This window comes from Kribbella sp. CA-293567, from assembly GCF_027627575.1.
GTDB lineage: Bacteria > Actinomycetota > Actinomycetes > Propionibacteriales > Kribbellaceae > Kribbella.
In genome coordinates this window covers 2,161,221-2,217,377 of sequence record NZ_CP114065.1, presented here as the reverse complement: position 1 = coordinate 2,217,377, position 56,157 = coordinate 2,161,221, and the positions used below count along the sequence as shown (strand labels likewise).

55 protein-coding genes (2 of these 55 running past the window's edge) are annotated in these 56,157 nt (G+C 68.8%); 29 read left to right on the top strand and 26 right to left on the bottom strand.

Annotated elements, in window-relative coordinates; translation table 11 throughout:
• Window positions 1–175: the 3' portion of a CHAP domain-containing protein gene (locus tag OX958_RS10740; protein WP_270137126.1), read on the top strand. 521 nt of this gene lie to the left of the window's left edge; the window shows 175 of its 696 coding nt (coding positions 522–696); its start codon lies beyond the left edge, outside the window; its stop codon occupies window positions 173–175.
• Between the two features lie 84 nt (window positions 176–259).
• On the opposite strand, the gene OX958_RS10735 is transcribed toward OX958_RS10740, so the two are convergent.
• Entirely contained in the window at window positions 260–1,312 is a 1,053-nt protein-coding gene (locus OX958_RS10735) for a LacI family DNA-binding transcriptional regulator (protein ID WP_270137125.1), read from the bottom strand.
• A 155-nt stretch (window positions 1,313–1,467) separates the two neighbouring features.
• Between OX958_RS10735 and OX958_RS10730 the strand changes: the two genes are divergently transcribed.
• The 3 genes from OX958_RS10730 to OX958_RS10720 are packed head-to-tail and all read left to right on the top strand — an operon-like array spanning window position 1,468 to window position 4,620.
• Window positions 1,468–2,370 carry a carbohydrate ABC transporter permease gene (locus OX958_RS10730; protein ID WP_270137124.1) on the top strand — a complete coding sequence of 301 codons (903 nt, stop codon included), beginning with the start codon at window positions 1,468–1,470 and terminating at the stop codon, window positions 2,368–2,370.
• Window positions 2,351–3,298 carry a carbohydrate ABC transporter permease gene (locus OX958_RS10725; protein ID WP_270137123.1) on the top strand — a complete coding sequence of 316 codons (948 nt, stop codon included), beginning with the start codon at window positions 2,351–2,353 and terminating at the stop codon, window positions 3,296–3,298. Before OX958_RS10730 ends, OX958_RS10725 begins: the two co-directional genes overlap by 20 nt.
• 23 nt (window positions 3,299–3,321) lie before the next feature.
• Window positions 3,322–4,620 carry an ABC transporter substrate-binding protein gene (locus OX958_RS10720; RefSeq protein ID WP_270137122.1) on the top strand — a complete coding sequence of 433 codons (1,299 nt, stop codon included), beginning with the start codon at window positions 3,322–3,324 and terminating at the stop codon, window positions 4,618–4,620.
• 66 nt (window positions 4,621–4,686) lie between these two features.
• On the opposite strand, the gene egtD is transcribed toward OX958_RS10720, so the two are convergent.
• From egtD to OX958_RS10700, 4 genes are read right to left on the bottom strand one after another with little or no spacing between them, the layout of a single operon-like run.
• A complete protein-coding gene (egtD, locus tag OX958_RS10715; RefSeq protein ID WP_270137121.1) occupies window positions 4,687–5,688 on the bottom strand; it encodes an L-histidine N(alpha)-methyltransferase in 1,002 nt (333 codons plus the stop codon).
• Window positions 5,676–6,425 carry an ergothioneine biosynthesis protein EgtC gene (gene egtC / locus OX958_RS10710; protein ID WP_270137120.1) on the bottom strand — a complete coding sequence of 250 codons (750 nt, stop codon included), beginning with the start codon at window positions 6,423–6,425 and terminating at the stop codon, window positions 5,676–5,678. The genes egtD and egtC overlap by 13 nt, the downstream gene beginning before the upstream one ends.
• Window positions 6,425–7,759, bottom strand: coding sequence for an ergothioneine biosynthesis protein EgtB (gene egtB / locus OX958_RS10705; RefSeq protein ID WP_270137119.1), 1,335 nt, complete (start codon window positions 7,757–7,759; stop codon window positions 6,425–6,427). The genes egtC and egtB overlap by 1 nt, the downstream gene beginning before the upstream one ends.
• Entirely contained in the window at window positions 7,756–9,036 is a 1,281-nt protein-coding gene (locus OX958_RS10700) for a glutamate-cysteine ligase family protein (protein ID WP_270137118.1), read from the bottom strand. The genes egtB and OX958_RS10700 overlap by 4 nt, the downstream gene beginning before the upstream one ends.
• 290 nt (window positions 9,037–9,326) lie before the next feature.
• On the opposite strand from OX958_RS10700, the gene OX958_RS10695 reads away from it, so the two are divergent.
• A complete protein-coding gene (locus OX958_RS10695; RefSeq protein WP_270137117.1) occupies window positions 9,327–10,403 on the top strand; it encodes an FAD-dependent oxidoreductase in 1,077 nt (358 codons plus the stop codon).
• A 52-nt stretch (window positions 10,404–10,455) separates the two neighbouring features.
• Here OX958_RS10695 and OX958_RS10690 read toward each other — a convergent pair whose 3' ends face one another.
• Window positions 10,456–11,142, bottom strand: a complete 687-nt coding sequence (locus OX958_RS10690) for a (2Fe-2S)-binding protein (RefSeq protein ID WP_270137116.1) — start codon at window positions 11,140–11,142, stop codon at window positions 10,456–10,458.
• Window positions 11,143–11,257: 115 nt separating this feature from the next.
• Between OX958_RS10690 and OX958_RS10685 the strand changes: the two genes are divergently transcribed.
• Window positions 11,258–11,908 carry a hypothetical protein gene (locus OX958_RS10685; RefSeq protein ID WP_270137115.1) on the top strand — a complete coding sequence of 217 codons (651 nt, stop codon included), beginning with the start codon at window positions 11,258–11,260 and terminating at the stop codon, window positions 11,906–11,908.
• Between the two features lie 3 nt (window positions 11,909–11,911).
• Here OX958_RS10685 and OX958_RS10680 read toward each other — a convergent pair whose 3' ends face one another.
• Genes OX958_RS10680 through folP form a run of 3 tightly spaced genes read right to left on the bottom strand, consistent with a single transcriptional unit; the run spans window position 11,912 to window position 14,213 of the window.
• Window positions 11,912–12,610 carry a class III extradiol dioxygenase subunit B-like domain-containing protein gene (locus tag OX958_RS10680; protein WP_270137114.1) on the bottom strand — a complete coding sequence of 233 codons (699 nt, stop codon included), beginning with the start codon at window positions 12,608–12,610 and terminating at the stop codon, window positions 11,912–11,914.
• Entirely contained in the window at window positions 12,610–13,341 is a 732-nt protein-coding gene (locus OX958_RS10675) for a pyrimidine reductase family protein (RefSeq protein ID WP_270137113.1), read from the bottom strand. Before OX958_RS10675 ends, OX958_RS10680 begins: the two co-directional genes overlap by 1 nt.
• Complete coding sequence (gene folP, locus OX958_RS10670) at window positions 13,338–14,213, bottom strand: dihydropteroate synthase (protein ID WP_270137112.1); 876 nt, start codon at window positions 14,211–14,213, stop codon at window positions 13,338–13,340. Before folP ends, OX958_RS10675 begins: the two co-directional genes overlap by 4 nt.
• Before the next feature lie 114 nt (window positions 14,214–14,327).
• On the opposite strand from folP, the gene OX958_RS10665 reads away from it, so the two are divergent.
• From OX958_RS10665 to OX958_RS10655, 3 genes are read left to right on the top strand one after another with little or no spacing between them, the layout of a single operon-like run.
• On the top strand, window positions 14,328–15,662 hold the full coding sequence (locus OX958_RS10665) for an L-fuconate dehydratase (RefSeq protein ID WP_270137111.1): 1,335 nt from the start codon (window positions 14,328–14,330) through the stop codon (window positions 15,660–15,662).
• Window positions 15,659–16,411 carry an SDR family NAD(P)-dependent oxidoreductase gene (locus tag OX958_RS10660; RefSeq protein ID WP_270137110.1) on the top strand — a complete coding sequence of 251 codons (753 nt, stop codon included), beginning with the start codon at window positions 15,659–15,661 and terminating at the stop codon, window positions 16,409–16,411. Before OX958_RS10665 ends, OX958_RS10660 begins: the two co-directional genes overlap by 4 nt.
• Complete coding sequence (locus OX958_RS10655) at window positions 16,408–17,373, top strand: aldo/keto reductase (protein WP_270137109.1); 966 nt, start codon at window positions 16,408–16,410, stop codon at window positions 17,371–17,373. Before OX958_RS10660 ends, OX958_RS10655 begins: the two co-directional genes overlap by 4 nt.
• Window positions 17,374–17,397: 24 nt before the next feature.
• On the opposite strand, the gene OX958_RS10650 is transcribed toward OX958_RS10655, so the two are convergent.
• Entirely contained in the window at window positions 17,398–18,747 is a 1,350-nt protein-coding gene (locus OX958_RS10650) for an NAD(P)/FAD-dependent oxidoreductase (protein WP_270137108.1), read from the bottom strand.
• A gap of 98 nt (window positions 18,748–18,845) precedes the next feature.
• Between OX958_RS10650 and OX958_RS10645 the strand changes: the two genes are divergently transcribed.
• The 5 genes from OX958_RS10645 (at window position 18,846) to OX958_RS10625 (ending at window position 23,272) form a co-directional block, all read left to right on the top strand.
• Window positions 18,846–19,148, top strand: coding sequence for a hypothetical protein (locus tag OX958_RS10645; RefSeq protein ID WP_270137107.1), 303 nt, complete (start codon window positions 18,846–18,848; stop codon window positions 19,146–19,148).
• A gap of 84 nt (window positions 19,149–19,232) precedes the next feature.
• Window positions 19,233–20,642: a mannitol dehydrogenase family protein gene (locus tag OX958_RS10640; protein ID WP_270137106.1), complete on the top strand. Its 1,410-nt coding sequence runs from the start codon at window positions 19,233–19,235 to the stop codon at window positions 20,640–20,642.
• Window positions 20,630–21,418 (top strand): HAD family hydrolase, encoded by a 789-nt coding sequence (locus tag OX958_RS10635; protein ID WP_270137105.1) that lies wholly within the window; start codon window positions 20,630–20,632, stop codon window positions 21,416–21,418. Before OX958_RS10640 ends, OX958_RS10635 begins: the two co-directional genes overlap by 13 nt.
• Window positions 21,415–22,518 (top strand): CDP-glycerol glycerophosphotransferase family protein, encoded by a 1,104-nt coding sequence (locus OX958_RS10630; protein ID WP_270137104.1) that lies wholly within the window; start codon window positions 21,415–21,417, stop codon window positions 22,516–22,518. The genes OX958_RS10635 and OX958_RS10630 overlap by 4 nt, the downstream gene beginning before the upstream one ends.
• Window positions 22,505–23,272 (top strand): phosphocholine cytidylyltransferase family protein, encoded by a 768-nt coding sequence (locus OX958_RS10625; RefSeq protein WP_270137103.1) that lies wholly within the window; start codon window positions 22,505–22,507, stop codon window positions 23,270–23,272. Before OX958_RS10630 ends, OX958_RS10625 begins: the two co-directional genes overlap by 14 nt.
• A 37-nt stretch (window positions 23,273–23,309) precedes the next feature.
• Here OX958_RS10625 and OX958_RS10620 read toward each other — a convergent pair whose 3' ends face one another.
• Window positions 23,310–24,890, bottom strand: a complete 1,581-nt coding sequence (locus OX958_RS10620; protein WP_270137102.1) for an ABC-F family ATP-binding cassette domain-containing protein — start codon at window positions 24,888–24,890, stop codon at window positions 23,310–23,312.
• Window positions 24,891–25,125: 235 nt separating this feature from the next.
• Between OX958_RS10620 and OX958_RS10615 the strand changes: the two genes are divergently transcribed.
• Window positions 25,126–26,454: an HNH endonuclease signature motif containing protein gene (locus OX958_RS10615; protein ID WP_270137101.1), complete on the top strand. Its 1,329-nt coding sequence runs from the start codon at window positions 25,126–25,128 to the stop codon at window positions 26,452–26,454.
• 211 nt (window positions 26,455–26,665) lie between these two features.
• On the opposite strand, the gene OX958_RS10610 is transcribed toward OX958_RS10615, so the two are convergent.
• Window positions 26,666–27,337 (bottom strand): FadR/GntR family transcriptional regulator, encoded by a 672-nt coding sequence (locus tag OX958_RS10610; protein ID WP_270137100.1) that lies wholly within the window; start codon window positions 27,335–27,337, stop codon window positions 26,666–26,668.
• A 494-nt stretch (window positions 27,338–27,831) separates the two neighbouring features.
• Here OX958_RS10610 and OX958_RS10605 point away from each other — a divergent pair, with 494 nt between their 5' ends.
• From OX958_RS10605 to OX958_RS10595, 3 genes are read left to right on the top strand one after another with little or no spacing between them, the layout of a single operon-like run.
• Window positions 27,832–31,716: a multifunctional oxoglutarate decarboxylase/oxoglutarate dehydrogenase thiamine pyrophosphate-binding subunit/dihydrolipoyllysine-residue succinyltransferase subunit gene (locus OX958_RS10605; protein WP_270137099.1), complete on the top strand. Its 3,885-nt coding sequence runs from the start codon at window positions 27,832–27,834 to the stop codon at window positions 31,714–31,716.
• Window position 31,717: 1 nt separating this feature from the next.
• A complete protein-coding gene (locus OX958_RS10600) occupies window positions 31,718–31,894 on the top strand; it encodes a DUF6104 family protein (protein WP_270137098.1) in 177 nt (58 codons plus the stop codon).
• 25 nt (window positions 31,895–31,919) lie between these two features.
• A complete protein-coding gene (locus tag OX958_RS10595) occupies window positions 31,920–32,648 on the top strand; it encodes an AAA family ATPase (protein WP_270137097.1) in 729 nt (242 codons plus the stop codon).
• Here OX958_RS10595 and OX958_RS10590 read toward each other — a convergent pair.
• Window positions 32,645–33,001 carry an ArsR/SmtB family transcription factor gene (locus OX958_RS10590; RefSeq protein WP_270137096.1) on the bottom strand — a complete coding sequence of 119 codons (357 nt, stop codon included), beginning with the start codon at window positions 32,999–33,001 and terminating at the stop codon, window positions 32,645–32,647. The two genes, OX958_RS10595 and OX958_RS10590, sit on opposite strands and share 4 nt — an antisense overlap.
• Before the next feature lie 115 nt (window positions 33,002–33,116).
• On the opposite strand from OX958_RS10590, the gene OX958_RS10585 reads away from it, so the two are divergent.
• Window positions 33,117–34,349 (top strand): sodium:proton exchanger, encoded by a 1,233-nt coding sequence (locus tag OX958_RS10585; protein WP_270137095.1) that lies wholly within the window; start codon window positions 33,117–33,119, stop codon window positions 34,347–34,349.
• A gap of 25 nt (window positions 34,350–34,374) precedes the next feature.
• Here OX958_RS10585 and OX958_RS10580 read toward each other — a convergent pair whose 3' ends face one another.
• The 6 genes from OX958_RS10580 to OX958_RS10555 all read right to left on the bottom strand — a co-directional run bounded on the left by OX958_RS10580 (window position 34,375) and on the right by OX958_RS10555 (window position 39,832).
• Complete coding sequence (locus OX958_RS10580; RefSeq protein WP_270137094.1) at window positions 34,375–34,674, bottom strand: WhiB family transcriptional regulator; 300 nt, start codon at window positions 34,672–34,674, stop codon at window positions 34,375–34,377.
• A 138-nt stretch (window positions 34,675–34,812) separates the two neighbouring features.
• A complete protein-coding gene (locus tag OX958_RS10575; RefSeq protein ID WP_270137093.1) occupies window positions 34,813–36,135 on the bottom strand; it encodes an FAD-dependent oxidoreductase in 1,323 nt (440 codons plus the stop codon).
• The gene (locus tag OX958_RS10570; RefSeq protein ID WP_270137092.1) at window positions 36,135–37,010 is read right to left on the bottom strand and encodes an AurF N-oxygenase family protein; all 876 of its coding nucleotides are present in this window, start codon (window positions 37,008–37,010) and stop codon (window positions 36,135–36,137) included. The genes OX958_RS10575 and OX958_RS10570 overlap by 1 nt, the downstream gene beginning before the upstream one ends.
• Window positions 37,011–37,086: 76 nt before the next feature.
• Window positions 37,087–37,596, bottom strand: a complete 510-nt coding sequence (locus OX958_RS10565) for a GNAT family N-acetyltransferase (RefSeq protein WP_270137091.1) — start codon at window positions 37,594–37,596, stop codon at window positions 37,087–37,089.
• The gene (locus tag OX958_RS10560; protein WP_270137090.1) at window positions 37,597–38,565 is read right to left on the bottom strand and encodes a zinc-binding dehydrogenase; all 969 of its coding nucleotides are present in this window, start codon (window positions 38,563–38,565) and stop codon (window positions 37,597–37,599) included. It abuts the gene before it with no gap.
• Window positions 38,566–38,626: 61 nt separating this feature from the next.
• The gene (locus OX958_RS10555; protein WP_270137089.1) at window positions 38,627–39,832 is read right to left on the bottom strand and encodes an NAD(P)-dependent malic enzyme; all 1,206 of its coding nucleotides are present in this window, start codon (window positions 39,830–39,832) and stop codon (window positions 38,627–38,629) included.
• A 303-nt stretch (window positions 39,833–40,135) separates the two neighbouring features.
• On the opposite strand from OX958_RS10555, the gene OX958_RS10550 reads away from it, so the two are divergent.
• From OX958_RS10550 to OX958_RS10540, 3 genes are read left to right on the top strand one after another with little or no spacing between them, the layout of a single operon-like run.
• Entirely contained in the window at window positions 40,136–40,990 is an 855-nt protein-coding gene (locus OX958_RS10550) for an ABC transporter substrate-binding protein (protein WP_270137088.1), read from the top strand.
• On the top strand, window positions 40,987–41,814 hold the full coding sequence (locus OX958_RS10545; RefSeq protein ID WP_270137086.1) for an amino acid ABC transporter permease: 828 nt from the start codon (window positions 40,987–40,989) through the stop codon (window positions 41,812–41,814). Before OX958_RS10550 ends, OX958_RS10545 begins: the two co-directional genes overlap by 4 nt.
• Entirely contained in the window at window positions 41,814–42,569 is a 756-nt protein-coding gene (locus OX958_RS10540) for an amino acid ABC transporter ATP-binding protein (RefSeq protein ID WP_270137085.1), read from the top strand. Before OX958_RS10545 ends, OX958_RS10540 begins: the two co-directional genes overlap by 1 nt.
• Before the next feature lie 64 nt (window positions 42,570–42,633).
• Here OX958_RS10540 and OX958_RS10535 read toward each other — a convergent pair whose 3' ends face one another.
• Together OX958_RS10535 and OX958_RS10530 are read right to left on the bottom strand one after the other, a co-directional pair.
• Window positions 42,634–43,572, bottom strand: coding sequence for an NEW3 domain-containing protein (locus OX958_RS10535; RefSeq protein WP_270137084.1), 939 nt, complete (start codon window positions 43,570–43,572; stop codon window positions 42,634–42,636).
• A gap of 13 nt (window positions 43,573–43,585) precedes the next feature.
• Complete coding sequence (locus OX958_RS10530) at window positions 43,586–45,013, bottom strand: Gfo/Idh/MocA family protein (protein ID WP_270137083.1); 1,428 nt, start codon at window positions 45,011–45,013, stop codon at window positions 43,586–43,588.
• A 185-nt stretch (window positions 45,014–45,198) separates the two neighbouring features.
• On the opposite strand from OX958_RS10530, the gene OX958_RS10525 reads away from it, so the two are divergent.
• Both OX958_RS10525 and OX958_RS10520 read left to right on the top strand, forming a co-directional pair.
• Window positions 45,199–45,591: an anti-sigma regulatory factor gene (locus OX958_RS10525; protein ID WP_270137082.1), complete on the top strand. Its 393-nt coding sequence runs from the start codon at window positions 45,199–45,201 to the stop codon at window positions 45,589–45,591.
• Window positions 45,588–46,382, top strand: a complete 795-nt coding sequence (locus OX958_RS10520) for an RNA polymerase sigma factor SigF (protein ID WP_270137081.1) — start codon at window positions 45,588–45,590, stop codon at window positions 46,380–46,382. Before OX958_RS10525 ends, OX958_RS10520 begins: the two co-directional genes overlap by 4 nt.
• Window positions 46,383–46,413: 31 nt before the next feature.
• Here OX958_RS10520 and OX958_RS10515 read toward each other — a convergent pair whose 3' ends face one another.
• On the bottom strand, window positions 46,414–46,824 hold the full coding sequence (locus OX958_RS10515; RefSeq protein WP_270137080.1) for a hypothetical protein: 411 nt from the start codon (window positions 46,822–46,824) through the stop codon (window positions 46,414–46,416).
• 425 nt (window positions 46,825–47,249) lie between these two features.
• On the opposite strand from OX958_RS10515, the gene OX958_RS10510 reads away from it, so the two are divergent.
• Window positions 47,250–47,501: a WhiB family transcriptional regulator gene (locus OX958_RS10510; protein WP_270137079.1), complete on the top strand. Its 252-nt coding sequence runs from the start codon at window positions 47,250–47,252 to the stop codon at window positions 47,499–47,501.
• A gap of 141 nt (window positions 47,502–47,642) precedes the next feature.
• Here OX958_RS10510 and OX958_RS10505 read toward each other — a convergent pair whose 3' ends face one another.
• Window positions 47,643–49,118: a sensor histidine kinase gene (locus OX958_RS10505; RefSeq protein ID WP_270137078.1), complete on the bottom strand. Its 1,476-nt coding sequence runs from the start codon at window positions 49,116–49,118 to the stop codon at window positions 47,643–47,645.
• 168 nt (window positions 49,119–49,286) lie between these two features.
• Between OX958_RS10505 and OX958_RS10500 the strand changes: the two genes are divergently transcribed.
• On the top strand, window positions 49,287–50,183 hold the full coding sequence (locus OX958_RS10500) for a DUF2785 domain-containing protein (protein WP_270137077.1): 897 nt from the start codon (window positions 49,287–49,289) through the stop codon (window positions 50,181–50,183).
• Between the two features lie 14 nt (window positions 50,184–50,197).
• Here OX958_RS10500 and OX958_RS10495 read toward each other — a convergent pair whose 3' ends face one another.
• A complete protein-coding gene (locus OX958_RS10495; protein WP_270137076.1) occupies window positions 50,198–51,262 on the bottom strand; it encodes an endonuclease/exonuclease/phosphatase family protein in 1,065 nt (354 codons plus the stop codon).
• Window positions 51,263–51,341: 79 nt separating this feature from the next.
• Between OX958_RS10495 and OX958_RS10490 the strand changes: the two genes are divergently transcribed.
• From OX958_RS10490 to OX958_RS10480, 3 genes are all read left to right on the top strand, one after another.
• The gene (locus tag OX958_RS10490) at window positions 51,342–51,614 is read left to right on the top strand and encodes a DUF3311 domain-containing protein (RefSeq protein WP_270137075.1); all 273 of its coding nucleotides are present in this window, start codon (window positions 51,342–51,344) and stop codon (window positions 51,612–51,614) included.
• Window positions 51,611–53,266, top strand: a complete 1,656-nt coding sequence (gene mctP / locus OX958_RS10485; protein ID WP_270137074.1) for a monocarboxylate uptake permease MctP — start codon at window positions 51,611–51,613, stop codon at window positions 53,264–53,266. The genes OX958_RS10490 and mctP overlap by 4 nt, the downstream gene beginning before the upstream one ends.
• A gap of 78 nt (window positions 53,267–53,344) precedes the next feature.
• Window positions 53,345–53,926 carry a DUF5317 domain-containing protein gene (locus tag OX958_RS10480; protein WP_270137073.1) on the top strand — a complete coding sequence of 194 codons (582 nt, stop codon included), beginning with the start codon at window positions 53,345–53,347 and terminating at the stop codon, window positions 53,924–53,926.
• On the opposite strand, the gene OX958_RS10475 is transcribed toward OX958_RS10480, so the two are convergent.
• Together OX958_RS10475 and OX958_RS10470 are read right to left on the bottom strand one after the other, a co-directional pair.
• Window positions 53,888–55,165, bottom strand: a complete 1,278-nt coding sequence (locus OX958_RS10475) for an HD-GYP domain-containing protein (protein WP_270137072.1) — start codon at window positions 55,163–55,165, stop codon at window positions 53,888–53,890. The genes OX958_RS10480 and OX958_RS10475 overlap by 39 nt on opposite strands.
• Window positions 55,165–56,157, bottom strand: the 3' portion of a protein-coding gene (locus OX958_RS10470; protein WP_270137071.1) for an HD-GYP domain-containing protein. 357 nt of this gene lie beyond the right edge of the window; the window shows 993 of its 1,350 coding nt (coding positions 358–1,350); its start codon lies off the right edge, out of view; the stop codon is at window positions 55,165–55,167. The genes OX958_RS10475 and OX958_RS10470 overlap by 1 nt, the downstream gene beginning before the upstream one ends.

Genomic DNA, 56,157 nt, shown 5'->3' with positions numbered 1-56,157 from the left:
CCTCAACCCACCCAAGGGCGCACTGGTCTTCTGGGACCTCGCCGCCCCCTACGGCCACGTCGGCGTCGCTCGCGGCGACGGCTACTTCTGGGCCACCAGCGTGAACGGCAAGATCGGGCTCGCCAAGATGCCGTACTTCAGCAAGTACCTGGGTTGGGCCTGGCCCAACTTCTGACCTTTGTTCATCCCTTGGTTCATGAACAGCTGAACAAAGTGACTGAGCACCCAGGCGCGCCCGCGCTCGAGCGCCTGGGTGCTGCTACTTCGGGACGGACCGCTCCCCCGAACCACGCTGAATCAGCCGGCAGGGCAGCACGATCCGCTGCGGTGGCCGGGTGTCGGTCTTCGCAGCCCGGTCGAGCAGCAGCCGGGCCGCCGTCCGGCCGAGCTCGGCGATGTCGGAGGCAACGACCGTCACCGGCGTGGGCAGCATGTCGGCCAGCCGGAAGTCGTCGAAGCCGACCACCGCGGGCTCCTCCGCGGGCTCCGCGTCCGAGTGACCGTTCACATCGCGGAGCGCACGCAGTACGCCCTCGGTGAGGAAGTTGGTGGAGGCGAAGAGCGCGGTGGGCGGGTCCGGCCGGTGCATCAGCTCGCGGGTTGCCTTCTCGGCGGCCTCCGCCGTACCTTCCGGCAACTGGATGACCAGGCTCTCGTCGACCTCGACGCCGGCCGCCCGGCAGGCCCGCCGGTAACCACGCAGCCGCCGGCCGGTCGTGTAGTACGACGGCGCCAGCAGGATCGCGATCCGCCGATGCCCTTGCTGCAGCAGATGGTCCGTCGCCAGCTTGCCGCCGCCCTCGTTGTCGACCATCACGATGTCGGCATCGATGCCGTGCGCCGGCCGGTCCACGAACACCACCGGTACGCCGGCGCTGCGCAGGAACGAGTGATCGCCCTGGTCGGGCACGATCATCAGGCCCGCGACCTGGCGTCCGATCAGCTCCTGGATCGCCCGCCGTTCCCCCTCGGGGTCCTCGTCGACCGACCCGAGCACGACCGCGAAACCGTCCTGACCGGCCACCTCCAGGGACGCCTTGGCGATGGTCGCGTAGAACGGGTTGGTCAGGTCACCGAGCACCAGGGCCAGACTCGACGACTTCTTGCCCGGCCGCAGCGCCCGGGCGACCTCGTTGCGCTGGAAGCCCAGTTCGTCGATCGCGACCCGGACCCGGCTCGCGGTCTCCTCCCGGACACCGGCCCCGCCGTTCACCACCCGGGAGACCGTGCCCAACCCCACGCCGGCCCGCTTGGCCACGTCGATCATCGTCGGCCGAGCTGACTCGGGATCCTTTGGAAACGTTTCGGACACGGGGTTGACTTCCCTTTCACCGCGCGGCATCGTCACCTCACAGTAAACTTTGGAAACGTTACCGTCCAGGAGGCAGGATGCAACGCGGCGGACGAAGTCGCACCGGCCGGAGCAGGGGCGGTTCGAGCAGGGGCGGTTCGGGCAGGGGCGGCGGCTTGAGCCGGAACGCCGGGTCGGATGTGCGGGCCGGCTATCTGTTCATCGCACCGGCCATCATCGGCTTCACCGTCTTCGTGGCCTATCCGCTGGTTCGCTCCTTTTATCTCGCCCTGACCAAATACAACGGGCTGACCGATCCGGTCTTCGTCGGGCTGGCCAACTTCCGCCGGCTGTTCACCGTCGATCCGGCGTTCTGGCCCTCGCTGCGCGCGACGGGGTACCTGGTGGTCCTCTACGTGCCGCTGTCGCTGGCGATCGGCCTGGCCCTGGCGATGTTCTGCAACCAGCGCTTCGCCGGCGTCCGGATCGTGCGGACGCTGGCCTATCTGCCGGTGGTCCTGCCCGCCGTCGCCACCATCACCTTGTGGAAGTTCATCCTGGACCCTCAGGTCGGACTGCTGAACACGGTGCTGGAGAAGCTGCACCTGCCGACCAGCACCTGGTTGCAGAGTCCCACGATGTCGATGCCGTCGATCGTGCTCGTGATGCTGTGGGGTGTCGGCGGCACGATGATCATCTTCCTGGCCGCGCTGCAGGCGGTGCCGACCGAGCTCTACGAGGCCGCTCGGGTGGACGGCGCCGGACCGTACGCCGTGTTCTTCCGGATCACGATGCCGATGATCAGTCCGATCATGCTGCTGCAGGTGATTCTGCAGACTACGGCGGCACTGCAGACCTTCAACCAACCCAAAATTCTGACCGGCGGCGGTCCCGGCTTCAGCACCAACGTGCTGATGCTGTCGATCTACAACAACGGGTTCTCCAACCTGGGCAGGATTCCGCAGCTCGGCTACGCCTCCGCCCAGGTATGGGTGCTGTTCATCCTGATCATCGCCGTGATCGCCCTGACCGCGAAGTTCTCCTCGCTCTGGACCTACAGTGACAACACTCCCGACTGACCCCGCCGAGACCGTGGCCGCCCCCGCGCTGACCGCGGCCGGCGAAGAGCCCGCACACCCGCCGTCACGGCCGCCCGGCAGTACGGGCAAACGGCCGCTGCGCACCACCGCGTGGTACGCGACCGCGTTGTTCGTCTGCGCGGTGATGATCGTCCCGTTGCTGTGGATGATCACGATCGGCCTGAAGAGCCGCAACGCCGTCTTCGAGCTGCCGCCGAGGCTGCTGCCGCACGAGTTCAGCTGGCGCAACTTCATCGACGGTCCGCAGGCCATCCACTTCCCGCGGCTGTTGCTCAACTCCACCATCATCACCGCGCTGAGCGTGCTGGGCGGCGTGATGACCGCGATGATGGCCGGCTACGCGCTGGCCCGGTTGCGCTTCCCGGGCCGCAAGCTGTGGTTCTACCTGTTCGTCGGCAGCATGCTGTTGCCCGGCGTGGTCGGGCTGATCCCGTTGTTCCAGCTGTACAAGTCGATCGGCTGGTACGACACCTGGCTGCCGCTGATCGTGCCGGCCTTCTTCGGCGGCAACCCGCTGTTCATCTTCCTGGCCCGGCAGTACTTCCTGGCCATCCCGTACTCGATCGACGAGGCGGCCAAGATCGACGGCGCCGGGCACCTGCGGATCTTCGTCTCGGTGATGCTGCCGCTGACCCGGCCGGCCTGGATCACGATGGCGATCCTCGCCTTCCAGGCGTCCTGGAACGACTTCCTCAACCCCTTGGTCTACCTGTACTCCGCCGACAAGTGGCCGTTGTCGGTCGGGATGGCGCAGTTCGTCTCGCCGTTCGCCGGCCAGACGCCGAACTGGAGCTACTACATGGCCACCAACCTGCTCTACATGCTGCCGCCGCTGATCCTCTTCTTCGCCGCGCAGCGCTACTTCATCCAGGGCCTCGGCTCGCTGGGCAGCACGACGCAGAAGTGACTCACCCCCTGAGGAGCACAACAGTGAACAGGATCATCGGTACCACCCTCGCCTGCGCGGGGTTGCTGACGGCAACGGCCGCGTGCGGCGGATCGGACTCCGGCGGGGAGTCGGACGGCCCGGTCACGGTGACCGTGATGACGTGGGAGTCCCCCGAGACGAACACCGCCATCAAGAAGGCGCTGGAAGGGTTCAAGGACGACAACATCAAGGTGGAACTGGTCGACACCCCGAGCGGCGGGTACGGCGACAAACTCGCGTCGCTGACCCAGGCGAAGAAGCTGCCGGACCTGTTCTGGTGCGGTAACGACACCGAGCAGCAGTACACCTCGCAGGGCCTGCTGGTCGACTGGTCGAAGCGGCTGGACAGCGGCGACGGCGAGTTGAAGGCCGACAAGTTCGTCGGTTCGGCGATGGAGAACTGGAAGACCGGCGACGGGCAGATGGGTGGTCTACCGTCGCTGATGAACACCTACGGCGTCTGGTACAACGCCGACGCCTTCAAGGCGGCCGGGATCGCGGAGCCGAAGGGCGGCTGGAGCTGGGACGAGATGTACGCCGCCGCCGGCAAGCTGGCCGGGAAGAACGGCGCGAAGTACGGGCTGGTCGCCGATCAGCTCACCTCGCTGGACGGACCGTTCACGATGAGCATGTACTCGGTGTCCGCTGGTGGCGCACCGTTCACCGACAACGTGAACCGCCCGACCAAGGCCGAGATCGACGGTAAGTTCACCGAGGGGGTGGAGAAGCTGGCGGCGGCGATCAAGTCCGGCGCGGTGGCGCCGCCCGGGTACGACGCCTCGAACGTGCCGGCGCTGTTCTCCGGTGGCAAGGTGCCGATGATGTTCGGCGGGCAGTGGCTGGCAGCGGGGTTCCAGACCGACAAGCCGAAGATCAAGTACGGGTTCGCGCCGTTCCCACAGGTGCAGACGCCGACCACGCTCTACGACTCGGTCGGGATCTGCACGCCGCAGTACACGAAGAACGAGGACGCGTCGTACAAGGTGCTCGAGTACATCAACACCAAGGTGTGGGATGCGGTCCTGCCGGCCTCCCCGGTCGCGCCGCCGGCCTACACGCCGGCGCAGGAGAGTTACTTCAGCGCTTTGACCAAGGCCGGGCAGAACACGGTCGTCGACACGGTCAAGGCCGATCTGGCCGCGGAGAAGACGGTCGGAGTGCGGTTCACGACGCAGTGGGCGTCGCAGGTCGGTGACCTCACGACGGCGATGTACCAGCCGATCCTCAACGGCAAGAAGCCGGTCTCGGACCTGCAGGGCTATGTCGGCAAGATCAACGAACTGATCAAGTCCCAGGGCTGACCGATGGAATCCGGGGACCCGGCAGGAAGGTGCACCTTCCTGCCGGGTCTTCGGTGTCAGGTCGGGTCAGGCCGCTTGCCAGACAGACAGCGCGAAGCGCGACCCGGAATCGGTCCACCAGGCGCCGCAGCCGAAGCCGGCCTTGTCCAGCTCGGCCTCGACCCCGTCGCGACGGAACTTGGCCGAGATCTCGGTGCTGAGCTCCTCCCCTTCGGCGAAGTCGACCTCCAGCCGGATCTCGGGGATCAGCACCCGCATCGCCCGGTCGGCGCGCAGGTGCATCTCGATCCACTCGTTCTCCGGGTCCCAGATGGCCCGGTGGCTGAACGCCTCGACGTCGAAGTCCGCGCCGAGCTGGCGGTTCAGCACTCGCAGGACGTTGCGGTTGAACTCGGCGGTGACGCCCGCGCTGTCGTCGTACGCCGCGACGAGGGTGGCCGGGTCCTTCACCAGATCGGTCCCGAGCAGCAGCCACTCGCCCGGCTCCAGCACGTCGCGGACGGAGCGGTAGAAGTCGGCGCGTTCCTCCGGCAGCAGATTTCCGATGGTGCCGCCGAGGAACGCCACCACTCGCGGCGCCTGGCCGGGGAGTTTGTCGAGGGCCTCGGTGAAGTCGCCGACCACCCCGTGCACGGTGAGGCCGGGATAGTCGGTGGTGATCGCCGCGGCCGCCTCACGCAGCGCCGTCTCCGACACGTCCAGCGGGACGAAGGTGGTCAGGGTGCCGTGGTCACGCAGGCCGTCGAGCAGCAACCGGGTCTTCTCCGACGATCCCGAACCGAGCTCGACCAGGGTGTGGGCGCCGGTCAGCCGGGCGATCTCCGCCTTGCGCGCGTCGAGGATCTCCCGCTCCGCACGGGTCGGGTAGTACTCCGGCAGCCGGGTGATCTGCTCGAACAGCTCGCTGCCGCGGGCGTCGTAGAACCATTTCGGCGCGAGCCACTTCGGCTCGGCCGTCAGACCGGCCCGGACGTCCTTGCGCAGCGCGCGGGAGGCATGGTCCGGGGTCAGGTGGATGTCGATCGAGGTCCCCTGACCGGGGTGGTGGGGTGGGGTCAGTGCTGACACTGTCGTCCTTCCGGTAAGGGGGTGACGGCTAGCGTGTTCTTGGTTGCTGTTAGCAATGAAAAGTCGGGGACCCGTTCCCAGCCGTCGGTGGTCCAGGGCTCGGAGCTGACCGCGACGGAACCGGTGGTTCGGCGGGTCCAGAGCGAGTGGGTCCAGGTGGTGGCGACGAGCTGCTCGCCGTCGGTCAGCAGGAGGTTGAGCCGGGAAGCCGGCGCGGCGGCGGCGACGTCGCGCACCACCGAAGCGACCGCCTCGGGTGCGCCGAGGTGCAGGCGATCCTGGACCAGAGCCCACAGCAGGGCGGAGTCCATCGGCGCGTCGAGAGTCAGCAGCTCGCCGACGGGCAACGACTCGGCCAGCTTGGAGATCGAACCCGGCCAGCCGCTGATCAAACCGTTGTGGCTGAACAGCCACTTCCCCTTGGTGAACGGCGCGATAGCGGTCTCGATCAGGGGCGCGCCGACCGTCCCGTTCCGTACGGCGGCGAGTACCGCACCCGAGCTGATCGACGAAGCGAGGCCGGGCAGCGACCGGTCGGCCCAGATCGGCACGCTCCGGCGATAGCGGACGGGCGCGCCGCCGGCGTACCAGCCGATGCCGAAGCCGTCGGCGTTGACCGAGCCGCCGCCGCGCATGTCCGCCGGAGCCCAGCTCTGGCGGTACAGCGAGTGCGGCGGTTCCAGGACCAGCGATGCGAGGGTGACCGGCGGCCCGAGGTAGGCCAGGTGCCGGCACATCAGGCCAGTTCCTCCGGACGGGGGTCGCGGGCGCAGCGGAAGCCGGCGAAGATCTGCCGGCGGATCGGGTGGTCCCAGTTGCGGAAGGTGCTGCGGGCAACCACCTCGTCGGTGCCGAACGAGCCGCCGCGCAGCATCTTGTAGTCGCTGCTGAAGAAGACCAGCGAGTACTCGTCGTACGGGAACGCGCGGAAGCCCGGGTACGGCGTGAAGTCGCTGCTGGTCCACTCCCAGATGTCACCGATCAGCTGCTCGACGCCGAGCGGTGACGCACCTGCCGGGTACGCCCCGACCGGTGCCGGGCGGAGGTGCCGTTGGCCGAGGTTCGCGTGCTGCGGGCCCGGGCTGTCGTCGCCCCAGGGAAAGCGGCGGGTGCGGCCGGTCGCCGGGTCGAACCGGGCAGCGAACTCCCACTCCTCCTCCGTCGGCAGCCGCTTGCCGGCCCATTTCGCATAGGCCTCGGCCTCGTAGAAGCAGACGTGCATCACCGGCTCGTCCAACGGCAACAGCTCCCGATGACCGAACCTGACCCGCAGCCAGTTGCCGTCCTCGAGTTCCCAGAACCGCGGCGCGACCAGCGAAGCCTTCTGCACGTGAGCCCAGCCGGCCTCCGACCACCACCGCGGGTCGCCATAGCCACCGCCGGTGACGAACTTGAGGTAGTCGCCGTTGCTCACCGGCGCCGTGTCGATCACGTACGGCGCGACGTGCACCGGGTGGGCAGGCCGCTCGTTGTCGAGCGCCCACGGCTCGATCGACGTGCCCATCTCGAACGTCCCACCCGGCACCAGCACCTCGGGCGTCGCGAGCCGGCGGCCGGACGGTGCCGCCGGCGCGTCCAGCACCGGAGCACCGGTCCGCAGCTGATGCGTGGCGAGCATCGTCTCGTCGTGCTGCTGCTCGTGCTGGACGACCATCCCGAAGGCGAACGCGTTCTCCACCAGCTCGCGATCACCGCCGAACTTGACGTGGTCGAGGACGTCCAGGACCTTGTCGCGGACCTCCACGACGTACTGCCGGGTCTCGGCCGGGGTGAGCAGCGGCAGTGCCGGACGGTCGGCGCGGGCGTGCATGAACGCGTCGTACAGCTCGTCGATGTCCTGCCGGACCGGCTCGCGACCGCCCACGTCGCGGACCAGCCAGAGCTCTTCCTGGTTGCCGATGTGGGCGTAGTCCCAGACCAGCGGTGACATCAGCTTGGAGTGCTGCCGGACCAGGTCGTCGGTGTCGACCGAGTCGGTCAGCTGGACGGTCCGGTCCCGCGAGCGGGTCAGTTGCTCGGCGACGAACGAACGCAGTTCCTCGGCGGTCAGGTCTGACAACTGGTGGTTCATGATGCTCGCCTTCTCTGGGTGTCGTCGACGATGCAGTGCAGCTGGTCGCTGACCGTGGTGATCAGGTCTTGATCGACCCCGGTGCGGCTCAGGTGAGTGGCGGCGAGCTGGACCAGCTCGCGGGCGGCCTGCAGGGTGGGCTTGTCGTCCAGCCCCTCCCGGGCCGCGGGGATCCAGCGCCCGGCAGCAGGCGCGGCAGCAGCCAGTGCCTGATCGGTGATCGCCGGGTCGGACATCAAGGTCGACAACAGCAGGGTCGGCGCGATCCAGCCGTCGCCCTCCTGCGCGTCGAGGTAGCGCACCTCCAGGTATCCCCGCGGCCGGACGGGCGGGAACAGTGTCGACAGGTGGTACTCCAGATCCCCGTACGTCGGTCTGTCGGCCAAGAAACCCCTTTCGCCCGGCGCCTCCCCGGTTGCGGCGGCCAGCCCGGTACCGTCCAGAGCGCCGTCCGCCCAGGCACCGAAGGTGAGGCCTGGGGGTGCGTCCCAGCTTTCCCCTCTCCGCAGGCAGAGGACAGGTGCCTCCATCGCGGTACGGGCCCAGGCCTCGGCCGGGTCACCGTCGAGCGATGGCGGCTCGGTGAACGGAGCGCAGGTGCCGAAGGTGGCCTCCGTCCGAGCTGAGGCCCAGCCGGTGTCGGCCCCTTCGCGGTGTCGCGAGTTGGCGAACAGCGCGACCAGAGCCGGGCCCAGGTCGTGCAGAGCTCGCCAGCGCAGGGCGGTCCGGTCCGCTTCGCCCGCGTCCAGGCAGACCTGCAGGCCGGCCGTGCTGCACATCATCCGCGGGCCATGGGAGCCGAGTTGGGTCAGCGCGCGATGCATGGCGGCGTAGCGAGGGACCGTCAGGATGCGGTGGGGCGGCCGGAAGGCGTCGAGTCCGTGGGCGCCAGGTCTGAGGTGCTGAGCGGCAAGGAGAGCCGTGAGCTCCGCCGCGTCGGCCCTCGTGTCGTCGATCAGCCGGGGAATCGACGCCGAGGCGGCACCGGAGATCTCCACCTGGCCACCTGGCTCGACGGTGACCAGAGAACCCCGGCCGAGTGGCAACTGAGGGCTGTCCTGGACCAGGGTCGCGGGCGCGTGCGCGCCCAGGGCTTTGCTGAGCTGGCCGGCGTCGAGCGGCCGGTGCGGATCGTCCGCGTGGTGCACGGTCCACTCCAGCTCGACACCGTGCAGCAGTGGAGGACCGTGCTTGAAACAGATCATCGCGACATACCCCTCGGCTTCCACGCGGGAGCCGATCGGAGTCGTCGCCGGGAACTCGCCGGACGCGGTCACGTCAGCGAACCTAACCGCGACCCTGGGCGCGGACAACCGATAGTGGGTTACCCCTCAGTGACGTCGAGGCCGGGGGCAGGACCGTCCAGAACTGTGTCGTGTTCATGATCGACATGGTGCCCGCGGCCACCGACAATATCGGCCGCACAAGCCCGAATCCCTTTTGTAGCGCTTCACTCGGGCTTCTCGCGCCGATGGGCGTTCGGCTGCGGCTATTGCGCTACGAGCGAACCCGGTCCATCACCCGAGCAGGGACGCCAGAGACGGGCGAAGGACGGTAGGAAGGGTGCATGGAGACCTATGACGTCGTCGTGATCGGAGCCGGCGCCATGGGGTCCGCCGCGGCCCGCGCGCTGGCCGCGGCAGGCCGTGAGGTGCTGGTGCTGGAGCAGTACGAGCTCGGCCACGACAGAGGTGGGTCGCACGGCGGCACCAGGCTCTTCCGGTTGGCGATCGACAACGAGGCCGAGCTGCTTCGGGCCGCCCGAGCACAGGTGCTGTGGTCGGAACTCGAGGACGAGACCGGCGTACAGATGCTGGATCTGGTCGGTGGTGTCGACCACGGTCTGGCCGAGCGACAGGTGACGGAGGCCGCGGCGCTACTGGCCCGGCACGGCGTGCAGTACGACGTACTGGAGCCGGAAGCGGCGATGGAACGTTGGCCGGGGATGCGGTTCGAGTCGAAGGTGCTGCACCAACCCCGGTCCGGCCGGGCGCTGGCGGAGCAGGCACTGACGGCTATCCGGGCGTCGGCTCGGGCGTTGCGGGTGGAGTTCCGCACGGGGTGTGCGGCGACCGGAGTACGGGTTGCCGGGGGTGGTGTTGAGGTGGAGACGGCGGCGGGCGCAGTACGGGCTGGGCAGTTGGTGGTGACGGCTGGGCCGTGGACTGCTCAGGTACTGGCTGGTGCCGTCGACGTGCTCGCCATCACGGCGTCCCAGGAGCAGCCGCGATTCTTCGCGCCGCTGGACGGGTCGGCGCAGTGGCCGGTGTTCGTGGATCGGCGGACAGGCACTCCGGCGTACGGGGTGTTCGAGGAAGGGCGTGGGGTCAAGGTCGGGCTGCACGGAACCGGGCCGGTAGTCGCCCTCGACCAGCGGGACTTCCTGGTGGAGCCCACGCGGGACGCGGCGTTGATCGCGTACGTCCGGGAGTGGTTCCCAGGGCTGGACGTGACCCGGTCCGAGGCGATCAGCTGCCTGTACGACAACACCTCGCGAGGGGATTTCGTCGTCGACCGGCGCGGGCCGATCAATGTCGCGGCGGGGTTCCACGGGGAGGGGTTCAAGTTCGTGCCGCTGATCGCCCGGTACCTGACCGAGCTGGTGACCGGTTCGGGCTCGGCGCCGGAGGCCTTCCGGCTCTGACGGTCAGATGCCGGCGGCACCGAACTCCAGCTGCCTGGTTATCAGCGGCTTCTCAAGGGACACGGTGTTGCACCGTACTAGTGCGGACTCGCGGACAGGTGCTGCAAGCGTTCACGTTGGGAAGCGCGTAGAGGAAGCAGCAAGAGGTGCGGATCTCCTGCGCCAGGTCGATCTGGAAGGCCTCTGCGGCCTCGGCGGCCTGCACTGCTTCTTCCGGGACCAGGAGCGCGCCGCGGAGCTCGTCATCGACTGCGCCACGCTTCTGACGGGAGCTGAGCTTCACACCGGGGCTGTAGCTGTCGGTGAAGGCCTTGGTGTGCTCATTGACCTGCTGCGCCGCCTCAGCCATCGGGACCAGCCGGTCTGACAGCAGGGCGACCTCGATCGGATAGTGCGCGGTCGGGTGCTTGCGAAAGGCCAGCGACTCGGCTGATACGTCCGGCGAGAGACCTGTGAGCGCAGTGGCGAGTCCAGCCACCACAGTCGGCACTGAGACGTACCACATGAGCACGAACATCGCCGCTACCTGCTGCGGCGGATCGATCGCGTACTCGCGGGCGTAGTCGTCCAGCAGCGCCCGACGCCACCCGTACGTCGGATCGCCGCCGGCCTGCTGCTCCCGGATCACGTCGGCGCACGAGATCCAGTCGGGGCCCGGCACCGCGGACGCAGTACGGACGGACAGCCAGGACACCTCGCCGTCCAGCATGCCCGCGAGGCGTCTCGCGGTGTAGGTCATACAGCCACCCTACGGTCCGGGTCGGCCACCGGCGCTGCCCCGACCTCGGCAACCGTTGTCTGCAAGCCGAAAACCCGATCCGAAGTTGTGCAGTGCGGAAGCGTAGGGTCGGAGCATGGCGGTGCTGGAGCGGTGGCACGTGGGTCCGTGGACGACGCGCGGCACGAGGCCGGGTGAGCCCTTCGAGCCGGGCCGGAAACGGACTCCGGACGAGCTCAACTTCGACGTGATCGGGCTGGCGCGGATTCTCGGCCGGCGGCTGTCGGGCCGCGAGGAGCTCCAGGTCCGCCTCTGGCAGAACGAGCTGCGTTCCACCCACACGAGGCTGTGCGGAGTCCACGCCCTCCAGGACCCGGACAACGCCGCCCTGCTGGCGGAGACCGCGCAGGAAGCCCTTGCCTGGTTGAAGGAACGGGCACCGGAGGGGTACGAGTTCGTACTCACCGACGCCGTGTACCTCCGTCCGCTGACCGACCTGACCGCGGCCGTGGTCACCGTCGACGCGGTGCTTCAGCTCACGGCCGAGCGCGGCGACGCCTTCCCGGCCGACCGTCTTGCAGCGGCTCACGTGAAGCAGTCACAGGCCGGCGAGTGGTTCGCGGGGGACGCGATCAGCAATTGGTCCGGGCCGTACCCGACCGCCGAGGAGGCAGCTGATGCCGTCAAGGCAGCCCGGGTCGAGCTCACCAACCAACTGACCGAGGCAGGTCACGCCGATCTCGCTGCCACCGCGACCCGTTGGCCGGACGTACGCGTCGTCAGCTGAGCCCTAGCCCTCCAGCGTCCAGCTGGCGACGAAGTACCCCACCCCGTACGGCGCAGCGTGGTACCCGAGGTGCCCACGCAGCCGCGCCACGCTGGTCGCACCGGCAAGTACCTGCCAGGGCGCCCTGCCGGCAACGTGCAGCTCGGCCGCCAGCTCAGGGTCGAGCGCAGCGAGAGTAGCGGTGTCTCCCAGGTCCAGCGCAGCGGCGACGGTGGTGTCGAAGAGCTCCGCGCGAGGGTGCAGATGGACCGGCGAGTGCTCGCTGCGTCGCGGGGAACCGTCCCCCATCACCAGCAGCCCTATGTGGTCGGGGCCGTGAGCCAGTCGGCGACCGAGGTCGAGGCAGGCAGCCGGAGTCTCGTCGGCTGCGACGGTGATCGAGAAGCGCGGCAGGTTGGCTGCCTTGCTTTGGGCGATGAGCCACGCGCCGACGGCCAGTGACAGCGGCAGCACCGGATCACCCGTGCCCACGCGAACACCATGGGCGCCGTACAGGCCGAAGCTGCCGCCCGCGGCGGCGTCGTACCGGGTGCCGGTGGCCGGTCCGGAGCCGACGATCACCACCGAGTCGGCTTCCGCCAACTGGTCGACTGCCGCCAGGCAGGCGGCTCGAAGGTCGTCCAACTCGGCAGCGGCGCCGCCTGCGACCTCGGGGATGAGGAGCGGCGGGTGCGGGCAGACGGCTGCGCTGACGACGGCCATTAGGCACTCCGGAGGTAGCGCATCAGCAGCGTTCCGTCAGCGGCGGCCAGTGCCGAGCTCAAGCGCAATTTGCGCGCGACCTTCGATCCGGACCCGGCGGTGATCCGCCCGGAGCCTGGTCCGGCCAGCAGCGGCACCAGCGAGAAACACATCTCGTCGATCAGGTCTGCCGCGGTCAGGGCGCCGAGCAGTCGAGGCCCGCCCTCGCACAGGATCTGCGGCAGACCGCGCTCCGCCAGCGTCGCCATCAGAACCTTGAGGTCGATCTCCGTCTCGCCGCAGTCCAGTACGTCGGCGACCTCGCCGAGCGCTTCGCGGCGGTCCCGCGGAGCGGCCTCGTGAGTGAGAACGATCGGCCGGACCGGCGCTCGGACGAACACCGGATCGGCTGGGTCGAGCTCCAGCCGCGACGAGACGATCGCCAGCGTCGGGTTCTCCGGCAGCCCGAGGGCCTGGCGCCAGGTCCTGCGCTCGGCGCCCAGCCGCAACGGGTTGTAGCCCTCGGCCCGCACGGTGCCGGCCCCGACCAGTACGACGTCGGACAGCATCCGCAGCTTGCCGAAGACCTCCTGGTCGGCCGGGCTCGACATCAGTTTCGACTGGCCGTCGATCTCCACGGCACCGTCGACGGTGGAGACGAAGTTGCTGCGCAGGTGCGGCCGGGAGCGATCCTCGACCTGGTACGCCGCGATCACCTCGTCGTCGGTGAGGTCGGACAGCTGTCGGATCAAGCCAGGCTCCTCCGGGTTCCAGCGGGCAGGGCGGCGCCCCGCAGTACGGCGATCAGGTCGAGGGCCTGCCGGGCGGCGGGGACGTCGTGGACGCGGAAGACCCGGGCGCCCAGCCAGGCGGAGATGCTCAGCGCGGCGAGCGTGCCGTTGCCTCGCAGGCCGGGCGGCAGGTCGAGCGTCTCGCCGATGAAGTCCTTGTTGGAGACGGCGACCAGGACGGGCCAGCCGGTCGCGGCCAGTTCGTCCAGCCGGCGGGTCAGCTCGAGCGACTGCAGGGTGTTCTTGCCGAAGTCGTGGGTCGGGTCGATCACGATCGCGTCGCGGTCGACCCCTTCGGCGACCGCGCGCTCGGCCAGGCGGGTGGTGGTGGCGATCACGTCGGCCACGACATCGGCGTACGCCGTCCGGTGCGGATCCGTCCGTGGGGTGAGGCCGCCGACATGGCTGCAGACCAGGCCGGCGCCGACCTCGGCCGCGGCGGCCGGCATCGCGGGGTCGGAACCGGCCCAGGTGTCGTTGATGAGATTCGCGCCGGCCGCGCCGACCCGGCGGGCCACCGCGCTGCGGTAGGTGTCGACGCTGATCACGAGGCCGGGATGCCGCTCCCGGATGCCGGCCACGAAGCCGACCGTGCGGCGGAGCTCCTCCTCCTCGCTGACCGGCTCGCCGTAGCCGGCTTTCACGCCGCCGATGTCGACCAGGTCCGCGCCGTCGGCCACCGCCCGGTCGATCGCCTCGTACGCCGCGTCGGTGGCGAAGGTCGCGCCCCGGTCGAAGAAGGAGTCCGGCGTCCGGTTCACGATCGCCATCAGCGCGAACTCGCCGGGCGCGAAGCTGCGCCCGCCCAACCGCAGTACCCCGTCGTCCGCCACGTCCCGACTCTATCCATCGGGGCCCGCGGCAGTTCGGAAGCCCGTACCCGATCTGGCAGATATCCTATAGGATCTACGGGACTGACCGGATCACTGCCCAGAACGGATCCCCGCATGCCGCGTTTCTCCGAGGTTGAGACCTACGACGTCCGCTTCCCCACGTCGCTGGACCTGGACGGCTCCGACGCGATGAACGCCGACCCCGACTACTCCGCGGCGTACCTGATCCTGCGCACCGACGCCGGCGACGGACTGGAGGGGCACGGGTTCGCCTTCACCATCGGCCGCGGCAACGACGTGCAGACCGCGGCGATCGAGGCGCTGCGCGACCACGTGATCGGCCTGGACGTGGAGGCGACGCTGAACGACCTCGGGGGTTTCTGGAAGTCCTTGGTCCACGACTCGCAGTTACGCTGGCTCGGCCCGGAGAAGGGCGTCATGCACATGGCGATCGGCGCGGTCGTCAACGCCGTCTGGGACCTGGCCGCCAAGCGCGCCGGCGTACCGCTGTGGAAGCTGCTGTCCGACCTCTCCCCCGAGCAGATCGTCGACCTGGTCGACTTCCGCTACCTGACCGACGCGCTCACCCGCGACGAGGCCCTGGAGATCCTGTACGCCGCTCTGCCCGGCCGGGCAGAGCGCGAGAAGTTGCTGCGGGAGCAGGGCTATCCGGCGTACACGACCACTCCCGGGTGGCTCGGGTACGACGACGCGAAACTGGTCCGGCTGTGCCACGAAGCGGTGGCCGAGGGGTTCACCCAGATCAAGCTCAAGGTCGGCGCGAACCTCGACGACGACGTCCGCCGGATGCGGCTGGCCCGCGAGGCGGTCGGCCCGGAGTTCCGGATCGCCATCGACGCCAACCAGCGCTGGGACGTCGCCGACGCGATCGCCTGGATCGAGGCGCTGGCACCGTACGACGTGTGGTGGGTGGAGGAGCCGACCAGCCCGGACGACATCCTCGGGCACGCCGCGATCGCGAAGGCGGTCGCGCCGGTCCGGATCGCGACCGGTGAGCACGTGCAGAACCGGGTGGTGTTCAAGCAGTTGCTGCAGGCCGGGTCGCTGTCCTTCCTGCAGATCGACTCGGCCCGGGTGGCCGGCGTCAACGAGAACATCGCGATCCTGCTGCTGGCGGCGAAGTTCGGCGTACCGGTGTGCCCGCACGCCGGCGGGGTGGGACTGTGTGAGCTGGTTCAGCACCTGTCGATGTTCGACCTGGTCGCGGTCAGTGGCAGCACCGAGAACCGGGTGATCGAGTTCGTCGACCACCTGCACGAACACTTTCTGGAACCGGTCGTGATCCAAGCCGGGAACTATGTCGCGCCGACCCGGCCGGGGTTCAGCGCCGAGATGGACGCGACGACGCTGTGCGACTACCGGTACCCGGCTGGCAAGATCTGGACCGAGCTGGCAACCGCCGAGCAGACGAAGGAGAGCGACAAGTGACGGATTTCGCCGGCCTCAAGGCCGTGGTGACCGGAGGAGCCTCCGGGATCGGCCTGGCCGCGGCCACCCTGCTCGCGGCCCGCGGCGCCGAGGTGGTCGTCTTCGACCTGTTGCCCGACGTCCCCGCCCCGCTGACCGGCATCGCCGCGGACGTGAGCGACGACGGCTCGGTCCGCGACGCGGTCTCGGCGGCGGCGTTGCAGCTCGGCGGCATCGACATCCTGGTCAACAACGCGGGGATCGGCGCGCAGGGCACGGTCGCGGGCAACGACGACGAGGAGTGGCACCGGGTCCTCGACGTGAACGTCGTCGGGATCGCGCGGGTCACCCGCGCCACCCTGCCCTATCTGCGCCGATCGTCGGCGGCGGCGATCGTCAACACGTGCTCGATCGCCGCGACGGCAGGGCTGCCGAACCGCGCGTTGTACAGCGCGAGCAAGGGCGCGGTCCTGGCGCTGACCATGGCGATGGCTGCCGATCACGTCCGTGAGGGCATCCGCGTCAACTGCGTCAACCCCGGTACGGCGGACACCCCGTGGGTCGGGCGGCTGCTCGACGTCGCGACCGACCCGGCCGCCGAGCGCTCGGCGCTGGAGGCCCGCCAGCCGATGGGCCGCCTGGTCTCGGCCGACGAGGTCGCCGCGGCGATCGCCTACCTGGCCAGCCCGCTGTCCGGCTCGACCACCGGTACCGCGCTCGCCGTCGACGGCGGCATGCAGAACCTGCGCCTCCCGGCAGCCCGGTCATGAAGCTCTTCGCCGACGGCAACCGGATCGGGCTCGGCGGGGCACCGCTGGCCGGGCTCTTCTCCCCCGTGCCGGACGCCGAGGCGGTGGCGACCGTGCAGGCTGCCTGGGACGAAGGCTGGCGGTACTTCGACACTGCTCCGCACTACGGTCTCGGTCTGGCCGAGGAACGGCTCGGCGCCGGGCTCGCCGGGAAGCCGCGAGCGGAGTACGTGCTGTCCTCCAAGGTCGGGCGGATCATCTACGAGGCCGACACTCCGGAGCCGGACGGCGAGGGGTTCGCGGTGGTCTCGAACCGTCGTCGCCGCTGGGACTTCAGCCGGGACGGCGTTCTGCGGAGCATTGAGGACTCGTTGCGGCGACTGGGCACCGACCGGCTCGACGTCGTCTTCGTCCACGACCCGGACGACCACTACGACAAGGCGGTGGCGACCGCGTTTCCGGCCCTGATCGAACTCCGGGAACAAGGCGTGATCGGCGCGCTCGGCGCCGGCATGAACCAGACGGCGATGCTGACCCGTTTCGTCCGGGAGGTCGACCTCGACGTCATCATGCTGGCCGGCCGGTACACCGTCCTGGATCCGGACGGTCTGGACGACGTGCTGCCCGCCTGCCTCGAGAACGACGTCCAGGTAGTTGCCGTGGGCATCTTCAACTCCGGCCTGCTGTCCCGGCCACGGCCACCCGCCGACGCGACCTTCAACTACGCACCGGCGCCCGCCGCCTTGCTGGAGAAGGCGAACAAGCTGGCCGACGTCTGCGAGGCGCATGAGGTCACGTTGCCCGCGGTAGCGCTCAAGTTCCCGCTTTTCCATCCCGCGGTGGCAGGTATCGCCGTCGGCTGCCGGACCGCGGCAGAAGTCCGGACCAACGCGGCGCTCGCCCGCACCGAAGTACCGGAGGCGATTTGGCCGGCCCTGAAAGCGGCCGGGCTGCTTCGTGAGGATGCACCGACGCCAGGCTGACGGCGATGTTCGGCGACCGCGAGTTCAGGCCTTCGGGCTCGCGGTCGTCGTCGGTTTGCGCGTAGTCGGCCCGCCGAGCATCACCTGCTGGCGGCGGGTGCCGTTGAAGGTGGTGGCGAACCAGGTGGTCAGGACCGACGCCCGGTTGCCCCAGCCGACCAGGAACGCGAGATGGACGCCGGCCCAGGCGACCTTGCCGATCAGCCCGCTCAGGCGCAGGCCGCGGATGTCGGCGACGGCGTCCCCCGGTGAGATGGTCGCCATGGTGCCCAGATCGAGGTACTTGAACGGTTTGACCGTGGACTGCCCGTCGAGACCGCGGCGGATCACCTTGGCGACGTACTTGCCTTCCTGCATGGCCGGTTCGGCGATCCCGGGCAGGTCGTCCAGGTTGGCCGCGTCGCCGATCACGAAGATCTCCGGCCGGCCCGGCAGCCGGCAGTCCCGGCCCACCACCACCCGGCCGCCGCGGTCGGTCTCGGCGCCGAGCGACTTGGCCAGGTCGCGGGTCAGCGGTGACGCCTGGACGCCGGCCGTCCACAGGATGGTCCGGCCGCGGATCTCCCGCTCCGCCCCACCCGCCTTCAAGGTGACCTTCTCCGGATCGACGCCGGTCGCGAACGCCCCCAGGACGATCTCGACGCCCAGTTTCTCCAGCCGCCGCTGGGTGTGCCGGCGCAGCTTCTCGGGGAAGGCGCCGAGCACACTGTCGGCGCCGTCGGCGAGCACGATCCGCACCTCGCTCAGATCGAGATCGCGGAACTGGTCGCGCAGGGTACGCCGGGCCATCGCGGCCAGCTGACCCGCCAGCTCGACGCCGGTCGGGCCGGCGCCGATCACCACGAAGGTCATCCATTCGCACCGCTCGTCGCGATCATCGGCCACCGCCGCCGCCTCGAAGGCGTGGATCAGCCGGTTCCGCAGCTCGACCGCCTGATCGATCGTCTTCATCGGCAACGCGTCGCGAGCCCACTCGGGGTGGCCGAAGTAGCTGGGCTCGGAGCCGGTCGCGAGCACCAGGTGGTCGTACGGAACGTCCCGCCCGGTGCCGTCGGCCAACCGCACCTGAACGGTCTTGCCGACCGGGTTCACCCCGGTCGCCTCACCGAGCAGCACCCGCGCGTTGCGCTGCCCGGCCAGGACCCGGCGCAACGCCGGCGCGATGTCGCCGGGAGCCAGCAGCGAGGTGGACACCTGGTAGAGCAACGGCTGGAACAGGTGGTGGTTGGTCCGGTCGATCAGCAGCACGTCGACGTCGGCACGTCGCAGACCACGGACCGCCTGAAGGCCACCGAAACCGCCGCCCACGACAACGACTTGAGGTCTGCCGCCGGTCGGGTCGGCCGCAGTCCGCTGCGGATCGTCGGTCGCCATGAGAAGCCTCCCGTTCGCGTGAGTGGGTCCTGCGCCGGGTACCCGAACCCGGCGCGAAGATGCGCCGCGAGGTCCCCTGATCCGGAAGGAGCGCGCCGATGGCAGGACGACGGCGGTATGCCGTGGCAGCGACGAGTCAGTGGAGCGACGAGGACGGGAACCGGCTTCCGGCCGGCGAGGTGCACGCCTGGGAACGTGGGCTGAACCAGACGGTCTGCGGCCTGCCGCTGCATCGAGCTCAGTTGCGCCGCTTCTCCCACGTCGCCTGGGAGGACACGTTCGTCGAGACCGGCGGCGCGGCGGACGAAGTGGACCGGCAGTGCCCCCGCTGTGCCTCGGTGGCGGGCCGGCGAACCGCCGACCTGGGACCGCGCTGGCGCCGTACGAATCCCCGCCCGTAGACGTTTGACGCCGGCTCCCGGAGGGAACCGGTCTGGTCCGGGCGTTGGGCAGCAGGGTTCGGGAGCCTGCACAGAAGGAGCCCTATGACTCTTCAGTTCACCCCGTCGACTTTCCTCAGCCCCGTCTCGCGGGTCGATCTGCCGGCTTACGACCGGACGGCGCTGACCCCGGCCGTGGTGCACTTCGGCGTCGGCGGCTTCCACCGCGCTCACCAGTTGACCTACTTCGACCGGCTCGCCGGCCTGCAGGAGCGCGACTGGGGCGTGATCGGGGTCGGGATCAGCAGTCCGCGAATGGGCCAGGTGCTCAGCGGCCAGGACAATCTCTTCACGGTCGTCGAGCGCGGATCGACCGCCAGCACCGCCCGGGTCGTGGGCGTCATGGTCGAGTACCTGTTGCTGGCCGAGGAACGCGCCGCCGTCCTGGCCCGGCTGGCCGACCCACGGGTCCGGCTGGTCACCCTGACCATCACCGGAGACGGGTACGCCGCCGACGGAACTGCAGGCCGGCCGTCGGTCTTCGGCGTGATCGCGGCCGGTCTGGAACTGCGGCGGCAGCGCGGTATCGCTCCCTTCACCGTGCTGTCCTGCGACAACCTGCCCGACAACGGAGCAGCCACGCGCCGCGCGGTCATCGCCGCGGCCCGGGCGCGCAGTACCGGGCTGGCTGCCTGGATCGACCGGACGGTGGCCTTCCCCGACAGCATGGTGGACCGGATCACGCCGGTCACCAGCGCCGCGGACCGGCGATGGATCGCGCGGGAGTTCCAGGTCGACGACGGCTGGCCGGTGATCACCGAACCGTTCAGCCAGTGGGTGATCGAGGACCGCTTCAGCAACCAGCGGCCGCCGCTGGAACAGGTCGGCGTCCGGTACGTCGACGACGTGGCGCCGTACAAGCTGATCAAGACCAGGATGCTCAACGGCGCGCACTGCGCCCTCGGCTACCTCGGATCGCTGGCCGGCCATCGGCGGACCGACGAAGCGATGGCCGATCCCGTCATCTCCCAGTACGTCGCGCGCCTGCTCGGCGACGAGATCGCGCCGCTGCTGCCGCAGGACGTGCCAGGAATGGAGCTGCACGCGTACCGGCGTACGCTGCTCGACCGGTTCGGCAATCCGGCCGTCGGCGACGGCTTGCCGCGACTGTGCCGGCGCGGCTCGACCAAGATGCCGGCCTATCTGCTGCCCTCGCTGTGGGCCGCCCAAGCCGCGGACCGGCCGCGGAAGCTGCTTCTGCTGGCCGTCGCTGCCTGGCTGCGCTACCTGCGTGGCGTCGGCCTGCGTGGCGAGCCGATCGAGGTCGAGGACGCCCGGTTGACCGAGCTTCGCGCGCTGGCGGCGACCGGGACGACTGCCGTACTGACGCTGACCGACGTCTTCGCCGATCTGGCCGAGCATCCCGACGACGTCCGCACGATCGAGACGCTGATCAACGACCTCGACCACCGAGGTCTCACTTCGACGATGAGGACCCTTCTTTGTCACCACTGAGCGCCACCCCACTCCCGCCGGCCGTGCTGCGATCGGTGCAGGTTCTGCTGTGCGATGCCGACGGCAACCTGTTCCCCTCCGAGGAACCGGCCTTCGCCGCGTCCGCCCAGGTGACCGGCCGGTTCCTGACCGGGCTCGGCGTCACCGAGATCCCCACGGCCGAGGAGCTGCGGCTGGCCACCACCGGGATGACGTTCCGGCGGACCGCGCTCGCGCTCGCGGCTCAGCACGGCATCGACCAGGTCCCGGAGCTGGAGGCCTGGGTGGAGGAGGAGAAACGGGTCGTGACCGATCATCTCCGGCGCACCCTCACGCCGGACGCGACCGTGATCGAGCCCTTGACCGCCCTGGCGGGCCGGCTGCGGATGGCCGCGGTCAGCTCCAGCGCACTCGTCCGGCTGCACGCCTGTCTGGCCGCGACCGGTCTGACCGATCTCATCCCGGCCGAGCTGGTGTTCTCCGCCGAGGACTCGCTCCCGACGCCCACTAGCAAGCCGGACCCGGCGATCTACCTGCACGCGTGCGAGCAGCTGGGCATCGAGCCGGCGGCCGGCCTTGCGGTGGAGGACTCGCTTCCGGGCGCCCGCTCTGCCGTCGCGGCCGGCTGCCCGACCGTAGGTAACGTGGTGTTCGTTCCCGCCGCGGAGCGGGCGGAGCGAATCGCCGGACTGTACGACGTCGGCGTACTGACCGTGGTCTCCTCATGGGACGAGCTCGCCGGGCTGCTGCTGCCCGCCCTCGATCAGCAGGCCCCGACCGCGGAGGTGGTTCGATGAAGATCCTCTACAACGCCTTCAACGGCCGGTACTGCGACAACCCGCGCGCGCTCTACGAGGAGCTTGTCGTCCGGGCGCCGAACCACGAGCACCTGTGGCTCGCCGGACCGGCCCACCAGCGCGGGTTTCCGCTCGGCGTACCGACTGTGGAGCACGGCAGCGCCGCCTGCATCAAGGCACTGGAGGCCGCCGATGTCGTGGTGTCCAACGACCACATTCCGCTCGACTGGGTGAAGCGGCCCGAGGCCGTCTATCTGCAGACCTGGCACGGTACGCCGCTCAAGCGCATCCACCACGACGTCCGGTGGGCGCCGGAGGGCCGGCTCGCCTACCTCGACCAGGACGTCGCGCGCTGGGACCACCTGCTGTCACCGAACAGTGCGAGCACCGAGCGGTTGCGGAACGCCTTCGGGCTCTCCGGTGAGGTCCACGAGACCGGGTATCCGCGCAACGATCTGCTGAGTTCACCGCGGCAGGAGAAGGTCCGCGCCGAAGTACGGGAGCAGTTGGGCATCGCCGACGGGGTGACCGCGGTGCTCTACGCGCCGACCTGGCGGGACGACCAGGTGTTCTCGACAGACCAGCCGGACTTCACGTTGCAGCTGGATCTGGACGACTTCGGGCGGCGGCTCGGGGACGACCACGTGCTGCTGCTGAGGGTGCACAACCTGGTCGCCGAGCACCTCGCCGTACCGCCGGGTGTGCCGGTGGTGGACGTCTCGGACCAGCCCGACATCCGCGACCTGTACGCCGCCTCGGACGTGCTGGTGACCGACTACTCCTCCACCATGTTCGACTTCGCCATCACCGGGCGGCCGATCCTGCTGTTCACCTACGATCTGGAGAACTACCGCGACGAGTTGCGCGGGTTCTACTTCGACCTGACGGCCAACGCGCCCGGTCCGCTGCTGCGGACCAGCTCGGAGGTCGTCGACGCGCTGCTCGACCTCGACCGGGTCAGCGCGGCGCACCAGGACGCCTACTCGGCGTTCCGGCAGGTGTTCTGCCACTTGGAGGACGGTCACGCCACCGAGCGTGTGATCGCCCGTTTCTTTCCGGATCTCGACGCCCCACAAGGAGGCCAGGATGACCACCGCTGACCACGACCCGTCCAGCACCACGACCAAGCTGCAGGTAGTGATCCTCGCCGCCGGCCTCGGGAGCCGTCTCGGTCGCAGCCTGCCGAAGCCGCTCACCGTCCTGCGGGACGGCCGGACGATCCTGCGGCACCAGCTGGACGCACTGGAGACCGCGTTCGGCAACGACCACCGGGCCACGCTCGTGGTCGGCTACAGCGCCGGGCACCTGATGCTCGCCGCGCCCCAGGCCGGCTTCGTCCAGAACCCGCACTACGCCACCACGAACACCAGCAAGAGCCTCTGGCTGGCTCTGCGCGCCTCCGGCCCGGGCGGTGTGCTGTGGATGAACGGCGACGTCGTCTTCGACCCGGCGATCCTCGACCAGCTGGCGCCGGCGATCCGCGCCGACCAGAGTTTCGTCTGCGTCGACACCGCGTCGGTCGCCGACGAGGAGGTGAAGTACACGATCGATGCCCACGGCCACATCGACGAACTGTCCAAGACCGTCGTCGGCGGCCTGGGTGAGGCGATCGGCATCAACTACGTCTCCAGCTGGGACAAGCCGATCCTGATCGAGCACCTCGCCCGGTGCGCCGACAACGACTACTTCGAGCGCGGGATCGAGACCGCCATCGCCGAGCGAGGACTGAAGTTCCGCCCGTTCGACATCTCGGCGTACGCCGCCGTCGAGGTCGATTTCGAGGAGGACCTGGCCCGCGCGAACCTGCGCTGCGTGCCGGACACCACCCCCGCGGTCACCGAACTGTCTGCCTGAGCAGCGTGTGCGGGGCCGAGCGGCCCCGCACACCGCGCTACAGCGGATCGATCTCGGTCAGTTCGTTCTGGTCGAGATGCAGCCAGCGGGTGATGCCGACCTCGCGCAGGAACGGCAGGTCGTGGCTGGCGATCACCAGAGCGCCGTTGTAGGAGGCCAAGGCGTCCTGGAGCTGGGCGACGCTGGCCAGGTCGAGGTTGTTGGTCGGCTCGTCGAGCATCAGCAGTTGCGGTGGCGGTTCGGCCAGCAGCAGCGCGGCGAGGGTGGCGCGGAAGCGTTCGCCGCCGGAGAGCGTGCTGACCGGCTGGTCGGCCGCTCGGCCCCGGAACAGGAACCGGGCCAGGCGGGCCCGGCGGTCCTGGTTCTCCACGCCGGGGGCGAGAAGCGCCAGGTTTTCCACCACTGACAGTGAGTCCCGGAGCAGGTCGAGCCGCTGGGGCAGCAAGCGCCACGGCACCAGCGGCAGGTCGTCTCCGGTCAGAGCGTGCAACAAGGTGCTCTTGCCGGCGCCGTTCGGACCGGTCAGCGCGATCCGCTCCGGACCCCGGATCTCCAGATCGGCGTGCAGACCGGTCCGCAGTACGTAGTCCTCCAGGCGCAGGACGATCCGGCCCGCCGGGACCGCGGTCTTCGGCAGGTCGACGCGGATCTTGTCGTCGTCGTGGACCTTCTCCTCGGCGTCGGTCAGTGCCTCCTGCGCGGCGTCCAGACGATCGCTCTGCTGGCCGAGGTGTTTGCCCGCCGACACCTGCGCCGAACGTTTCAGCCCACCGGCGACGATCTTCGGGATACCGCCCTGCTCGAAGGCCCGCTGGCCCGCCGCGCGGCGGCGATCCATCTTCATCCGGGCCTCGACCAGGTCGCGTTTCTGCTTCTTCAGGTCGGACTCGGCCGACCTGACCATCCGCTCGGCCGCCTCCTGCTCGAGCGCGACAGCCGCCTCGTACGCCGTCAGGTTGCCGCCGTACCAGGTCACCTCCCCCTTGCGCAGGTCGCCGATCTGGTCGACCCGGTCGAGCAGTTCGCGATCGTGGCTGACGATCAGCAGCGCGCCGCGGAACGCGTCGACCGCGTCGTACAGGTGCTTGCGGGCCCGCAGGTCGAGGTTGTTGGTCGGCTCGTCGAGCAGCAGGACGTCGGGCCGCCGGAGCAGCTCGGCGGCCAGGCCGAGCAGGATCGTCTCGCCACCGGACAACTCACCGACCCGGCGGTCGAGGCCGATCGCGCCGAGCCCGAGCTTGCCGAGCGTCGCCTCGGCCCGCTCCTCCACGTCCCAGCCGTCACCGACGACCGCGAAGTTGGTCTCGGACGCGTCGCCCCGCTCGATGGCGGTGATCGCGGCGCGGACCTCCGCGATGCCGAGCGCCTGGTCGACCCGCAGCCCGGTGTCGAGGGTGAGGTCCTGCGGCAGGTAGCCCAGCTCGCCACTCACCCGGATCGCCCCACGCTGCGGTGTCAAACGCCCGGCGACCAACCGCAGCAACGTCGACTTGCCGGCGCCGTTGCGCCCGACCAGCCCGGACCGCACCGGCCCGGCCACGAAGGTCAGCCCGTCGAACAGCACGTCGCCGTCCGGCCAGGCGAAAAAGAGGTCAGTACACGTCAGGGAATAAGACATAAGTTGCACTCCGAGATCTCGAACGAGACCGCCCACCGACCGGTGGCGATCAACCGCTACAGAAGAGAGACCTCAGTTCGACAACCCGAACCCCAGACGTAGGCAATGTGACAGGAACGAGCGTAGACGCTCTCCGCGGTCGCTTCAACCGCATTTTCGAGCAGACGCGATTTCCCTTGTTTGCAAAGGATTCTGCGATCAGAAACTGTCGGTGGGCTCGTTCAGCCTGGTGGGTATGGAGGATCGGGCGGTGGCGATGATGAGCGGCAGCGAGCTGCTGTCCGCTTACGACGTCCTGCACGACGAGATCGCCCTGTGTGAGGCGCGCGGCCTGGCGATCCTCGGGCGCCTGGAGGAGATGGGGTACGCCGAGGAGATCGGCGCCCATGACACTGCCCGGTTGATCGCGACGCGGTACCGGCTGGACTCCACCGAGGCTCATCGGCGGGTGCGGCTTGCGACCGCGCTACCGAAGTACCGCGCGGTGGCGGCTGCGCTCTCGCCTGCTGGTGGTGACGACGGTGAAGTGGTGCTGCACGCGGCGCAGGCCGGGGCGATCGTGTCTGCTCTGCAACAGATCCCCGCCTCGGCGAACGTTCCTGTCGAGGAGTTGGTCGCGGCCGAAGAGCAGATGGTTCAGGCAGCTCGGCACCTTGCTCCTGGCGAGCTACGCAAGATGGGCGCCGCGGTCCGCGACATTCTGGACACCGACGGGGCGGAGCCGCGCGAGGACGCTGCCCGGGCGCAGGAGGAGGTATGGGCGAAGAAGTCGGACGGCGGTGTCCGATTCGGCGGCTTCTTGGCCGCCGAGAACGCCGAAGCCTTCGAGACTGTGCTGCAGGCCGGCGCCAAGCCCCACCGGACTGCGACCGGTGACCGCGATCCACGTTCGCGCGGTCAGCGGCAGGCCGACGCCCTGGTGGATGCGCTGAACATCGCGCTGAACTCCGGCGACCTTCCCACCCGCGGCGGCATCAAGCCCCACATCGCGGTGACCATCGATCTCGAGGACCTGCTGGACGCGGCCCAGCAGACAACCGGCGACCTCACCTATGGCGACGGCCTGTCGGCAGCAGCGATCCGGCGACTTGCCTGCGACGCCGGCATCATCCCCGTCGTGCTCGGGTCGGACAGTCAGATCCTGGACGTCGGCCGCGAATTCCGCCTCGTCACCACAGCCCTGCGCAATGCCCTGAACCACCGAGACCGAGGATGCGTGGTCTGCGGCGCCCCACCGATCTACTGCGACGCCCACCACTTGGTCAGCTGGGCCGACGGCGGCGCAACCAGCCTGGCCAACCTCGTCCTGCTCTGCCGCGTCCACCACACCGGCCTGCACAAAGGCCACTGGACTGTCACCATCACCGGCAACCACGTCGAAGTCACCACCCCGACCTGGGCCACCCGCCCTCCGCCGAACCCCCACCGAAGACTCACCCCGCCCAGCTCCCCCGCCGCTCGTACTCCGACGCCGGACGCTGACACCTGCCTTGGTCCAGCGCCTCCCGCCGCTGTGATCGACCTCAGGGGAGACAACTCCATAGTCTGGCCGAACAGCGCCTGAATTGAGGGTCGCCATGCTCGCTTGTAGTTGCCGTGGCGGTCCGCTCTTTGAGCCCGCCAGGCACCTGCCTCTCACCCCGGCACCCAGCAACCCGCCGCAGACCGGGGCACTGTCTGTCGCTCTTGTCTGTCGCTCTTGTCTGTCGCTCTTGTCTGTCGCTCTTGTCTGTCGCTCTTGTCTGTTGCTCTTGTCTGTTGCTCTTGTCTGTTGCTCAGCGGGCTTTGCGGAGCCAGGTTTCGACGCCGGCGATGTGGGCGGTCATCCAGGCGCGGGCGGCTTCGGTGTCGCCGATCTCGATGGCGTCGAGGATGGCGGTGTGTTCGGCCAGGGTGCGTTCGACCGCGCCGGCCTGGGTGACGCCTCGCCAGATCCGGGCCCGTTGGGTCGCGCCGGAGATGCCGTCCAGGAGCGAGCAGACGACGGCGTTGCCGCTGGCTTCGGCGATGCCGCGGTGGAAGCGGAGGTCGTTGGCGACCAGTTCGTCGACCTGGGCGTCGGGGGTGAGGTCGCTGGTGAGCAGGCGGAGGTCGGCCAGTTGTTCGCGGGTGATCCGGACCGCCGCGAGTGCCGCGACGCCGGGCTCCAGCAGGCGGCGTACCTCGAAGAACTGCAGGACCGAATCGTCCTGGTGCAGGTCGACCATGAAGCTGAGGGCGTCGAGCAGGTGCGCGGAGTCCAGCGAGGTCACGTAGGTGCCGTCGCCGTGCCGGACGTCGAGCACGTTGACCAGGGTGAGCGCTTTCACGGCTTCGCGCAGGGAGTTGCGCGACAACCCCAGCCGGGCGGCGAGGTCCGCCTCCTTGGGCAGCCGATCCCCCGGCCGCAGCTCACCCGAGGTGATCATCTCCTTGATCTTGACGATCGCCTCGTCCGTCAACGCCATTCGGTCAGTATGCCGTCCGCTCCGGTCCCCGGCGGCCCGATCCCGCGGCAGCGGAGAAATTCGTTGCCCGGCCAATCGGTGAGAACTGGACTGATACCCGGAGTGACGTTGACCACATTCCGTCCTGCCACCCACCCTCACGGACCGCGAAGGGCCGACTGCATACAGTGGCCAGCCAGGCGGCCACCCGGCCCCTCGACACCCCTGAATCACGCCTGGAAACCCACCTCTGCAACGTCTCCGGCGGTATCCCGGGCGTCAGTCCAGTTGCCCATCACGGCGATCGGCCGGCCGATCCCTGGAACACCTGCCGCGGCGATGTTCCAGCCCTCGATCGATCAACTGCGCCGGCACCAACCACTCGATCGACTGGTCCGGTGATCCCGGGCTGCGGATCTGTTGCGGCAGCTATTAGCCTTGGCTCGGGAAGTCCCCCACAACTTCCGCAGTGACAACCGTGGTATCTGAACCGATCGGAAGAGGCGAACTGCCAAGTGGCCACCGAGCCATCAGAATCTGACTCCCTTGCAGCCTTCGGTGCGAACGAATGGCTGGTCGACGAGATGTACGAGAGCTACCTCGAGGATCCCAAGTCGGTGGATCCGGCGTGGAGCACCTACTTCCAGAGCGACAGCTTCAAGGGGAACAGCCCGGGTGATGCGAAGCCGGTGACGTCCAGCCCGGCCGACGCTCCCCGACCCGACGCGGTGTCGGACAACAAGACGCCGGAGGCACCCAGCCGCGGTACTGCGCCCGCGGCCCCGTCCTCCAGCCAGCCGGCCGCCGCGGCTGCGGCAGCCGCCCCTGCTCCGGCAGCACCGGCTCCCGCCGCGGCAGCGACGCCGGCGCAGCCTGCGGCCGGTCAGCCGACCGCCGCGGCGAAGCAAGCGCAGCAGCCCCAGACAGCTTCATCCCCACAGAAGGCAGCGCCTGCCGCCGGCAGCGCCCCAACCGGAGGCACGGTGAACCAGCCGCCCAAGGCGCAGACCAAGGCCGCACCCGCGAGCAGCACGGACGCGGCGCGGAAGATTCTGCGCGGTGCCCCCGCGCGGACCGCGCAGAACATGGAGCTCAGCCTCCAGGTGCCGACCGCGACCAGCGTGCGGCAGGTTCCGGTCAAGCTGCTGATCGACAACCGGATCGTGATCAACAACCACCTGCGCCGCGCGCGCGGTGGCAAGATCTCCTTCACCCACCTGGTCGGCTGGGCCCTGGTGAAGGCGCTCAAGACGCTGCCCGAGATGAACGCGTCGTACGACGAGACCGAGGGCAAGCCGACCCTGGTCCAGCCCGAGCACATCAACCTGGGCCTGGCCATCGACATGTCCAAGCCCGACGGCACCCGGCAGTTGCTGGTCCCATCGATCAAGGCGACCGAGTCGATGACGTTCGCCGAGTTCTGGATGGCCTACGAGGACATCGTCCGGCGGGCCCGCGACAACAAGCTGACGCTGCCCGACTTCCAGGGCACCACGATCAGCCTGACCAACCCGGGCACGATCGGCACCCAGCACTCGGTACCGCGGCTGATGTCCGGCCAGGGCTGCATCATCGGCGTCGGCGCGATGGACTACCCGACGGAGTACCAGGGGGCGGCCGAGGAGACGATGGCCAAGCTCGCGGTCAGCAAGGTGATGACGCTGACCTCGACCTACGACCACCGGATCATCCAGGGCGCCCAGTCGGGTGAGTTCCTGCGCCGGCTGCACCGCCTGCTGCTCGGCGACGAGAGCTTCTACGACGACATCTTCCAGTCGCTGCGGATCCCCTACGAGCCGATCCGCTGGGCCGCCGACCTCCCGCACAGCCACGAGGAGGACATCAGCAAGCAGGCCCGGATCCTGGAGCTGATCCACGCCTACCGGGTGCGCGGCCACATCATGGCCGACACGGACCCGCTGGAGTACAAGCAGCGCAGCCACCCCGACCTGGACGTCGCCACCCACGGCCTGACCCTGTGGGACCTGGACCGCGAGTTCGCCACCGGCTCCTTCGGGGCGCAGAGCGACCGCCGGTTCCTCAAGCTGCGCGACATCCTCGGCATCCTGCGGGACTCCTACTGCCGGACCACCGGCATCGAGTACATGCACATCCAGGACCCCGAGCAGCGCAAGTGGATCCAGGAGCGGGTCGAGCGGCCGCACACCAAGCCGCCGCGCGAGGAGCAGCTCAGGATCCTGGCCAAGCTGAACGAGGCCGAGGCGTTCGAGACCTTCCTGCAGACCAAGTACGTCGGCCAGAAGCGGTTCTCGCTGGAGGGTGGCGAGACCACCATCCCGCTGCTCGACGAGCTGTGCGAGGAGGCCGCCGGCGCGGGCCTCGACGAGGTCACCATCGGTATGGCGCACCGTGGCCGGCTGAACGTGCTGGCCAACATCGTCGGCAAGTCGTACGGGCAGATCTTCCGCGAGTTCGACGGCAACATCGACCCGCGCACGGTCCAGGGCTCCGGTGACGTCAAGTACCACCTGGGCGCCGAGGGCGAGTTCGTCTCCGAGTTCGGCGACAAGATCAAGGTGTCGGTGGCGGCGAACCCGTCCCACCTGGAGACCGTCGACCCGGTGCTGGAAGGCATCGTCCGGGCCAAGCAGGACATTCTCGACCAGGGCGCAGCCTTCCCGGTGCTGCCGGTCCTGGTGCACGGCGACGCGGCCTTCGCCGGCCAGGGCGTCGTGGCGGAGACGCTGAACCTGTCCCAGCTGCGCGGCTATCGCACCGGCGGCACGATCCACGTGATCGTCAACAACCAGGTCGGCTTCACCACCTCGCCGGCCTCGTCGCGCTCGTCGATGTACTGCACCGACGTCGCGCGGATGGTGCAGGCGCCGATCTTCCACGTCAACGGCGACGACCCCGAGGCCTGCATCCGGGTCGCGGCACTGGCCTTCGAGTACCGCCAGGCGTTCAACAAGGACGTCGTCATCGACCTGGTCTGCTACCGCCGCCGCGGTCACAACGAGGGTGACGACCCGAGCTTCACCCAGCCGCTGATGTACGACCTGATCGAGCAGAAGCGGTCCGTCCGCAAGCTCTACACCGAGGCCCTGATCGGTCGTGGCGACATCACGATCGAAGAGGCCGAGCAGGCGATGCGGGACTTCCAGCAGCGGCTCGAGCGGGTCTTCGTCGAGGTGCGGGAGGCGAAGAGCCAGCCGGACACGCCGGCGCCGTACGTCACCGTCCCGGTCTACCCCGACAAGCCGGAGGGCCCGGACGCGACCGCGACCACCCCCGAGGTGCTGAAGAAGATCGCCGACGCGTACACCACGCTGCCGGAGGGCTTCACCGCGCACCCGAAGGTGATGCCGCAGCTGCAGCGCCGGGCCGCCGCGATCACGCAGGGTCCGGTCGACTGGGCCAGCGCGGAGATCACCGCCTTCGGTTCGCTGCTGCTGGCCGGGCGTCCGGTCCGGCTCGCGGGCCAGGACAGCCGGCGGGGCACCTTCGTCCAGCGGTTCGCCGCGGTGATCGACCGGGTCAACGGCCAGGACTACGTCCCGCTGCAGAACCTGGACGAGCAGCAGGCCAACTTCTACGTCTACGACTCGCTGCTCAGCGAGTACGCCGCCCTCGGCTTCGAGTACGGGTACTCCGTCGCGCGGCCGGACGCGCTGGTGCTGTGGGAGGCCCAGTTCGGCGACTTCGTCAACGGCGCCCAGTCGATCATCGACGAGTACATCTCGGCCGGTGAGGCGAAGTGGGGCCAGAAGTCGGGCGTCGTCCTGCTGCTGCCGCACGGCTACGAGGGTCAGGGACCGGACCACTCGTCCGCCCGGATCGAGCGCTTCATGGCGCTGTGCGCCGAGAACGCGATGACGGTGGCCCAGCCGTCGACGCCGGCGTCGTACTTCCACCTGCTGCGGCGGCACACGCTGCAGGAGGAGCACAACCCGCTGATCGTCTTCACGCCGAAGCAACTGCTCCGGCTGAAGGCAGCGGTGTCGCAGCCGGAGGAGCTGACCAGCGGCACGTTCCGGACCGTGCTGGGCGACCCGGAGGCCGAGCAGAACGCGGCCGCCGTGGAGCGGGTGATCCTGTCCTCGGGCCGGATCGTCTACGACCTGCTGGCCGAGCGCAAGAAGGCCGAGCCGGACAAGATCAGCACCGCCGTACTGCGGCTCGAGCAGCTCTACCCGCTGCCGGCCGAGGAGATCAAGGCGGAGCTGGCGAAGTACCCGAACCTGCGGGAGATCCGCTGGGTGCAGGACGAGCCGGCCAACCAGGGCCCGTGGCCGTTCATGGCGCTGAACCTGACCGAGCACCTGGACGGCAAGCCGTTCTACCGGGTGTCGCGGCCGGCCATGTCCGCCACGTCGGTCGGTTCGCACAGCGTGCACGTCGCCGAGAACGCGACGCTGATGAAGCAGGCCTTCAGCTGACGTGTACTTCACCGACAGAGGGATCGAGGAGCTCGAGGGCCGGCGGGGCGAGGAAGAAGTCCCGTTGGCCTGGGTCGCGGAGCGGCTGCGCGAGTTCGTCGACCTGAACCCCGAGTTCGAGACGCCGATCGAGCGCTTCGCCACCTGGCTGGCGCGGCTGGACGACGACGACGAGTAGCCCCGCCGTGCTCTAGCTTGGACAGATGCCCTTCGCCGCTCACCCCGTACGCCGGATTGCCGCGGCGGAGGGCATCACCGTTTCCAGCTCCTGGCCGCACACCGTCCCAGCGGTGCGGCAACTGCTGACCGACGGCCTCGACCTCGGCCCCGGTGTGACCTTCCTGGTCGGCGAGAACGGCGCGGGCAAATCCACCCTGGTCGAGGCGATCGCGGTCGCGTTCGGGATGTCTCCCGAGGGTGGTTCCACCGGAGCCCGGCTGAGCACGCGGGCGACCGAGTCACCGCTGTACGAGGAGATCCAGCTGACCCGGGGCGCCGGCTCTCCCCGCGCGGGCTTCTTCCTGCGAGCCGAGACGATGCACGGCTTCTACAGCTATCTCGAGGACAACCCGCGGCCACCCGGCGCCCCGCAAGATCTGCCGTTCCACCGGATGAGCCACGGCGAGAGCTTCCTCAGCCTGATCGGCGACCGCTTCGACCGCCGCGGTTTCTACTGTCTCGACGAGCCCGAGTCCGCGTTGTCGTTCTCGTCCAGCCTGGCCGTCATCGGCGTCCTGAAGCGGCTGGCCGAGTCCGGCTCGCAGGTGCTCTGCGCCACTCACTCCCCCGTCATCGCCGCTCTTCCCGGCGCCACCATCCTCGAAGTCGGCGAATGGGGCATCCGGGAGTCGGCGTGGACCGACCTGCAACTCGTCCAGAACTGGCGCGCCTATCTGGACGCACCCGAGCGCTACCTCCGGCACATCACCTAGTCGGTGTGCGGCGGCCTGCGGCGCAGCGGCGGGTCGGGCGCCAGCGAGCCGTCGGGGGCGATGTGCTCGAAGATCTGGTCGACCAGGTTGAGCACGTGCGGGTCGTCGACGGTGTAGATGTGCCGGCGGCCTTCGCGGCGGGCCGTGATGATGCCCGCCAGCCGCAGTTTGCCGAGGTGCTGGCTGGCGGTGGCGATACTCACTCCCACCCGGTCGGCCAGCGTGCCGACGTCGTACTCACCTTGGGCGGCCAGGGAGACCAGGTGCAGCCGGACCGGCGCCGAGAGCATCGCGAACGTGCTGGCGGCGGAGTCGAGCTGAGCTTTTGTCGGTTCCGGGGGCGTTGTCGTCATTGCGCAGTCATTGTGACCGCTGGAGGGGCCGCACGGAACGCGGCAGGCCGTGGGTGAGGACGGTCTCATACTTGCGCAATTGCGAAAGTATCGAAACGGTGAGATTCTTGACCATGTGATCAGAGCCCTCCGCCCCGTCCTTCTGCTGCTTCTCGCGGCCGTTCCGGCCGTTGCGCTGAGGCTCAGCGGGGTGCATCCGGCGGCTCCGCTGGCCATCGTCGTCTTCGGGCTCGGGGTGGTGGCCGCCTCGTTCGTGCTGGCCTGGGCCGCCGAGGCTGCGGAGGTCGACATCTCGGGCGGGCTGGCGATCGCGCTGCTCGCGGTGATCGCCGTACTGCCGGAGTACGCGGTGGATCTGTACTTCGCTCACACCGCCGGCAGCCAGCCGGAGTACGTCGCGTACGCCGCCGCCAACATGACCGGCTCCAACCGGCTGCTGCTCGGCCTCGGCTGGTCCAGCGTCGTACTGATCAGCCTGTACGTCGCGAGCAAGCGCAGCGGGCGCACCATCAAGGCTCTGGTGCTCGAATCGGGGTACCGGCGCGAGCTGGGCTTCCTGACGATCGCCAGCATCGTCGCCTTCGTCATCCCGATCACCGGGCAGATCCACCTGCTGCTGGGTATCGCCCTGCTGGCCTTCTTCGGCTTCTACCTCTGGCGGGCGGCCTCCTCGGGGCACGACGACGAGCCCGAACTGATCGGCCCGGCCGCGCGGATCGGTGCCCTGGCCAAGGTGCAGCGGCGGATCACGGTCGTCTCGATGTTCCTGGTCGCGGCCGGCATCATCCTGCTCTCGGCCGAGCCGTTCGCGAACTCGCTCGTCGAAGGCGGCCACGCGCTCGGCATCGACCAGTTCCTGCTGGTGCAGTGGCTGGCGCCGCTGGCCTCCGAGGCGCCGGAGTTCATCATCGCGATCCTGTTCGCCCTGCGCGGCAAGGGAGCGGCCGCGCTCGGCCTGCTGATCTCCGCGAAGGTGAACCAGTGGACGCTGCTGATCGGCAGCCTCCCGATCGCCTACGGTCTCGGCGGCGGCCCGGCCGCACTCGCGCTGGACGGGCGTCAGGTCGAGGAGTTCCTGCTGACGGCGACCCAGACCGTGCTGGGCCTGGCGGTTCTGCTGAGCCTGCGCTTCCCGCGCTGGGCCGCGTGGACGTTGCTGGGCCTGTTCGCGGTGCAGTTCGCCGTACCGGGGCAGACCGGGCGCTATGTCCTGTCGGGCATCTACCTGGTGCTGGCGATCGCAGCACTCATCCACAACCGCCAGTACGTCGTCGCCACCCTGACGTCACCGTTCCGCCGCACCCCGAAGGTCGCAGCGGAACCGGACAAGGAACTCGTCGGGGTCTAGTGCGCTGTACTTCTGACACGGCGCACTAGCTGGCCTGCTGCTCCTCGACCATCGGGGTCGGGCTGCGGCGTTCCTGCGGGCCGGGGCGGCCACGGCGGCGGCCGGAGAGGAACTTCTCCCCCGCGGCGGTGCCGGTGAACTTGGTCCGGCGGGCCCACTCCCGGCACTCGTCGATGACCGGGCAGGCCGTCAGGCAGATCGCCTGCGCCTTGCGCTGCTCCCAACTGCTCGCGGTCTCGTCGTACGCCGGCGCCTGGCCGATGCACGCGGCCCGCATCATCCAGCGGTCGGCGGGGTCGGCGATCACCGTCAAGGTCGGCCTCATGGGCACTCCTGCTCAGTACTCATCGATCGGGCGGATCGAACCCGCGGGGGTTTCCCGCGGTACGACCAGCGTGCGCCAGCCTCGTTGCCCCGGTGCGACGGCAATGTTTCAGGGATGAAACGTCATGGCCGGACGCTGTCACATCGGCGCCGCCGACAGCGCTCCGCTGGATGCCGTGGCGAGCAACGTCCGCACGGTCTCCTCGGCGCAGGCCCTGTTGGCGCCGATGCCGCCTTGCGCGCCACGCTTGATCCATCCGGCGACGAAGTGACCCGGGCGGTTCAGTACCGCGCCGCGGTCATTGGGGACGATGCCGCGCTGCTCGTCGAACGGCAACCCGTCGATCGGCCGACCGGCGAACCCGATCGCGGTGAAGAGATTCCCCGCGGAGACCATCCCTGCGTCGGTGACGAATCCCGCCGCCGGGTCCCAGGCTTCAGGCGTGGTGCCGAACCGGAACACGATTCTGCGCCCGGGCAGCGGCGGTGAACTCAGCTCGGAACCTTCGGTATCGAACAGGATGTCGACGCCGTCCAAGGACTGGAGGTCGCGGAGGGCGGAGGCTGAGTACGCGGCGGCTTCGGGTCCTCGGCGCGCGACGAGCACCACCTCGGTGATGTTGCTGCTCGCCAGAGTGGTGCGGACGGCGGCGGGGAGGTCGAGGGTGGCCAGGCGGTCAGGGGTGCTGACGAGGAGGCGGGCGAGGTCGAGGGCCACGTTGCCGCTGCCGACGATGACCGCGCGGGGGCCGACGAGTTCGACCGGGAGCCGGGCGCCGGGGTGACCGTTGTACCAGGCAACTACTTCGGCGGCCGAGCAACTGCGGGCGGCGTCCTCGCCCGGGATGCCGAGGCGGCGGCTCTGGAAGGAGCCGACGGCGTGCACCACCGCGTCGTACCGGGTCTCGAGCTCTGCCGTGACCGCCTCCGTCCCAGGTCGCCAGTGCACCCGGGGATGCGCGAGCACCCGCTCGAACGTCGTCACGATCTGCTTGGTCAGCGGATGATCCGGCGCCACCCCGAACCGCGCGAGCCCACCGGCCACCGGCAGCCGGTCGTACACCGTCACCTCAGCCGTACTGCGCAACAGCAACTCCCGAGCCGCATAGATCCCCGCCGGACCCGCCCCGACCACCGCGACCCGGCGAGGACCGTCCGTCCAGGGTGCGAAACTCGGCGCATCCCAGGTGTCCAGGTCGAGGGCGTTCAGCGCAGGCTGCGTGGCGAAGTGCGATCGGTTCAGCTCCACCTCGACCGGCGTCGCCTGATCCGCCGGCTTGGCCGCGCCGACCGGGCAGATGTCCGCGCACGCGCCGCAGTCGATGCAGGTCCGGGGATCGATGAACAACCCGTCCGTAGTACCGAACCCGGCCTCCCCTGGTGACGGGTGGATGCTGTTCATCGGGCAGACCGCCACGCAACTCGCGTCCGAGCAGCAGTCCCCCGCGATGACGTAGGTCATCAGCGCAACCCGGTACGCCGGTAGACCCGCGTCGCCGCCGGAGTCAGCAGCCCCACCTCACCGAGGAAGTCCATCAGGTTGGCGCAACTCGACCGCAGCAGCGCCCGGTGATGCTCGTTGCGCCGAGCCTCCCGCACCGCTCGGTCGGCATCCAGACCGGCGTTCGCGTAGACCGCCCTGGTCACCATGCTGCTCATGATCACGTCGGCCACCACCGCGATCAGCAGACCACTCGTCCATCGCCGGGCCCGGCCCGCGCCGATCAGCCGCTGCCGGGTCTCCTCCCGGGCGAACACCATGTGCCGCGACTCCTCGACCACGTGGATGTGGTTCACGGTCCGGATCAGCGGTTCGACCCGCCGGTCGCGCATCCAGTCGCGCTGCATCACGTCGAGTACCTCCTCGGCCACCAGGATCGCGGCGTACGCGGACTCGCCGGTGGCCACCGTCTTGAATAACCGTCCGAGCTCACGGGCGATCGGCCGCGGCCGGTACTCCACGTCAACCAGTTTGCCGGTCAGCCGGGCGAACATGATCGAGTGCCGGCACTCGTCGGCGATCTCGGTCAGCGACCACTTGAAGTCCGCACCGGCCGGATTCAGGGCATAGACATCGCGAAGGATCAACTGCTGCAGGATCAGTTCGAACCAGATCCCGGTCGATGCGACCGAAGCGGCCTCGTGCCGGGTCAGCTCCCGCCGCTGGACTTCGGTCAGCTCTTCCCAGTAAGACGTGCCGTAAAGGGTGCTCCACTCCGGGCTCAGCCCGTAGCCGTCACCGAGCGGCGCGTCCCAGTCGATCTCGGTCTCCGGATCGCGGGACAACCTGGCCGAGGAGTCGAGCAGGCGCTGTGCGGTCTCGTCCGTGCCGGGCATGGAGCACCTCCCAGAGGGATACAACAGTCTCCATGTAACATAGATCGTGTATCAATCCGGGGCAACCCCTGTCCGGCTACCGGGCGGCCCGGACCATCCGGATCTCCGGTACGCCGAAGAACGGCTCGTCCACCCGGGTGCCGTCCTCGACGAAGCCCTGGCGACGGTAGAACGCCTTGGCCCGCTCATTGCCCTCCAGCACCCACAAGCTGGCGGATTCCTCACCGATCGCCGCGTGCATCAGCCGGCGACCGAGCCCGGTGCCCCACCACGTCTCACGGACGTAGATCGCGTAGAGCTCCAGCGGAGTCGGCGCGTCCTCGTCCCGGGTGGGCCCCGGTGAGGAGAAGCCGATTACCCGGTCCTCGACGGCCGCCGCCGGATCAGGGTTGATCGCAACCCATCGCAGTACGCCGGACTCGAGCCGCTGCGTCCACCGCTCGACCCGCTGCGCCACGTCGCTGGTCGTCTCCGCCAGCCGCACCGGGTCGACCTGATCGGCGTACGCCTCCTGCCAGCACTTGACGTGGCACCAGGCGCCGGCCTCCGCGTCCGCGAGCTCGGCCCGGCGAATCTCGATCTTCACTCAGACAGTGAAGACGATCTTGCCGAAAACGTCACCCGCATTCAGCTTCGTGAACCCCTCACGCGCGTCGGCGAGCGCGAACGTGCTGTCGATGTGCGGCTTGATCCCCGCGTTCGCCATGAACTGGACCAGCTGCGCCAGCTCCGCCCGGGTCCCCATCGTCGACCCCTGCACCCGCAGTTGCAGGAAGAAGATCCGGTTCAGCTCGGCCGACTTCGGTGCCTGACCGCTGGTCGCGCCGGAGATCACCACGGTGCCGCCCTGCTTGAGCGACTTCAGCGAGTGCGACCAGGTCGCCTGCCCGACGGTCTCCATCACCGCGTCGACCCGCTCGGGCAACCGGGCGCCGGACTCGAACGCCTCGTGCGCCCCGACCTCGACGGCCTTCGCCCGCTTGCCTTCGTCCCGGCTGGTCGCCCAGACGCGCAACCCGGCCGCCCGCGCGAGCGTGATGAGCGACGACGCGACCCCGCCGCCCGCGCCCTGGACGAGCACGGTGTCACCCGGCTTCAGCTCCGACTGCGTGAACAACATCCGGTACGCCGTCAGCCAGGCGGTCGGCAGGCACGCCGCCTCCTCGAAGCTCAGCCCAGCAGGCTTCGGTACGACGTTCTGCGCCGGTACCGCGATCTTGGCGGCCAGCGTTCCCTGATACCGCTCGCTCAGCAATGACCGCTTGGGGTCGAGCGTCTCGTCACCCTTCCAGCCCGGATCCGAGATGACCGCGTGCACCACCACCTCATTGCCGTCCGGGTCGAGCCCGGCCGCGTCGCAGCCGAGGATCATCGGCAGGTTCTGCTCCTTCAGCCCGACGCCCTTCAACGACCACAGGTCGTGGTGGTTCAGCGCGGTCGCCTTGACGTCGATCGTCACCCACCCGTCCGGCGCCACCGGCTCCGGCCGCTCCCCCACCTCCAACGCGGAGACAGGATCGTCCGGACTGAACCTGGCGGCGTACGCAGCAAGCATGTCGTTCACCTTAGAACCAGGTCGAACACTTGGTAACCCGAGCGCCCACCGGTGATTGCCGTCAGTCTCGGGCGACGCCGTCTGTACGGGCGGCTTCCGCGACTGCCGCAGCGACTGCCGGGGCGACTCGGGAGTCGAACGGGGACGGGATGATGTAGTCCGGGCGCAGGTCCTCGGCGGGGATCAGGTTGGCGAGCGCTTCGGCGGCGGCCAGCTTCATGCCCTCGGTGATCCGGCTGGCGTTGACGTCGAAGGCACCGCGGAAGATGCCCGGGAAGGCCAGCACGTTGTTGATCTGGTTCGGGAAGTCCGAGCGGCCGGTGGCGACCACCGCGGCATGGCGGTGGGCGATGTCGGGGTGCACCTCGGGGTTCGGGTTGGCCAGGGCGAAGATCATCGCGCCCGGTGCCATCCGCGCGATGGCCTCCTCGGGCACCGTGCCGCCGGAGACACCGAGGAAGACGTCGGCGCCGTCCAGCGCATCAACCAGGCGGCCGGAAAGCCCACCGGTGTTGGTGTCCTTGGCCAGTGAGAGCTTGACCGGATTGAGGTCCGAGCGGTCCTCGTGCAGCACGCCCTTGCTGTCCACGACGGCCAGGTCGCCGACCCCGGCCTGCAACAGGATCCGCGCGCAGGCGACTCCGGCCGCGCCCGCGCCGGAGATGACCACGCGGATGTCCCCGATCGACTTGCCGGTCACCCGCAACGCGTTTCGCAACGCGGCCAGCACCACGACCGCCGTACCGTGCTGGTCGTCGTGGAAGACCGGGATGTCCAGGCGTTCCTTCAGCCGGCGCTCGATCTCGAAGCAGCGCGGCGCCGAGATGTCCTCCAGGTTGATCCCGCCGAAGGTCGGTGCCAGCCGGACCACGGTCTCGACGAACTCGTCCACGTCGGTGCAGTCCAGCGCGATCGGCACCGAGTCGACGCCGCCGAACTCCTTGAACAGCAGGGCTTTGCCCTCCATCACCGGCAGCGACGCGGCCGGCCCGATGTCACCGAGTCCGAGGACCGCGGTGCCGTCGGTGACGACCGCGACCACGTTGGACTTCCAGGTGTACTTGCGGACCAGCGACGGGTCCTCGGCGATCGCGGTACAGACCCGGGCGACGCCGGGGGTGTAGGCGCGGGACAACTCGTCGGCGTCGGCGACCCGGACCGAGGACGTGACCTCGATCTTGCCGCCGAGATGCAACTCGAAGACCGGGTCACCGGCGTACGGATCGGTGGCGGGCGCGACGGTGGACGGAACGACTTCGGCGACCATGAAGAAGGACCCCTTAGATCAGTGCGGCACATCGGAGTGCAGGCAGGATTACGGAGAGTGGGCGTTCGGTGAAGGGTGCGTCGAACGGCGCCGTTGCCAGGGGGTCACCCGTGGCTACGAGTAAACCACAGCACGCACTGGTCTGGTCTGTGAGGGCCGCCACTCCAACCCGCCCCGGTGACGATCGAGTCTCGTCCGGGGTTACCAGCCGACACACGCCTCCCTGCTGTGTCAGGATGCGGAGAATCCGGCCCGGTACCGCCCGGACCGGAGTCCAAGATCCACTGTCGAGGAGTCCTAGCGATGAACATCGTCCCCACCCTCAGCAAGAGTCGCCGCGCGATCGCCGTCGCGTCCGTCGCCGTGCTCGCGCTCACGTTGTCCGCCTGTGGCGGCGGCGACGACTCGGCCGGTGGCGGAGGAGGCGAGGACAAGGCCAAGGCGGCCGGCATCACGCTGGTCAAGTCGGGTCAGCTGACCTCCTGCACGCACCTGTCGTACAAGCCCTTCGAGTTCAAGGAAGGCACCAAGGTCGTCGGTTTCGACGTCGACCTGATCGACCTGCTGGCCAAGGACCTCGGCGTCGAGCAGGAGGTGGTCAGCCTGGAGTGGGCCCAGATCACCTCCGGTGCCGCCTTCAAGGCCAAGAAGTGTGACGTCGGCATGGGCGCGATGACGATCACCCCGGAGCGGCAGGCGGCGATCGGGATCTCCGAGCCGTACATGGACGCCAGCCAGGTGCTGCTGGTCAAGAAGGACGCGCCGTACAAGGCGCTGGCCGACCTGAAGGGCAAGAAGGTCGGCGTCCAGGCCGACACCACCGGCAAGGACTACGCCGAGAAGACCCAGAAGGAACTCGGCTACCAGGTGATCACCTTCCCCGACCTGACCAGCATGGCCAACAACGTGAAGTCCGGCCGCGTCGACGCCGGTGTCAACGACAACGGCGCGCTCTACGACTACGTCAAGGACAACCCGGACACCGCGGTCGCCGCCGAGTTCGACACCGGCGAGAAGTACGGCTTCGCCGCCGACAAGAGCGACCCGAGCAGCGTCAAGCTGATCGAGAAGCTGAACGCGGCACTGAAGAAGGCCAAGGAGGACGGCACCTACAAGGAGCTGTACAAGAAGTGGTTCGGGGTTGAGCCGAAGCAGTGACTGCCACCACGACCACCACTCCTGAGGCGCGACGGGGGCTGAGTCCGCGGCAGCGGGCCCAGCGCTCGCGCCTGATCCAGTACGCCCTGCTGGTCGCGCTCGCCGTCGTCGCAGCGCTCGCGGCCGACTGGGGCCAGATCATCGACGTGTTCTTCCGGCCGGAGCTGGTCAGGTCGGCCTTCGAGAACGGTCTGCTGAACGCGCTGGTGAAGACGATCGTCTACACCGCGGGCGCTTTCGTCATCGGTCTGGCCGGCGGCACCGTGCTGGCACTGATGCGGCTCAGCCGGGTCGGTCCCTACCGCTGGCTGGCCACCGCGTACATCGAGTTCTTCCGTGGCCTGCCGGCCATCATCGTGTTCATCGCGTTCAGCCTGCTGCCGTTGGCGTTCGAGGGCCTCGTCATCCCGCTCGACCCGTACGGGACGGTCTGGCTGGCGCTCGGCATCGTCGCGGCGGCGTACATGGCGGAGGTGATCCGGGCCGGCATCCAGGCGGTCCCGAAGGGGCAGGTCGAGGCGGCCCGCTCACTGGGGATGCCGCCGGCGCTGGCGACCCGCAAGATCGTGCTGCCACAGGCGTTCCGGATCGTGCTGCCACCGCTGGCCAACGACCTGATCCTGCTGGTGAAGGACTCGTCGCTGATCTTCATCATCGGCACCTCGGCGACCGCGCTGGAGTTGACCGGCTTCGGCAAGGAGCTGGCCAACAGCGAGTCGAACCTGACTCCGCTGGTCACCGCCGGCTTCTGCTACCTGCTCATCACGTTGCCGCTGGGGATCCTGGTCCGGCGGCTGGAGGCCAAGGCTGCGAGGGCCAACTGATGACCGAACTCGTCGAGATCAAGAACCTGCACAAGTCGTTCGGCAGCAACCACGTGCTGCGCGGGATCGACTTCACCGTGAGCGAGGGTGAGGTCGTCTGCGTGATCGGCCCGTCCGGCTCCGGCAAGTCCACGCTGCTGCGGTGCGTGAACCTGCTGGAGCAGCCCGAGCAGGGCCAGGTGCTGTTCCGCGGTGACGACATCACCGATCCGGACTGCCACCTGGACGCCGCGCGGCAGCACATCGGGATGGTGTTCCAGCAGTTCAACCTGTTCCCGCACCTGTCCGTGCTGACCAACTGCACCGTCGCGCAGACGACCGTACTGAAGCGCAGCAAGGCCGAGGCGGACAAGATCGCCCTGGCCAACCTGGACCGGGTCGGCCTGAACGACAAGGTGAACGCGTATCCGCTGCAGCTGTCCGGTGGGCAGCAGCAGCGGGTCGCGATCGCCCGGGCGCTGTCGATGGACCCGGCGCTGATGCTGTTCGACGAACCCACCTCGGCGCTCGACCCCGAGCTCGTCGGCGACGTCCTGACGGTGATGCGCAAGCTCGCCCTGGACGGCATGACGATGCTCGTGGTCACCCACGAGATGGCCTTCGCCCGCGAGGTCGCGGACCGGGTCGTCTTCATGGACGGCGGCGTGATCGTCGAGCAGGGCCCACCGGCCGAGGTGATCGGCGCGCCCCAGCAGGAGCGCACCCAGAACTTCCTCCGCCGGGTGCTCAACCCGACCCACGTCGAGGACGTCTGAGCCGTACCCCGTACTGACGACGCGAGGCCGGTTCCCCAGCAGGGGAACCGGCCTCGCTGGTCGTTCAGCCGATGCCGACACCGAACACGTGCAGGCCACCGTTGGCCGGCAGGGTGACCAGCTCGACGGTCTTGGCCGGATCCAGCGGCAGGGAGTTCGCGAACACGCGGTACTGGTACTCCGCGTTCGCGTACCCGGCCGGGGTGTTCCGCCCGGTGGTCGAGATCGCCAGGGTCGCGCCGTGGGCGCCGGCGTCCTGGAACGACCAGTTGGGGAAGCCGATCGATCCGCTGGTGGAGGTGCCGTCGGAGTACCAGACCTTCACCAGGCCTACGGCGGCCTGACCTGCTCCCGAGCCGAGCAGGACCAGCTTCGACCCCTGACCGGAGTACGCGAAGGTCTGTCCGGTGGCGACCGCGTTGTCCTTGCTGCCGACCGGGCCGGGCCAGTTGAAGGTGGCACCGAGCGCGGTCACCGTGCTGCCCGGTGTGACGCCCTTCTCCGCGAGGCGCTGAGCGGAGAAGCTGTTGCCGTCGCCATCGAAATCGCCCTTGGCGGGATCGGACTCGTTGCTCACGGCCACGTTGTTGAAGGCGGCGGCCAGGTTCGGCAACGGCGTACCGGATCTCTGGGTGCGGGTGCCGGCCGCTTCACCACCGGAGTACCTGGCCGTGGCGGTGAAGGTGCGGAGAGTGAAGCCGGGTCGTTGCTCGGGCACCCGGATCTGGAAGGCGACGGTGACGGAGCTGCCTGGTTTCAAGGCCTCCTTGACCACTCGGGTCTCCGGGGAGACCGTCCAGCCGACCGGGCCGGCGAAGGTCACCGCGAGCTTCGACAGCTTGGCCGCCGACCTGTTCGTGACCGTGACGTCGACCGATGCGATCACCGGACCGGCGAGGTCGACCTCCGAGATGGTCACCTCGACCGGCCCGGCCGCCGCGGCCGGGAGCTGTGGGACGAGCAGGGTGGCCGTGAACGCCAGCAGGAGTAGGAGTTTCTTCATCAGGGCCGGCCTTTCAGCTCGTGGGAGGCATGTCGGTCTCGCGGGAGTCGAGTCCGAGCCGCAGCTCGGACCAGCGGCCGCGGGTGAAGTCGGGGACGTCGACCGGCCGGCCGTCCTTCTTCAGCGACTCCACGCTCAACGGGACCGGTGCGCACCAGGCAGCCGAGTCGTACACGTCGATGTCGGGCACCAGGCCCGCCCGCATCTGCTGCACGATCCGCCACTGCAGCACGTAGTCCATACCGCCGTGGCCGCCGTTGTTCTCCGCGTCGTCGCCGATCTTCTTCCACAGCCAGTGGTCGTAGTCGGCCCGGTACGGCGCGAAGTCACGCCAGGAGTGACCCCCGTGGTCGGGCTCGAGGTAGACCCGCCCACCGGTGCTGCCGACCGGAACGTAGTCCTCGAAGATGCCGCGACTGCCCGCCAGGCTGTTGATCCGGCTGTACGGACGGGGCGAGCTGACATCGTGCTCGGCCCGCAGTACGCGCCCTTTGGCGGTGTCGATCAAACAGGTGACCAGGTCGCCGTTGACGTACTTCTCGTTCCACGACGGATGCGTCTTCGGGATGTTGCGCTCGCGGTAGTCGGCCAGGCCGCGCGGTGCCGTGGCCGTCGCCCGCAGAGTGGTGAAGCGGTCGCCGCGGTTGATGTCCATCGCGGCCGCGATCGGCGCCAGGCCGTGCATCGCATAGAAGCTGGCGGTGCTGCGGGTGTGCCACTTCCGCCGCCAGGAGTCGGTGTAGTAGGTGTCGCTGAACAGCAGCTCCCGCAAGTCGTGCAGGTAGCCGCCGTGCCCGTTGGTGATCTCACCGAACAGCCCTTCGTGGGCCATCTTCAGCATCGCCAGCTCGTTGCGGCCGTAACTGCAGTTCTCCATCAGCCAGAGGTGCTTACGGGTTCGCTCCGAGGTGTCGACCAGATCCCAGAGCTGCTTGAGCTCCGTGGCGATCGGCAGCTCCACGCCGACGTGCTTGCCGCCTAGCAGAGCCGCCTTGCCCTGCTCGTAGTGGAACTCCCAGGGCGTGGCGATGTAGACCAGGTCCACGTCACTGCTGCGGACCAGCTCCTTGTAGGCGGCCGCGGTGCCGCCGTACTCCGTCGGGCGTGGTTTGCCGAGCTTCACCAGCTTGTCGGCCGCTGCCTTGGCCCGGTCGGCCCGGATGTCGCAGACGGCGGTGACGACCGCGCCCGGGATCGCGGCCCAGCCGGACAACATCCCGGCGCCGCGGTTGCCCAGGCCGATCAGGCCGATCCGGACGGTCTGGTGGACCGGGAACGGGACGTCGATCATCGATCGCTGCCCCTGTCTGCGGGCCGGTGCGGCCGTCGCCTGGTCAGTGGCTGTGGTGGCGGCGGACGCAGTACCGGTGGTGGTGGCTGCGCCCAGGACGCCGGCCAGGCCGGCTCCGAGGACGGTACGGCGTGAACTGGTCGGATTCACGGAGACTCCTGTGATCGTCGAGCGGGCGGACAAGTGATGCGCAGTAGTGCTCAATAGCTGAGCATGTCTTGCAGTTGCGCGCAAGTGGTCAGAACGATCCAGAACGGGGAAGATGTACGCGGCGGGCGCGAGCGCCCAAGAGCTTCGGCCCGCCGGATTCAGCTCCGCCTGGGAGGCAAAAGACTGTGAGCAGCACCGGACGACCCGCCGAGGTCCGCCTCAGCATTCCCGCCGACAGCGCCTACATCGCGGTTCCGCGGTCGGTGGTCGGCAACCTCGCCGCCCGCAACGACTTCACCGTGGACGCGATCGACGACCTGCGGATCGCGGTGGACGAGGCGTGCTCGCTGCTGCTGCCACAGGCCACCGACGGCGTCCTGGACCTGGTTTTCGCGATCGCCCCGCCGCAGCTGACGATCAGCACGACGGCCACCGTGCCGAGCGACTGGAAGCCGGACACCACCTCGTTCGGCTGGACCGTGCTGACCGCGCTGGTGGAGTCCGCCGCGGCCGAGACCGTCGACGGCCGGCTGACCATCACGGTGTCCGCGTCGGCGACCGCGCCGGAGAAGGCGTGACCGACGACAGACCCCTGGGCATCGAGTCCCAGGAACCCGACCTACGCACCAGGACGGCCACCTTCTTCGCCGCGATGGGCGCCTCCGCCCCCGGCGAGCCGGCTCACACGGCGGCCCGGGACGGTCTGGTCTCGCTGCACATGCCGCTGGTGGAGCACCTGGCCCGGCGCTTCCGCAACCGCGGTGAGCCCTACGACGACCTGGTCCAGGTCGCCACCATCGGCCTGATCAAGGCGATCGACCGGTTCGACTCCGAGCGCGGCGTGGAGTTCTCGACGTACGCCACGCCGACGATCCTCGGCGAGATCAAGCGGTACTTCCGGGACAAGGGCTGGGCGATCCGGGTTCCCCGCCGGCTCCAGGAGCTGCGGCTGTCGCTGACCGCGGCGACCGCCGAGCTGACCCAGGAGCAGGGCCGTGCCCCGACCGTCGGCGAGCTGTCCGAACGGCTGGGACTGCCGGCCGACCTGATCATCGAGGGCCTGGAGTCCGCGAACGCCTACAACACGCTGTCCCTGGACGCCCCGGACCAGAACGAGGCGGACGCCACCACGGTCCTGGACGGCCTGGGAGGCGAGGACGAGGCGCTGGAGAGCGTGGAGTACCGCGAGTCCCTCAAACCGCTCCTCGCGCAGCTGGACCACCGCGAGAAGCGCATCCTGACTCTTCGCTTCTTCCGGGGGATGACGCAGTCGCAGATCGCCGACGAGATCGGCATCTCCCAGATGCACGTCTCCCGGCTGCTCGCCCGCACCCTCACCGAACTCCGCGCGGGCCTGCTGAAGGAGTAGCCGCGCCTGGGCGGGAATTGGGAGACGCAAGCTAGAGGACGGGACGATCCTTCGTCGGGTCGTCGGCCAGCGCCTCCATCGACACCTTCTGGAAGATCGCGACCAGGACCACCACGGCCGCGATCGCCAGCACCACCGAGACGACGCTGGTGCTGTCACCCCAGAAGCTCCATGCGACGCCCAACTGGATCAGCTGGGCGAACACGGCCGGGCCGCGACTCCAGGTCGAGAGCCGGTAGAGCCCACGCGCCACGAAGACCAGGGCGCCGCCGTACAACCCGAGGAAGACGGCGGTGGTGACGCCCATCCGAATCCGGTCCGAGTCGATCGTTATTGCTTCGGCAATTCCGAGAACAGCGAGCACCAGCCCTTCCGCAGCGACCACGGCCGCGGCTAGCTTGAGCGGGCGGGGAGCGGTGGACGGCGTGGATTCGGTCGGCACGTGCTCCAGCGTAGTGCTGGGCCCGGAGTTGCAGGATCCTGGCCGCGATGCTGCCGGGACGACCACCCTCCTCCCCTGGAAGCGCGCCGGCCGGAGAAGTTCAGCCCCACAGGGATTGAAGATTCCGCGTAACCCCAGGGCCGTTGGATCGGTTACTTGCAGTGAACGGGTGATCGCACCAAGGTCCTTCCGTCCGGTTTCCGGACGCGATGTTCCGCTGTGCACCGGTTCGTAGTGTTAAGGAAGTGTTGTGATCGGATCGACAAGTCCAGAACCCTTGTTTCGTTCACCCGAGATTGGGAACATGGAGTCGTTCGTGAAAACGTTCACAACGCTTCGCACCACCCCCGTGCGAGTACAGCTGCGCTGACTGGGCACAGACCATGCCGTCAGCGTCAAAACTACTGAGAGAGATGGGATCCGCCATGGATTGGCGCCACCGGGCCATTTGCCTCGATGAGGACCCGGAACTATTTTTCCCCATCGGTAACACCGGGCCCGCGATCATGCAGATCGAGGAGGCCAAGCAGGTGTGCCGTCGCTGCGACGTACGTGAGCAGTGCCTGGCCTGGGCACTGGAAGCCGGCCAGGACCACGGTGTCTGGGGCGGTCTGAGTGAGGACGAGCGACGCGCTCTGAAGCGCCGCAACGCCCGCGCTCGCATCCGTACTGCCTGACACGATTTTCGACGCAGGCCCCGCGGGATCCGCGGGGCCTTTCGATTTCCCGGGCAGTTTCCCCAGGCAGGACAAGGAAAAAGCACGTTGTACCTGAAGAACTGTGGGCAAGGACCCACGGCTGTTCAGAGATAACGAGCACTACTCCTTCACTGGAAAATCGAGAACGACCGTGGTGCCCGGACCGTCTGGGTTCGGGTGGAATTCGAGCAGTCCGTCGAGTTCGCCGATCACCAGCGTGCGGACGATCGACAGGCCCAGATTGCCGGACGTCTCGGAGTCGAAGTTGGCCGGAAGTCCCTTGCCGTCATCGGTCACCACCACTCGCAACCGCCCGACCGACCGTTGGGCGGCCAGCTCGATGGTGCCGGTGGCAGCTTCCTCCGACCTGCTGCCGAAGGCGTGTTCGACCGAGTTCTGCATCAGCTCGGTCAGCACCATCGCCAGTGGCGTCGCGATCTCGGAGTCCAGTACGCCGAAGTTGCCGGTCCGGTTGATCGCCACCTGGGTCGAGACCGTCGACACGTCGGCGACCATCGCGGCCACCCGGTCGGCGACGTCGTCGAAGTCCACGTGCTCGTCGAACGACTCCGACAACGTCTCGTGCACGATCGCGATCGATCCCACCCTGCGGACGGCTTCGGCCAGCGCCGCCTGACCTTCGGGCACTGTGATGCGCCGGGCCTGCATTCGCAGTAACGCGGCGACGGTCTGCAAGTTGTTCTTGACGCGATGATGAATCTCCCGGATGGTCGCCTCCTTGGTGACCAGCTCCCGTTCCCTGCTGCGCAGCTCCGTCACGTCCCGGAGCAGGATCAGCGCGCCCACGTGCTCGCCGTCGGCGCGCAGCGGGATCGCCCGCAGGAACAGCGTCGCGTCGGAGTTCTCGATCTCGATCTCCTGCGCGGCCCGGCCGGTGAGCACCGACGCGAGCACGTCGTCCACCTTCTGCCCGCTGTGGATCAGCTCACCCGTGACGTCCTTCAGCCGGCTGCCGACCAGGTCGGTGACGAGGCCCATCCGGCGGTAGGCGGACAACGCGTTGGGGCTGGCGAACGTCACCATGCCGTGCCGATCGACCCGGATGCAGCCGTCGCCGACCCTCGGTGTGGTGGAGAGCAGCCGCTCCCCGCCGTACGGGAAGATGCCGTCGGTGATCATCCGGGCCAGGTCGGTCGCGCTCTGCAGATAGGCGATCTCGAGCCGGCTGGGCGTCCGGACACCGAGCAGGTTGGTGTTGCGGGCGATCACGGCGATCACCCGGCTGCCCCGGCGGACGGGGATGGTCTCGACCCGGACCGGGACGTCGTCGCGCCACTCCGGATCGCCCTCGCGGCAGATCCGGCCGCCGTCGTAGGCCTGGTCGAGCAGCGGGCGGCGGTCGCGCGGAATGAAGCTGCCGACGATGTCGTCCAGGTACGCCGTCGGCCCGGTGGTCGGCCGCATCTGCGCCCCGGCCCAGAAGCCGAGGCCCTCGGTGTCGGGCAGCCAGAGCACCAGGTCGGCGAAGGACAGGTCGGCGAGCATCTGCCAGTCGGACACCAGCAACTGCAGCCGGTCCAGGTCCGCCTGGTCCAGCGTCGTGTGGTTCCGCGCCACATCGGTCAAGGACGGCACGGGTCCGAGCCTAGGCCATCTCGCCGGTGCGGGCGGTCGGCTGGGGCTCCGGCGACTGGGTACGGGGGTGGTTGCGGCGGCCCAGCCTGGGAAGGCTCGACAGGCGGCGCTCGACAGGTTGGGGTGGATGGGTGTTGATTGAGCAGGTCCAAGTGAAAGGATGCATCGGTGGAGTCGACGTACTGGCAGGACGTGATGGCCGCGGACTACGCGGTACCGCACGACCGCGCGCTGCCCGACCTCACCGAGGAGCTCGTCCGCGGCCTCGCCAGCACCAACCCGCAGGTGCGGGACGCGCTGGCCTATCCGACGCTGGCCACCTGGCTGGAGCGCGGGGTCTACGACGACCTGCTGCCGGGCTTCGGTGATGGTCTGTGCGCTGGTCTGGCCTACGGGCTCGGTGAGGACGGCACCGACACGGTGTTCCGGCGGTCCTTCACCGCGCTGACGCTGGCGGAGGTGATCCACCGCGACAACGCCGAGTTCCTCGTCCACGACGAGGTGGTGATGCGCTGGGGCGACCGGCTGGCCACCTGGCTGCTGCGCGAGCGCGACCTGCGCGGGTATGTCGCCGACTGCGGCTGGGCGCATGCCGTCGCACACGGCGCCGACGCGATCGGCGCGCTGGCCCGCTCCCGGCACTGCGACGCCGGCGTACTGCGGGCCCTGCTCGACGTGCTGGCCGACCGGATCGTGAAGGAGACGCAGTACCGCTGGGTGCACGAGGAGCACGACCGGGTCGCCCACGCGGTGATGACGATCCTGCACCGCAACATGCTGACCAGCGACGAACTGGAGCGCTGGCTCAAGCCGATCGCCGCGACGGCGGCCCAGCAGCCGCTGATGCACGAGACGCTGCCCGAGTGGCCGACGCCCAACGTGTTCAACGCCCGCAGCGTCCTGCACGTGCTGCTCAGCCAGCTGGCCATCGGCGTCAAGGGCTTCCCGATCCCCGGCGACGACGAACTCTTCGGCCGCCCGATCGAAGCCCGCGCCGACATGCTGCTGCTGCTGACCGAAGCGGTCCGCGGGTCGCAGCCGTACATCTACCGCCCGGCCAAGTAGGCATTTCGCACCTACTACCCCGGTACGGCGACCGTCGCGATCACGGCGCGATGGTCGGAGCCCGGCAGGTCGTAGGTCCTGAACTTGCCGGGGAGAAGGCCGTTGGTGGCGACGACGTGGTCGATCTGGGTGCGGAAGAGGGCTGGACGATCAGCCGGCCAGGTGCCCTGGAGGCCGGCTCCGACGGAGGGCGCGACGCTCTTGCAGTGGCGGCCGAGGGCGGCGCGGAAGTCGGCGTGGTCGGTGGTCGCGTTGAAGTCGCCGGCGAGGATCGTCGGCGGGCCGTCGGAACACCAGTCCTTGACGATCTGCAGGTCCTGCTTCCAGATCGTCACGTCCTTCGGCAGCGGCGGATAGCCGTGGTAGGCGATCAGACGGAGCTTGCCGAGGTTGCCGCCGGTGATGACGATGTGGCCGAACTGGGTGCTGGTCTGCTGCACCGGCCCGATCGTCTCCGCGCCCGGAGCGCCGGCGCCGGGCTTCGGCGTACCGGGTTGTTCGGCGCTGACCTTGCCCGTGTCCAGCTTCTCGGAGTCGAACTGGACGCTGCCCAGGCCGGCCGCGACCAGCACGCTGGTGGCGCTCTCCACGGCCGCGTTGGCCTGCTGGGTGTAGCCGTTGTACTTCAGGCCCTGCAGGTGCGCCTCGATCTCCTGCCGTACGTCGACCTGGGCCTCCGGCAACGAGACGATGTCGGGCTTGTGGGTGCTGATCAGCTTGGCCACCTCCGCCGCGTCGGCGCCGCCGCCCAGCACATTGGCCGCCATCACCGTCAGAACCCGTGAGCCGGCCGGTGGTGGATTCGGCTTGGACAGGTCCCGCGGGGCGATCAGCGCGCCGCCGGTGAGGGCCAGCAGGATCACCAGACCGGCTGCGATCCGCCAGTTCCAGCGCAGCAGCATCGCCACGCCCAAGACCAGCACGAGCACCAGGAGCTGCGGCCGGAAGGACACCAGCTGAGTGAACGGGGTGACCTCGTCCAGCCCGTACAGCTCCGGATACAGCGGCAGGGCAACGACCAGCAGGAACAGCACCGACAGCACGATCCGCCGAAGGTTCCAGGCCGCCTCTGTGTCCATCACTCACCCCGTAGGTCTAGTCGCTGTGCGTCAGCGAGCTGTAGCGTTCACCGCGCGCCTGTGTCCTGAGGAGGTTGCTGTGTCCAAACTTGCCGCGGTCAGACCCGGCTACTGGATCGCCGGAGTACTGCTGACGGTCTCGGTGGTCGTACCGCTTCTAGTCTCCACCTATGCCCGGGACGAACCCCGGTTATGGGGTTTTCCGTTCTTCTACTGGTACCAGCTGCTCTGGGTCTTCCTGTCCGCCATCACGGTGAGCATCTCGTACCAGCTGGTGATGCGGGAGGAGCGTAAGCGACGGGCCGCGGCCGGTCTCGACGCCGGATCCAGCAGGAAGGAGGGCAAGCGATGAACACCACGGTGGACTACGTCCAGCTCACGATCGTCGTCCTCATCTTCGTCGCGGTCACCGTGATGGGCTTCATGGCGGCCCGCTGGCGGCGTACCGGGGAGCTCGACAGTCTGGACGAGTGGGGTCTGGGTGGACGGGGCTTCGGCACCTTCATCACCTGGTTCCTGCTCGGCGGAGACCTCTACACGGCGTACACCTTCGTCGCGGTGCCGGCCGCGATGTACGCCACCGGCGCGATCAGCGGCTTCTTCGCGGTGCCCTACACGATCGTCGTCTACCCGATCATCTTCATCTTCATGTCCCGGCTCTGGTCGGTCGCGCACCGCAACGGCTACGTGACCCCGGCGGACTTCGTCGGCGGCCGCTACGGCAGCCGTGGCCTCTCGCTGGCGGTCGCCGTCACCGGCATCCTGGCGACCATGCCGTACATCGCGCTGCAGTTGGTCGGCATGCAGGCAGTCTTCGAGACGATGGGCCTGGGCGGCAAGAACCTGCTCGAGAAGGACCTGCCGCTGCTGATCGCCTTCGCCGTCCTGGCGGCGTACACGTACTCCTCGGGGCTGCGCGCGCCGGCCATGATCGCGTTCGTCAAGGACGGCCTGATCTACCTGGTGATCGCGGTCGCGATCATCTACCTGCCGCACGCGCTCGGCGGCTGGGACTCCATCTTCGAGGCGGCCAAGACCAAGTTCGAGACGCCGAACCCGACCACCGGGAAGCCGAGCGGCGCCCTGATCCCGGGTGAGACCGGCTACTCGGCGTACATGACGCTCGCGCTCGGTTCGGCGATGGCGCTGTTCATGTACCCGCACTCGGTGACCGCTGTGCTGTCGACCAAGGACCGCAACGTCGTACGGCGGAACGCGGCGATCCTGCCGGCGTACTCGCTGCTGCTCGGCCTGCTCGCGCTGCTGGGGTTCATGGCGATCAAGGCCAACGTGAACATCACCGGCCTGGACGGGCTGCCGAACCCGCAGCTGGCGATCCCGCGGTTGTTCGACCAGGAGTTCCCCGCCTGGTTCGCCGGCATCGCCTTCGCGGCGATCGCGGTCGGTGCGCTGGTCCCGGCGGCGATCATGTCGATCGCGGCGGCCAACCTGTTCACCCGCAACATCTACCGCGACTTCCTCAAGAAGGACGCCACCCCGGCCCAGGAGGCCAAGGTCTCCAAGCTGGCCTCGCTGCTGGTGAAGTTCGGCGCGCTCGTCTTCGTGCTCGGGATGGACAAGACGATCTCGCTCAACCTGCAGTTGCTGGGCGGAATCTGGATCCTGCAGACCTTCCCGGCGATCGTGGTCGGTCTGTTCACCCGGTGGTTCCACCGCTGGGCGCTGCTGGCCGGCTGGGCGGTCGCGATGGTGTTCGGCACCATCGAGGCCTACAACGTGATCAACCCGGCGACCAAGAAGCACTTCGGTGGTTCGCTGGCGAACATCCCGTTCACCGAGACGCAGGTCTACATCGGGCTCACCGCGATCGGGATCAACCTGGTCATCACCGTCGCGCTGACGCTGATCTTCCGGGCGCTCAAGGTGCCGGAGGGCAAGGACACCACGCATCCCACCGACTACCTCGCGGACGCGGGCGACCCGGGCGTGAAGGAGCTGCCGGAGCTGCTGGACGAGGGCGGCGCGAAGCCGGCCAAGGCGTAGTACGGACAGTGCCTGACCCGACACGCTAAGGAGTCGGGTGCGCCGGTTTGGCGGGCCATGGCGGGCAGAATCACCAGGATGTTGCTGGTTCTGCTCGTCATGGTCCTCGCCGCGGTCGCGGCGCTGCTGACCGGCGGGCGCCTGACGGACTTGGCGGACAACACCCTGTCCGGCCTGCACTGGCTGGCCGCGGCGGCCTCAGGACAGATTCTGGGCTCTCTCACGGGCGGAATCGCGTACCCCGTCGGGTTGATCGGCTCCGCCGCCTGCATCGGCGTCTTCCTGCGCCTCAACCTGCGACGCCCCGGCGTTGCCCTGCTCGCCCTCGGCTTCGCCTGCAACGCCTTGGTGGTGGCCCTGAACGGCGCGATGCCGGTCTCCCTGGCCACCCTGGCCCGCGCCGGCATCAACGGTTTCGTCGAAGGCCCGCGCCACGAGCTTGCCGATGCCGCGACACGGCTGCCCTGGCTCGGAGACGTCGTACCGGTCGCGCTGCCCGGCCTCGGTCAAGCGATCAGCCCAGGCGACGTACTGATCGCCGCGGGCGCCGGCCTGCTCGTGTACGCCGGGATGGGTGGCACCGGCCGCGTCCCGGTCGAAGCACCGCCCAGCTGGGAAGACCTAGAACCGAAACCCGCGGCCGATCACCCGGCGCAGTGACTCGACGACGACCGGGTCGTACTCCGCGCCGATCCCCAGCCCGATGTTCTCCATCGCCTTGGCCGGCGTCTGCCCCGTGCCCTCCCCTACCAACTGCTCGTACGCCAGCGCGACGTTGACGATCCCGCTCTCCACCGGAATGGAGGAGTCGTTCGCCCGCCCCTGCCGGTACGGATCGTTGGAGTGCCGCACGATCTCGGCCACGTGATCCAGCACGCCGGACCGCTCGATGATCGAAGCCCCGATCTCCGCCGCCTGCTGCCGCTCCTCCCGACTCCGCAGCAACGACGCCCCACCCGGACTCGGATCCGCCAGCGCCAACTGCCCCACCCCGGACAGCAACGCGGCGTACTCCAACGCCTCCATCCGGGCCGGCGTCAACCCGAGATCGTTCCCGATCGCCACCGCCAGACTCGCGGTCCGCGCATTCTGCCCCGGACTACTGAACCCCGCGATCTCCGTACTCCGCGCCATCGACCGCACGGTCGTCCGATAGGTCCGCTGCGCCGACGCGAACCGCCGGAACGCGAACTGCGTCAGCAACAACGGCACGATCACCAGCGGCGGCGCCCACAGCCCGATCAACGAGGTTCCAGCCGCGAGCAGGACGCCGCCGAGCGCCATCGCCATCCCGATCTGACCCATCATTTTCAACTCGTCGCGCAAGGAGGCGGGGAATGGTTTGTTGTCGTGCTCGGTCGTCTGACCGGCACCGACCAGAGCGTCGACGACACCGGCGGTCAGGACACCGAGCAGCATGGCCAGGGTCAACGGCAACGCATGCCGCCAGGAGCCGTTCCAGGACAGGTCGGCGGGGATCACCGCGTTGAAAACCACGGCCGCACAGGCCACCGAGAGCACCCTGCGGCAAGACACCACCAGATCCCAGCGCAGACCCGCGATCGCTCGCGGTGCGACACCTGCCATGGTCGCCATGAAGGTCACCGCGATGATCTGCGCAACCTCAGGCGACGGGACGACCGACGGTCCCCGCAGCATCGCGTACCCGAGCGCGGCGCTGGTGGCGATCGGGGCCCGGTTGCGACTGCGATCGACTTTGAACTGCACCATCTCGCCGATCGCGATCAAGAAGCCGAAGGCCAGCACGAAAGACCACTCGGTGACGCCGGCGCGGGCGAGAATGACCACCGCGGCACAACCGAGTCCCATCCCGGCCAGCACGATGACGACACCACTGCCGAGCTTGCGGATCTCGAGCCCCTCGTTGGCTGCCGCCATCAGGACGGTCCAGCGGCGGAACCCGAGGCGCCACCGCTGCTGCCGAGGCTGAGGTCGTCATGGTCGATGCTGGCGCGGACGGTGGCGTCGGGCGGCAACTGCTCGACCTCCGCGGCCTTCCAGCCTTCTTCGGCGATCACTTCGACGAAGGCGTCGACCAACTGCGGATCGAAGTGCGAATGCCGGTCCTGCTCCAGGATCGCCAGCGTCTCCTCGACGCTTCGGGCCGGCCGGTAGGACCGGGTGGAGGTCAGGCAGTCGAAAGCGTCCACGATGCCGATGATGCGGGCGAAGTACGGAATGTTGGTGCCGCTCAGCCCCGCCGGATAGCCGGTGCCGTCGTACTTCTCATGGTGGTGCAGGACAGCCGACTTCACTTCTTCCAGGAACGGGATGTTGCCGATCAGTTCCACCCCGCGGGCGGGGTGCAACCGGATCGCGTCCATCTCGGAATCGTCGAGTCGTCCGGGCTTCTGGATGATGCTGGTCGGGACACCGACCTTGCCGACGTCGTGCAGCAGGCCAGCGTGCTCGAGGGCGCTCTGCCGGTCGTCGCTCAACCGGAGGAAGCGCCCGAGCATCCCCACCCCTTCGCTGACCCGCTCGGAGTGACCGCGGGTATAGAGGTCCTTGGTCTCGATCACCTGGATGAAAGCCCGCATGGTCGCGGCCTGGGCGGTCTTCTCCACCTCGTACTGCGAAAGCGCCCAACGTGCGAACAGAAGTGGGACCAGAACGAGGAAACCGGCCACCGGCCCCAGACCACCCAGCCAGACCATTGCGAGCAGCAGCCCTAGAAACCCGTATCCGGCCATGGGCAGGAAGGTCGGCACCACCACCCGGCGAATGAACTCGACCGGGCTACTTGTCCCCTCGATCGAGATCGCCAGGGAAACCAGGATGGCGTTCGCAAGGTGCATCGCGAGGTTCGCGGCCATCGTGGCGAAGATCGCCCGGGCCTCGTGATCCAGCGCTCCGCTACCTACCGGACC

Bases quoted from the DNA above. Each gene is read 5' to 3' on its own strand.
- OX958_RS10690 (WP_270137116.1), bottom strand. From the start codon at position 11,142: ATGACCTACACCGCGAGACGCCTCGCGGGCATGCTGGACGGCGAGGTG.
- OX958_RS10615 (WP_270137101.1), top strand. From the start codon at position 25,126: ATGGAGGATCGGGCGGTGGCGATGATGAGCGGCAGCGAGCTGCTGTCC.
- egtB (WP_270137119.1), bottom strand. From the start codon at position 7,759: ATGAACCACCAGTTGTCAGACCTGACCGCCGAGGAACTGCGTTCGTTC.
- OX958_RS10590 (WP_270137096.1), bottom strand. From the start codon at position 33,001: ATGACGACAACGCCCCCGGAACCGACAAAAGCTCAGCTCGACTCCGCC.
- OX958_RS10665 (WP_270137111.1), top strand. From the start codon at position 14,328: ATGCCGCGTTTCTCCGAGGTTGAGACCTACGACGTCCGCTTCCCCACG.
- OX958_RS10480 (WP_270137073.1), top strand. From the start codon at position 53,345: ATGTTGCTGGTTCTGCTCGTCATGGTCCTCGCCGCGGTCGCGGCGCTG.
- egtC (WP_270137120.1), bottom strand. From the start codon at position 6,425: ATGTGCCGGCACCTGGCCTACCTCGGGCCGCCGGTCACCCTCGCATCG.
- OX958_RS10595 (WP_270137097.1), top strand. From the start codon at position 31,920: ATGCCCTTCGCCGCTCACCCCGTACGCCGGATTGCCGCGGCGGAGGGC.
- OX958_RS10650 (WP_270137108.1), bottom strand. From the start codon at position 18,747: ATGGCGACCGACGATCCGCAGCGGACTGCGGCCGACCCGACCGGCGGC.
- OX958_RS10620 (WP_270137102.1), bottom strand. From the start codon at position 24,890: ATGTCTTATTCCCTGACGTGTACTGACCTCTTTTTCGCCTGGCCGGAC.
- OX958_RS10540 (WP_270137085.1), top strand. From the start codon at position 41,814: ATGACCGAACTCGTCGAGATCAAGAACCTGCACAAGTCGTTCGGCAGC.
- OX958_RS10655 (WP_270137109.1), top strand. From the start codon at position 16,408: ATGAAGCTCTTCGCCGACGGCAACCGGATCGGGCTCGGCGGGGCACCG.
- OX958_RS10680 (WP_270137114.1), bottom strand. From the start codon at position 12,610: ATGGCCGTCGTCAGCGCAGCCGTCTGCCCGCACCCGCCGCTCCTCATC.
- OX958_RS10685 (WP_270137115.1), top strand. From the start codon at position 11,258: ATGGCGGTGCTGGAGCGGTGGCACGTGGGTCCGTGGACGACGCGCGGC.
- OX958_RS10475 (WP_270137072.1), bottom strand. From the start codon at position 55,165: ATGGCGGCAGCCAACGAGGGGCTCGAGATCCGCAAGCTCGGCAGTGGT.
- OX958_RS10510 (WP_270137079.1), top strand. From the start codon at position 47,250: ATGGATTGGCGCCACCGGGCCATTTGCCTCGATGAGGACCCGGAACTA.
- OX958_RS10570 (WP_270137092.1), bottom strand. From the start codon at position 37,010: ATGCCCGGCACGGACGAGACCGCACAGCGCCTGCTCGACTCCTCGGCC.
- OX958_RS10575 (WP_270137093.1), bottom strand. From the start codon at position 36,135: ATGACCTACGTCATCGCGGGGGACTGCTGCTCGGACGCGAGTTGCGTG.
- OX958_RS10645 (WP_270137107.1), top strand. From the start codon at position 18,846: ATGGCAGGACGACGGCGGTATGCCGTGGCAGCGACGAGTCAGTGGAGC.
- OX958_RS10640 (WP_270137106.1), top strand. From the start codon at position 19,233: ATGACTCTTCAGTTCACCCCGTCGACTTTCCTCAGCCCCGTCTCGCGG.
- OX958_RS10555 (WP_270137089.1), bottom strand. From the start codon at position 39,832: ATGGTCGCCGAAGTCGTTCCGTCCACCGTCGCGCCCGCCACCGATCCG.
- OX958_RS10630 (WP_270137104.1), top strand. From the start codon at position 21,415: ATGAAGATCCTCTACAACGCCTTCAACGGCCGGTACTGCGACAACCCG.
- OX958_RS10610 (WP_270137100.1), bottom strand. From the start codon at position 27,337: ATGGCGTTGACGGACGAGGCGATCGTCAAGATCAAGGAGATGATCACC.
- OX958_RS10625 (WP_270137103.1), top strand. From the start codon at position 22,505: ATGACCACCGCTGACCACGACCCGTCCAGCACCACGACCAAGCTGCAG.
- mctP (WP_270137074.1), top strand. From the start codon at position 51,611: ATGAACACCACGGTGGACTACGTCCAGCTCACGATCGTCGTCCTCATC.
- OX958_RS10580 (WP_270137094.1), bottom strand. From the start codon at position 34,674: ATGAGGCCGACCTTGACGGTGATCGCCGACCCCGCCGACCGCTGGATG.
- OX958_RS10535 (WP_270137084.1), bottom strand. From the start codon at position 43,572: ATGAAGAAACTCCTACTCCTGCTGGCGTTCACGGCCACCCTGCTCGTC.
- OX958_RS10495 (WP_270137076.1), bottom strand. From the start codon at position 51,262: ATGGACACAGAGGCGGCCTGGAACCTTCGGCGGATCGTGCTGTCGGTG.
- OX958_RS10695 (WP_270137117.1), top strand. From the start codon at position 9,327: ATGGAGACCTATGACGTCGTCGTGATCGGAGCCGGCGCCATGGGGTCC.
- OX958_RS10550 (WP_270137088.1), top strand. From the start codon at position 40,136: ATGAACATCGTCCCCACCCTCAGCAAGAGTCGCCGCGCGATCGCCGTC.
- OX958_RS10560 (WP_270137090.1), bottom strand. From the start codon at position 38,565: ATGCTTGCTGCGTACGCCGCCAGGTTCAGTCCGGACGATCCTGTCTCC.